The 57,671-nt window shown below is 53.9% G+C and carries 46 protein-coding genes and 1 tRNA gene (1 of these 47 only partly in view); 10 read left to right on the plus strand and 37 right to left on the minus strand.

Features of this window, described 5'->3' with window-relative positions:
- From ACFSW5_RS21210 to nrdR, 9 genes are all read right to left on the minus strand, one after another.
- Positions 1 to 797 carry the 5' portion of a NotI family restriction endonuclease gene (locus tag ACFSW5_RS21210; protein ID WP_379277594.1) on the minus strand. 31 nt of this gene lie to the left of the window's left edge, so 797 of the gene's 828 nt are visible here — the first part of the coding sequence; it begins with the start codon at positions 795 to 797; the stop codon falls past the left edge of the window.
- On the minus strand, positions 784 to 1,923 hold the full coding sequence (locus ACFSW5_RS21215; protein ID WP_379277598.1) for a DNA cytosine methyltransferase: 1,140 nt from the start codon (positions 1,921 to 1,923) through the stop codon (positions 784 to 786). Before ACFSW5_RS21215 ends, ACFSW5_RS21210 begins: the two co-directional genes overlap by 14 nt.
- Positions 1,924 to 2,082: 159 nt before the next feature.
- The gene (locus ACFSW5_RS21220) at positions 2,083 to 2,934 is read right to left on the minus strand and encodes a restriction endonuclease (protein WP_379277600.1); all 852 of its coding nucleotides are present in this window, start codon (positions 2,932 to 2,934) and stop codon (positions 2,083 to 2,085) included.
- A gap of 102 nt (positions 2,935 to 3,036) precedes the next feature.
- On the minus strand, positions 3,037 to 3,393 hold the full coding sequence (locus tag ACFSW5_RS21225; protein ID WP_379277602.1) for a group I intron-associated PD-(D/E)XK endonuclease: 357 nt from the start codon (positions 3,391 to 3,393) through the stop codon (positions 3,037 to 3,039).
- A gap of 16 nt (positions 3,394 to 3,409) precedes the next feature.
- Positions 3,410 to 3,814, minus strand: coding sequence for a winged helix-turn-helix transcriptional regulator (locus ACFSW5_RS21230; RefSeq protein WP_379277604.1), 405 nt, complete (start codon positions 3,812 to 3,814; stop codon positions 3,410 to 3,412).
- Between the two features lie 224 nt (positions 3,815 to 4,038).
- A protein-coding gene (locus tag ACFSW5_RS21235; protein ID WP_379277606.1) for an IS1182 family transposase occupies positions 4,039 to 5,390 on the minus strand; the annotation gives its coding sequence in 2 pieces (ribosomal slippage) (positions 4,039 to 4,823 and positions 4,823 to 5,390; 1,353 coding nt in all).
- A gap of 368 nt (positions 5,391 to 5,758) precedes the next feature.
- Positions 5,759 to 5,831: transfer RNA gene (locus ACFSW5_RS21240), tRNA-Ala, on the minus strand.
- A gap of 179 nt (positions 5,832 to 6,010) precedes the next feature.
- Positions 6,011 to 6,190 (minus strand): hypothetical protein, encoded by a 180-nt coding sequence (locus tag ACFSW5_RS21245; protein ID WP_379277608.1) that lies wholly within the window; start codon positions 6,188 to 6,190, stop codon positions 6,011 to 6,013.
- A 150-nt stretch (positions 6,191 to 6,340) separates the two neighbouring features.
- Positions 6,341 to 6,814, minus strand: a complete 474-nt coding sequence (gene nrdR / locus ACFSW5_RS21250) for a transcriptional regulator NrdR (protein WP_379277612.1) — start codon at positions 6,812 to 6,814, stop codon at positions 6,341 to 6,343.
- Between the two features lie 122 nt (positions 6,815 to 6,936).
- Between nrdR and ACFSW5_RS21255 the strand changes: the two genes are divergently transcribed.
- Positions 6,937 to 7,161 (plus strand): small, acid-soluble spore protein, alpha/beta type, encoded by a 225-nt coding sequence (locus tag ACFSW5_RS21255; RefSeq protein ID WP_379277615.1) that lies wholly within the window; start codon positions 6,937 to 6,939, stop codon positions 7,159 to 7,161.
- Positions 7,162 to 7,482: 321 nt separating this feature from the next.
- Here ACFSW5_RS21255 and ACFSW5_RS21260 read toward each other — a convergent pair whose 3' ends face one another.
- From ACFSW5_RS21260 to ACFSW5_RS21290, 7 genes are all read right to left on the minus strand, one after another.
- Entirely contained in the window at positions 7,483 to 8,058 is a 576-nt protein-coding gene (locus ACFSW5_RS21260) for a lytic transglycosylase domain-containing protein (RefSeq protein ID WP_379277617.1), read from the minus strand.
- Positions 8,055 to 8,651: a dephospho-CoA kinase gene (gene coaE / locus ACFSW5_RS21265; RefSeq protein WP_379277619.1), complete on the minus strand. Its 597-nt coding sequence runs from the start codon at positions 8,649 to 8,651 to the stop codon at positions 8,055 to 8,057. The genes ACFSW5_RS21260 and coaE overlap by 4 nt, the downstream gene beginning before the upstream one ends.
- Positions 8,652 to 8,663: 12 nt before the next feature.
- Positions 8,664 to 9,347, minus strand: coding sequence for a sporulation membrane protein YtaF (ytaF, locus tag ACFSW5_RS21270; RefSeq protein ID WP_379277622.1), 684 nt, complete (start codon positions 9,345 to 9,347; stop codon positions 8,664 to 8,666).
- A gap of 262 nt (positions 9,348 to 9,609) precedes the next feature.
- Positions 9,610 to 10,467 carry a DNA-formamidopyrimidine glycosylase gene (gene mutM, locus ACFSW5_RS21275; RefSeq protein ID WP_379277625.1) on the minus strand — a complete coding sequence of 286 codons (858 nt, stop codon included), beginning with the start codon at positions 10,465 to 10,467 and terminating at the stop codon, positions 9,610 to 9,612.
- 48 nt (positions 10,468 to 10,515) lie between these two features.
- Positions 10,516 to 13,194: a DNA polymerase I gene (gene polA, locus ACFSW5_RS21280; RefSeq protein ID WP_379277627.1), complete on the minus strand. Its 2,679-nt coding sequence runs from the start codon at positions 13,192 to 13,194 to the stop codon at positions 10,516 to 10,518.
- Between the two features lie 150 nt (positions 13,195 to 13,344).
- On the minus strand, positions 13,345 to 14,559 hold the full coding sequence (locus tag ACFSW5_RS21285; RefSeq protein WP_379277631.1) for an EAL domain-containing protein: 1,215 nt from the start codon (positions 14,557 to 14,559) through the stop codon (positions 13,345 to 13,347).
- Between the two features lie 28 nt (positions 14,560 to 14,587).
- Entirely contained in the window at positions 14,588 to 16,015 is a 1,428-nt protein-coding gene (locus ACFSW5_RS21290; RefSeq protein WP_379277633.1) for a GGDEF domain-containing protein, read from the minus strand.
- Positions 16,016 to 16,293: 278 nt separating this feature from the next.
- Here ACFSW5_RS21290 and ACFSW5_RS21295 point away from each other — a divergent pair, with 278 nt between their 5' ends.
- The gene (locus ACFSW5_RS21295) at positions 16,294 to 18,519 is read left to right on the plus strand and encodes an S-layer homology domain-containing protein (RefSeq protein ID WP_379277635.1); all 2,226 of its coding nucleotides are present in this window, start codon (positions 16,294 to 16,296) and stop codon (positions 18,517 to 18,519) included.
- Positions 18,520 to 19,067: 548 nt separating this feature from the next.
- On the opposite strand, the gene phoU is transcribed toward ACFSW5_RS21295, so the two are convergent.
- The 6 genes from phoU to ACFSW5_RS21325 form a co-directional block, all read right to left on the minus strand.
- Positions 19,068 to 19,727, minus strand: a complete 660-nt coding sequence (phoU, locus tag ACFSW5_RS21300; RefSeq protein WP_379277637.1) for a phosphate signaling complex protein PhoU — start codon at positions 19,725 to 19,727, stop codon at positions 19,068 to 19,070.
- A gap of 84 nt (positions 19,728 to 19,811) precedes the next feature.
- Complete coding sequence (gene pstB / locus ACFSW5_RS21305) at positions 19,812 to 20,567, minus strand: phosphate ABC transporter ATP-binding protein PstB (protein WP_379277640.1); 756 nt, start codon at positions 20,565 to 20,567, stop codon at positions 19,812 to 19,814.
- 19 nt (positions 20,568 to 20,586) lie between these two features.
- On the minus strand, positions 20,587 to 21,345 hold the full coding sequence (gene pstB / locus ACFSW5_RS21310) for a phosphate ABC transporter ATP-binding protein PstB (RefSeq protein WP_379277643.1): 759 nt from the start codon (positions 21,343 to 21,345) through the stop codon (positions 20,587 to 20,589).
- 18 nt (positions 21,346 to 21,363) lie between these two features.
- A complete protein-coding gene (gene pstA / locus ACFSW5_RS21315) occupies positions 21,364 to 22,251 on the minus strand; it encodes a phosphate ABC transporter permease PstA (protein WP_379277645.1) in 888 nt (295 codons plus the stop codon).
- On the minus strand, positions 22,248 to 23,150 hold the full coding sequence (pstC, locus tag ACFSW5_RS21320) for a phosphate ABC transporter permease subunit PstC (protein ID WP_379277647.1): 903 nt from the start codon (positions 23,148 to 23,150) through the stop codon (positions 22,248 to 22,250). The genes pstA and pstC overlap by 4 nt, the downstream gene beginning before the upstream one ends.
- Before the next feature lie 98 nt (positions 23,151 to 23,248).
- The gene (locus ACFSW5_RS21325; RefSeq protein WP_379277650.1) at positions 23,249 to 24,223 is read right to left on the minus strand and encodes a phosphate ABC transporter substrate-binding protein; all 975 of its coding nucleotides are present in this window, start codon (positions 24,221 to 24,223) and stop codon (positions 23,249 to 23,251) included.
- 185 nt (positions 24,224 to 24,408) lie between these two features.
- On the opposite strand from ACFSW5_RS21325, the gene ACFSW5_RS21330 reads away from it, so the two are divergent.
- Together ACFSW5_RS21330 and ACFSW5_RS21335 are read left to right on the plus strand one after the other, a co-directional pair.
- The gene (locus ACFSW5_RS21330) at positions 24,409 to 25,299 is read left to right on the plus strand and encodes a LysR family transcriptional regulator (RefSeq protein WP_379277653.1); all 891 of its coding nucleotides are present in this window, start codon (positions 24,409 to 24,411) and stop codon (positions 25,297 to 25,299) included.
- A 91-nt stretch (positions 25,300 to 25,390) separates the two neighbouring features.
- On the plus strand, positions 25,391 to 25,657 hold the full coding sequence (locus tag ACFSW5_RS21335) for a hypothetical protein (protein ID WP_379277655.1): 267 nt from the start codon (positions 25,391 to 25,393) through the stop codon (positions 25,655 to 25,657).
- 175 nt (positions 25,658 to 25,832) lie between these two features.
- Here the strand turns inward: ACFSW5_RS21335 and ACFSW5_RS21340 are convergent, their stop codons facing one another.
- Entirely contained in the window at positions 25,833 to 26,954 is a 1,122-nt protein-coding gene (locus ACFSW5_RS21340; protein ID WP_379277657.1) for a methyl-accepting chemotaxis protein, read from the minus strand.
- 428 nt (positions 26,955 to 27,382) lie between these two features.
- On the opposite strand from ACFSW5_RS21340, the gene ACFSW5_RS21345 reads away from it, so the two are divergent.
- Positions 27,383 to 28,729 (plus strand): lytic polysaccharide monooxygenase, encoded by a 1,347-nt coding sequence (locus tag ACFSW5_RS21345; protein ID WP_379277660.1) that lies wholly within the window; start codon positions 27,383 to 27,385, stop codon positions 28,727 to 28,729.
- A 119-nt stretch (positions 28,730 to 28,848) separates the two neighbouring features.
- Here ACFSW5_RS21345 and ACFSW5_RS21350 read toward each other — a convergent pair whose 3' ends face one another.
- The 3 genes from ACFSW5_RS21350 to ACFSW5_RS21360 form a co-directional block, all read right to left on the minus strand.
- The gene (locus ACFSW5_RS21350) at positions 28,849 to 29,643 is read right to left on the minus strand and encodes a Nif3-like dinuclear metal center hexameric protein (protein WP_379277662.1); all 795 of its coding nucleotides are present in this window, start codon (positions 29,641 to 29,643) and stop codon (positions 28,849 to 28,851) included.
- 13 nt (positions 29,644 to 29,656) lie between these two features.
- A complete protein-coding gene (locus ACFSW5_RS21355; RefSeq protein ID WP_379277664.1) occupies positions 29,657 to 31,339 on the minus strand; it encodes a glycoside hydrolase family 2 protein in 1,683 nt (560 codons plus the stop codon).
- Positions 31,340 to 31,436: 97 nt separating this feature from the next.
- Positions 31,437 to 33,503, minus strand: coding sequence for a beta-galactosidase (locus ACFSW5_RS21360; RefSeq protein ID WP_379277667.1), 2,067 nt, complete (start codon positions 33,501 to 33,503; stop codon positions 31,437 to 31,439).
- Positions 33,504 to 33,650: 147 nt separating this feature from the next.
- On the opposite strand from ACFSW5_RS21360, the gene ACFSW5_RS21365 reads away from it, so the two are divergent.
- The 3 genes from ACFSW5_RS21365 (at position 33,651) to ACFSW5_RS21375 (ending at position 36,700) form a co-directional block, all read left to right on the plus strand.
- Positions 33,651 to 34,478, plus strand: a complete 828-nt coding sequence (locus ACFSW5_RS21365) for an AraC family transcriptional regulator (RefSeq protein WP_379277669.1) — start codon at positions 33,651 to 33,653, stop codon at positions 34,476 to 34,478.
- Positions 34,479 to 34,603: 125 nt separating this feature from the next.
- On the plus strand, positions 34,604 to 35,788 hold the full coding sequence (locus ACFSW5_RS21370; RefSeq protein ID WP_379277671.1) for a M20 family metallopeptidase: 1,185 nt from the start codon (positions 34,604 to 34,606) through the stop codon (positions 35,786 to 35,788).
- A 45-nt stretch (positions 35,789 to 35,833) separates the two neighbouring features.
- Positions 35,834 to 36,700, plus strand: a complete 867-nt coding sequence (locus tag ACFSW5_RS21375; RefSeq protein WP_379277673.1) for a helix-turn-helix domain-containing protein — start codon at positions 35,834 to 35,836, stop codon at positions 36,698 to 36,700.
- A gap of 129 nt (positions 36,701 to 36,829) precedes the next feature.
- Here the strand turns inward: ACFSW5_RS21375 and ACFSW5_RS21380 are convergent, their stop codons facing one another.
- Both ACFSW5_RS21380 and pnpS read right to left on the minus strand, forming a co-directional pair.
- Positions 36,830 to 37,531 (minus strand): response regulator transcription factor, encoded by a 702-nt coding sequence (locus tag ACFSW5_RS21380; protein ID WP_379277675.1) that lies wholly within the window; start codon positions 37,529 to 37,531, stop codon positions 36,830 to 36,832.
- Positions 37,532 to 37,590: 59 nt separating this feature from the next.
- The gene (gene pnpS, locus ACFSW5_RS21385; protein ID WP_379277834.1) at positions 37,591 to 39,384 is read right to left on the minus strand and encodes a two-component system histidine kinase PnpS; all 1,794 of its coding nucleotides are present in this window, start codon (positions 39,382 to 39,384) and stop codon (positions 37,591 to 37,593) included.
- Between the two features lie 413 nt (positions 39,385 to 39,797).
- Between pnpS and ACFSW5_RS21390 the strand changes: the two genes are divergently transcribed.
- Together ACFSW5_RS21390 and ACFSW5_RS21395 are read left to right on the plus strand one after the other, a co-directional pair.
- Positions 39,798 to 40,937, plus strand: coding sequence for a YfbR-like 5'-deoxynucleotidase (locus ACFSW5_RS21390; RefSeq protein ID WP_379277679.1), 1,140 nt, complete (start codon positions 39,798 to 39,800; stop codon positions 40,935 to 40,937).
- A 442-nt stretch (positions 40,938 to 41,379) separates the two neighbouring features.
- On the plus strand, positions 41,380 to 42,252 hold the full coding sequence (locus ACFSW5_RS21395; protein WP_379277682.1) for a transposase: 873 nt from the start codon (positions 41,380 to 41,382) through the stop codon (positions 42,250 to 42,252).
- A 1,105-nt stretch (positions 42,253 to 43,357) separates the two neighbouring features.
- Here the strand turns inward: ACFSW5_RS21395 and ACFSW5_RS21400 are convergent.
- The 9 genes from ACFSW5_RS21400 to ACFSW5_RS21440 form a co-directional block, all read right to left on the minus strand.
- Positions 43,358 to 44,971, minus strand: coding sequence for a glycoside hydrolase family 3 protein (locus ACFSW5_RS21400; RefSeq protein ID WP_379277685.1), 1,614 nt, complete (start codon positions 44,969 to 44,971; stop codon positions 43,358 to 43,360).
- Positions 44,972 to 45,073: 102 nt separating this feature from the next.
- The gene (locus ACFSW5_RS21405; RefSeq protein ID WP_379277687.1) at positions 45,074 to 46,696 is read right to left on the minus strand and encodes a response regulator transcription factor; all 1,623 of its coding nucleotides are present in this window, start codon (positions 46,694 to 46,696) and stop codon (positions 45,074 to 45,076) included.
- Positions 46,693 to 48,528, minus strand: coding sequence for a cache domain-containing sensor histidine kinase (locus ACFSW5_RS21410; RefSeq protein ID WP_379277689.1), 1,836 nt, complete (start codon positions 48,526 to 48,528; stop codon positions 46,693 to 46,695). The genes ACFSW5_RS21405 and ACFSW5_RS21410 overlap by 4 nt, the downstream gene beginning before the upstream one ends.
- A gap of 62 nt (positions 48,529 to 48,590) precedes the next feature.
- On the minus strand, positions 48,591 to 49,913 hold the full coding sequence (locus tag ACFSW5_RS21415; RefSeq protein WP_379277692.1) for an extracellular solute-binding protein: 1,323 nt from the start codon (positions 49,911 to 49,913) through the stop codon (positions 48,591 to 48,593).
- Positions 49,914 to 50,109: 196 nt separating this feature from the next.
- Complete coding sequence (locus ACFSW5_RS21420) at positions 50,110 to 50,400, minus strand: hypothetical protein (protein ID WP_379277694.1); 291 nt, start codon at positions 50,398 to 50,400, stop codon at positions 50,110 to 50,112.
- 68 nt (positions 50,401 to 50,468) lie between these two features.
- Positions 50,469 to 53,372 carry a DEAD/DEAH box helicase gene (locus ACFSW5_RS21425; RefSeq protein ID WP_379277697.1) on the minus strand — a complete coding sequence of 968 codons (2,904 nt, stop codon included), beginning with the start codon at positions 53,370 to 53,372 and terminating at the stop codon, positions 50,469 to 50,471.
- Positions 53,369 to 54,964, minus strand: coding sequence for an SWIM zinc finger family protein (locus tag ACFSW5_RS21430; RefSeq protein ID WP_379277700.1), 1,596 nt, complete (start codon positions 54,962 to 54,964; stop codon positions 53,369 to 53,371). The genes ACFSW5_RS21425 and ACFSW5_RS21430 overlap by 4 nt, the downstream gene beginning before the upstream one ends.
- A gap of 203 nt (positions 54,965 to 55,167) precedes the next feature.
- Positions 55,168 to 56,916 carry a sensor histidine kinase gene (locus ACFSW5_RS21435; RefSeq protein WP_379277702.1) on the minus strand — a complete coding sequence of 583 codons (1,749 nt, stop codon included), beginning with the start codon at positions 56,914 to 56,916 and terminating at the stop codon, positions 55,168 to 55,170.
- A gap of 48 nt (positions 56,917 to 56,964) precedes the next feature.
- A complete protein-coding gene (locus ACFSW5_RS21440; RefSeq protein WP_379277704.1) occupies positions 56,965 to 57,642 on the minus strand; it encodes a tetratricopeptide repeat protein in 678 nt (225 codons plus the stop codon).
- Positions 57,643 to 57,671 lie beyond the last annotated feature (29 nt).

Below are 57,671 nucleotides of genomic sequence, written 5' to 3' on the forward strand. Positions count from 1 at the left end.
AGGTCCTTGCTTGGCGGCGTTTCATACACTACAGCGTTCATCAAAACGCTATGTTCGGTTCCGACTACTTCCTTCAGCTTCAATCGATAATAGCCCTCTTCATCAGTTTCCGTTGGATCAAGAGTATATGACATAAACACAATACTGGTGTTTTCATCTTTTGGGTTAGTCGCGGCAAATCTGACGCGTTCACGGATGCTCTCAAATAGAACATCTTGAATAACAGCAACTATTTTCTTTCTCCAGGTAGAGTGGAAGTAGCCCTTCTTAATGAGCTGGGTAAGATACCGTTTATGAACGTTTGCTGTATTAAAGTTATATTTTGGACTTCTAATTAAGTCCGTTTGACTCAAATGGCTTGTGTATACATCAGAAACCGTTCCAGTAATATCGATGGCTTGAAGTTCGACTGATACAAAGTTGTCCAATGCAGGTAGATTGGAGGTATCACAGACAACCATATCCACGTTACCAATCTTACCCATTTTTATCTCACGTACTGCATTAATCTTATTACGTTCATACGGCCCAACCCATACATGTTCTAGGATATCCCCAACTATGTCTGCAGTATAGAATCGCTTAGGGCATACGATTACTGGACGGTCTTTTCTGCGGTTTTCTCTTGCACCAGTATACTTCCAAATAGAACAAACAGGAAAGGGATCATTAGTTCCATGACCCCTCTTTGAACAACGATCACTTGTATATGGACATATGTAACCCGCATTCACAGGCTCATGCATCTCTTCTGATGGACATCCTAATATCTCAAGAAAAATATCAGTGGACTTCAACCACTTTCGCCTCCAAAGTGTCTGCGCATTCGATCATCACTTGTATAACTTCTTCTCCAACAGCCTTTGCAAGTAATGGAGGAACAGCATTGCCGACTTGTTTATATTGTTCTACTTTAGGTCCTAAAAATCTGAAACGGTCGGGGAATGATTGAAATCTTGCCGCCTCCCTAACAGAAATAACTCGATCTTGTGTTGGATGGAAGTAAGCTCCCCAATGCGGATCGCATTTGGTCAATATTGTGCTGCTCATACCCTTGAGATGTAACCTTCCATATCTTTTGGTGTGGTCAGATCGTTTTGCCTTTTGCATACCAGCTGGTAACAATTCAACAGGAATATCGCGCCAACTTCCGCCTTGTTGAATATGCGCCAACCTTCTAAGATTAATCTCTGTCAAGTTTGGCGAGATATGGTTTAATACCTTATCCGATCCGACTCTCATATACTTCTGATAATCGAAGTTCGGTTCGGTTGTATACTCCATTTCTTCCACGCCATGGTTCACACCAATTGCAGGAAGGTCCATAATAGCTTGTTCGACATTTACAAATGGCTTATTATTACCGTCGTGCCTTGGTTCTGGGAAGCGAACGGGCAATCCCAATCTGTTACCAATAAAAATAATCCTTCTGCGCTCCTGTGGAACGCCGAACTCTTCTGCTTTGAGCGTTTTACTTTCAACATGGTATCCGAGTTCGCCTAGTGATCTAATGATTTCCTTAATTGCCAATCCGCCTTCAACCGAAGTCATTCCTGTGACATTCTCCATGATAATCCATTGAGGATTCAGGCCTTCAACTATTCTGATGTATTCTCTGAACAGACCTGACCGTTCGTCATGCATTCCTCTTTGATGGTTGTAGACACTAAATGCCTGACATGGCGGGCCGCCAGCAAGACAAAAGAGCTCGCCCCTCTTTAATCCAATCTTATTAAGAATGTCAGAAGCACTAATCTCCTGTATGGGTCCATCTAAGAATACGGATTCAGGATGATTGTGTTTGTAGGTAATCGCCGCATGATTATCAAAGTCATTCGCTGCAAGCACATTGAAGCCAGCTTGTCTTAAGCCTTCCGACAGCCCCCCCGCGCCCGCGAATAGGTCCACACAAGTGTAATTCATATTCGTACCCCTTCCTATCAATAAGACTAATTCGACAAAAACACTCAAAGTCCTTCAATGTTCCGATAATCTCATTATAGCAAACGTACGTTCTTATGTTAAGCCTTCTGATAATGAAAAACCGCAGAGGTTGAAATCTGCGGAAGGCTTTTGGTTCATTCAGAGTGCCTTTGTATGCTTACATCTCGGATATGAAGTACATCCCCAAAACTCCGTACCTTGTCTATTCTTCCGTTTAACCATCGAAGCTCCGCATTTACAGGCAACAGATGATGCAGCGGCTACTTCTTTACGAGACTGTGAAATCTGAGACCTAGATGCTGATTCAGTTACCATCTCAGTAGGCCGCTGTTTCTTGCTAGGCTGCCACTTGCTCCACGCCTTTAGCTTCAGCTCAATAAGTCCTCCATGCCAATACTCCACCCTGAATTGCTCAGCTTCCTTCTTAGCTGGAGCAGTTAAGTCTGATGTCGTTATAAGCATGGAAAGGATACAATCATGGTTTCTCTTCGCAGCGACCAGTTCTCGCACTGTCTGAACTGCTACCATATTATGATCGGCATAGCATTTGGCTTGTACAGCAGTTTTCTCGCCGCGTTTATCAATAATGACCAAATCAACACCGCCATCGTTACCGCCAATCCCAACTTCATTAACGACATAACCTTGATCACGGAAGTATAAGGCAAGTAACCGTTCAAACTCGGCACCTGACAGATCACTTAATCTGCTGGATAAAATGATTTCATCTGATCGGCATTCTTTTGAGGATCGTCTTTGTTGTGCCAGTCCTGATTTCCTTGCAGCTGGTTTTCTGGTCTTCTTACGCCTTTTCCTTGTCCAAATTGCTCCAATGATATCTGCAATGATTATAGAGCCTATCAAGATTCCAAAGAAGAATCCCCAGTGTAGGCCTGGGATATTGAAATACAAAGCAAGTCCGCCGATAATAAATAATCCCCGTAGAATATATGCAAGTTGCCTTCCCTCAGCGTAGTAAGTTCTAGCCATTTTGTGACTCCTTGCTCTCGGACTCATCGAAGATAGCATCCAACGCGCACCAAGAGTTAAAATATTCTGAACGAGTGCCTTCCTTATAGTGTACTACGCCAGTCATCTTTCCATTGAAACTGCTAAGCGGACAGCGGCAAAACAATTCTCTTCATGGTTGTATCCAACAATGATATCGACTTCTGTACTAGAATACAGCTTTTTCTCGCCATTCACTGGATTCAGGGAGTATGCTTCAAGCACGTAAACAGGGTATGGAATAGCAGAATCCTTATATGCTGAATCTCTTTTCAGGCTCTTCACTTGGATTTTAACAAACTTACCATGCTTCTCAGCAATCAGATCATAACGACTTGCTCCAGAGAGCGGGCGACTAACCGTATAACCAAGCAACATCAATCGTCCTGCGATCATTACTTCTCGTGCGTCTGCTAACTTTTGGTGACCTATCTCATTCAAATGAGTTACCCCCTGATTATGTAATTAGAAATGTAAGATATCCTCGTGCCACCTGCACTTCCTTGTAAGAAACATTAAGCTGCTCAGCTTGCTTGTAGTAGTCATTCACAATGTCTGGCTGCTCCTTTAGGAGCGTCATCAACTTGTACAGCAATCCGATTGGACTATGGTTAAGTAAATCTGTCTTAAGTACAATATAAGCATTTCTTGGTCCAGCTTTCGAAATAGCACCGAACTTTGTCAGGTTCTTAAAACGCTTTGCCACAGCAGTTTGAGATATGCCTAACATTTTGGCAATTTCGGTTTGTGATATTCGGCTTACACCGACAGTATCCTTGCAAGAGGATAATATGTTAATGACGGAAATGTAAGCATCTAATAGACATTGAGCATTTTCCTTTTGCTTATCTATACTAGCCAACACTGAACTCCACATCCTTATGAAAAAAGTTCAAGGACGAAACTGATATACGTGTCTATCGATCATGGGTAAACTGCCACTATCAATTCCAACTTTCATTCCAGTATTCGACATAAACGCAAATATATCCCAGATTGTAGAGAAACCCACGTTTTTTTAAACGTCGGGTTTCTCTTTTTCTTTTTGATCCTCTGTTGGAAGGGTGTAGACGGAGATAACTCCCCTTACGCCCTCCTTTCAAGATGGAGGGCGATCTTCTTCATGTTCTGCACAGCAGCGGTCATCAACGCTTGTTCCATCACGTTGTTCAACCCCCGCAAACGGCAATAGCGAAACCCATGGAGCTGTTTAGCGTCCGCGAAGCTTCGCTCAATCGTTTCTTTTCGTTTGCGGTATAGCCTTTTGCCTGACTTGCTTAGGCGATTTAACCGAACTTGTTCTTTGCTGTCCTCCCAGATGTGCCGGGTCACAATCTTCCGCGTATTGCGGGAACGTGTACATTGTTCCAGTGCAGGACAATTTGCGCATTGCTTCGGATCAGAAGCGTACTGACGGTATCCGTTCCGATCTGTTGTCCGGTAAATCAGCTCTTGCTTTTGTGGACAAATATACACATTTCGCTCGGCATCATAGGTGAACTTCCATTTTGCATACAAGCCTTGCGTGGGATGAAACCTACGGTGTGCAATGACACCAAAGATCTTGCGTTCTTCAAGCCCTTTACAAATCGGTGTTGTCATGTAGCCGGAATCTAGAGCAACTGCTTCAACTTTAAAACCAAACCGTTTACGCTGGCGATCTAACCGAGAGAGATATGGAACGGAATCATGAACATTTCCGGCGGTTACGAAAACATCGGTAATGAGGTTGTACTTCACATCGACGGTACGGTGGTCTAGATAAAAGAAGCCCTCGGGATTGCCTTCTCGAAACATATATCCGCTGTCTGGGTCGGTTGTACTGACCTTCACTTCTTTGTCTTCGTTCACCTCCTCTCGTGGCTTTAACGCTTTTTTCCTTGTGCTTGTCGATCAGCTTCAATCGCAGCATTCAGTTCATCTAGATAGTCGCGTGTGTTCTGCTGAACCTGTTCTTTTGTATATTTGTGCTTATTAGCATTGGCTTTGATATGTGTAGAATCCGAAATGAGTACACGCCCGCCAACCATACGATGCGAGATCGCTTGCAGTACAATCTCATCGAAGATGTCTTGAAAGACCGAAGTATCTTTGAATCGAGTCCGGCGGTTCCAACTGATCGTGGTATGATCCGGAACGCGATCGGTGAGTCCAAGTCCCAAAAACCAGCGATATGCGATGTTGGTTTGAATTTCACGTTCTAACTGGCGCTCTGAACGAATGCCGTAGAAATAGCCCAGAAAAATCATTTTGAAGAGGACGAGAGGATCGATAGCTGGGCGCCCATTATCTTGACAGTATAGATGGCGGACCTTCTCATCGATGAAGGAAAAGTCGATATACTTATCGATCTTACGAAGCATATGATCCGCGGGTACAAGATCTTCGATGGTAACAAATTCGTAATTTTGTTGTTTATCTCGATTAGAGCGCAGCATAGACGACACCTACCGTTCGTATTTGTTAATACTATTATACTATATTAACGCGGTGTCGCGTTAAATTATTTGAACCTAAAGAAGGCTGTCGAGACTTTCTCGACAGCCTGCCACCACGAAAGTGGTGACATTTTTTTATGTTACGGAGCCAAGGGGGATGTCCGAATCTCGATCAAATAACTGACGAAGCTTACTCGACGAGGACTTTTAGCGGTAGATTCAGACGCCGTGCTCCTCCGTGAAGCGAATTCAGTGAAGTTTTTTCGTCCACTCCGTCCGCGCGGGCGAACCACAATTCGGGAGTTCTCTCCCCTAGGCAATCCATACAAAAAACGCCACCGCGTAATGCGGTGACGTTTCTTTTTGTATGGAGCCAAGGGGGATCGAACCCCTGACCTCATCGCTGCCAGCGATGCGCTCTCCCAGCTGAGCTATGGCCCCGTATAATGTTAACGACAAGGAATAATATACTATATCCTGCGATGAAATACAAGCTTTTTTTGCGAATTTTATTCCGATTTATCATGTATTTGCTTCGGTACGCATAGGTATGCAGCCGAATCACCACTCCGCCATCGACAGACTGCGGCTTTGACGGGGAGGCAGCTTGGCCCCGCCCGTTATTCATCCCAGCCGCGAGGCACAGCCTTAGGCCGTTTCTTCCTGCGCAGCAGCTTCTTCAGCCTCGGCTCCTCCTTCTTTTCCTCCAAAATCCGTTTAATTCCGTGCATCAGCAGCTTGGATCTCATATCGTTGTTGTGGCTGATTTTACGCATCTCCGAGAAAAAGTTGTTGTCCAATTCGTTTCCCTTCCTTAAATCGAGTAATCCGTTTGAAATGATCCGGTATATCTGATACAATAAATTATATAACGAACATATGTTCCAGTCAAAAGAAAAAATAATTCTTTGCTTCCCGAACGAACCCGGAGCAAAGAATTAAGAAGATCTTTATTTGTCGCCGGCCGGCGGCTCCTTGGACAACAGGCTGCTCAGTTCCTTCATGAACATGTCGATGTCCTTGAATTGACGGTAGACCGAAGCGAAGCGTACATAGGCGACTTCGTCTACAGGATACAATTGGCCCATGACGATTTCGCCGATATAACGGCTTTCCACCTCCGCGATCGCCGTCGTGCGAAGCTCTTTCTCGACTTCGGAGACAATGACCTCAAGGCGCTCGACGGAGACCGGACGCTTTTCGCATGCCCGAATTAAGCCCCTCAATATTTTATCCCGGCTGAATTCCTCGCGGCTTCCGTCCTTCTTGATGACGATAAGCGGCGTTTCCTCTACCATCTCGAACGTGGTGAAGCGCCTGCTGCACAGTTCGCATTCGCGGCGGCGGCGAATCGATTTGTTTTCGTTGGCCGGCCGGGAATCCAATACTTTCGTCCCGGAATGATCGCAATATGGACATTTCACGCTAATTCACCCTCCTTATAATTTCCGTATTTCACGCTTCTTAAATTTTCCAATAGCTACCTGTAATGAAGTTTCGTATTTCGCACATAATACAGATACCAACCGCAAGGAGGTGAACAACAATGGCACAAAACAACAACCGCAGCAGCAACCAGCTGGTTGTACCGCAAGCGAATGCAGCTCTTGATCAATTGAAATACGAAGTTGCACAAGAGCTTGGTATCACGTTGTCGCAAGATGGTTACTACGGCAACCTTCTTACGAAAGAGGCCGGTACAATCGGGGGTAACATTACCCGCCGCTTAGTGCAAATCGCTGAGCAATCCCTTGCTGGTCAATTCAAATAACTAATCGCTATTCCATTTGCTTAAAATTCAATATGAACTTTCCGCATGCAAGCGGGAGTTTATACGCCAATAAGAATGAAGTTTTCCCATACGCGGAAAAAACCATTCTTAAGCGGCAACAGAAGCCTTGGCAGGCCCGTCCTTACGGCGGGCTTGTCAAGGCTGAATTTGCGTTTTGCGATAAATGATTTACACTTTATTATAATGGATTTCCATGGACCCGGTAAAGCAAAAACCGCGTTCAACGCGGTTTCGCCGCAAATAGCGGGCACCCTTCCAGCCGAAAGGGTGCCCGTATGCGATCAGGATTGTGTGGGATCATTATTGAAACTCCGGATACAAATCCTTGTATTTATCATAATAATAAAGGACGCGCTGGACATAATGGCGCGTTTCGCCGAACGGAATCCGGTCTGCCGTCTTCAGCTCGCCGTTCCATTGGCCCGACTCCAGCCATTTCTTTACGTTACCGGGGCCGGCATTGTATGCGGCGACTGCCGCTATGCTGTTTTCATCAAATTGCTTATGCAAAGATTTCAAATACCAGCTGCCTACCTCGATGCTGACATCCGCCCGCTTCAGCAGCGCTTCTTCGGTTACGTTCCGAAACCCTGCCTGCTCGGAAACCCACTTGGCCGTATCGGGCATAATTTGCATAAGGCCAAGCGCCCCTTTGCTCGACACTTTGCCCAGCGAATAATTGGTCTCCGTCCTTATGATCGCGGCGACAAGCTGCGGCTCAAGGTCGTACGCCTCCGAGCTTGCGCGAATATCGTCCATATATTTGATCGGATACATCCATCTTCCCATTTGATCCGAGCTTAAAAACAAAAAAGCGATAAAACCGATAACCAGCAGCAAAAACACCCGTTTGCGAAGCAGCCATTTACCGATCATGACAACCTCTGGCTCGTCCAAAAACGTTCGATTTGAAGCTGCGTCTGCTCCAAATCGCCGCTGTTGTCGATTACCCAATCCGCTCTCCGGCGTTTCTCTTCAATATCCATTTGGAGCGAAACGCGGCGGCGAGCTTCGGCCTCGCTCAACTGGTTGCGGCTCATCAGCCTTTTCACCTGCAGCGCTTCAGGAACGTACACAACCATAATTCCTTCATACAGGTGCTGCTGGCCCGTCTCGAAGAGCAGCGGCACGTCCGCCACGACCAGCTTGTCCGGATGTTGTTCGCTGTAGCTTAGAATGCGCTCCTGCATCCGTTTTCGAATGGCGGGATGCGTAATGCCCTCCAGCTTGGCCAGCAATTCCTTGTCTTTGAACACGATCTCGCCAAGCGCCTTCCGGTTTAAAGTCCCGTCGTCCTGTATGACGGCTTGTCCGAACAAAGAGGCGATAGCCTCCAGAGCCGGCTCGCCCGGAAGGACAACCTCTCGCGCCACTTGATCGGCATCCACAAGGAAAGCCCCGCGTTCGACAAGCATGCGGGCAACCGTGCTTTTGCCCGTGGCGATCCCGCCGGTAAGTCCGATCTTCATCCGCTTCCACCTCTAATTCAAAAGCTTCATAATCCCCATTAAAATAAGCATAATGCCCGGAAGCAGCGACAACGCCTTCATTCCTTTCCATTCCGCGAAACGAAAGCCAAAGCCCATGCCTCCGATCAGAAAAACAGCGCTCGCGGCCGCAATCGCAAACGCCGTAGCCAGCGGCGGCAGCCCCAGCATCGCGGCTCCGAGCCCGGCGCCGAACGCGTCCAGCGACAAGGCCACGCCAAGCATGACCGCTTCCGATGCGGAAATCGTGCCGGAACGGTCAACGTCCGCAGCTTGCGGCGTCCGCAATATTTGGATGACAAGCCCCATCCGTTTAAGCTCCACGATCATCACCAGCACGGGATGCGTCTTATCCTCCAGCTTGGTCATAACGGGAGGCGTTCGCTCGCCCGCTCCCTCATCTTCCTTGCTTCGCCGGAGCTGAAACAATGCCCAGGCGCCGATTGCAATCAGCACGGCGGCCCCTGCGCTTTTGGCCGCGGCTTCGGACATATAGCCCGATATAAACGTCCCGGCCTGCATGGACAGCCATATGATGAAGCCCGAACAGCAAGCGATAATCACGACGGACAGGAACGGAATCCGAATCCGCCTTAATCCGTAAGTAACCCCGACGCCGAATCCGTCGACGCTGACGGCAAAAGCAAGCAGCAGCAAAGACGCCATATGCGCCAGCACCCGCAATCCCTCCCCGCAAACGGCGGACGAGCCCGCAAGCCGCCCGCATTGCGGTGGGGCAAGACGGAACTTGCGTTAGTGTTACATCCGCCTAGATGAATGAACAACATATCATATGCGGGGATGACCGTCCCGTGCCACCGTTCCGGCTGCTTGTCCGTCGAACATTGGAAGCATTGGCCCAAAGTTTAATTGCGCCTTCACTGATCCTTTTGCTTTTACCGTTTTTACCGTTTTTACCGTTTTTACCGTTTTTACCGTTTTAGCGCTTTTCGGCTTTCGCCGCTTTGGCCCGAAGCGGCTGGCATTTCGCGCATATATGCGTGCCTCTGCCGCCGACGACCAGCTTGCGGATCGGCTCGCCGCAGTTAGGGCAAGGCTCGTCCTTCCGACCGTACACGAGCAGTTGGTGCTGGAACATACCCATTTCGCCTTGGCCGTTCACGTACGATTTGACCGAAGAGCCTCCGGCTTCGACCGCCCGCTCCAGCGTCGCGCGAATCGCTTCGTACAGCCTTTCCCATTCGGCTTTTTTCAGCGAATCGCCCGTTCTTTCCGGATGAATGCCCGCCTGAAACAAGGCCTCGTCTACATAAATATTGCCGAGCCCGACCACATATTCCTGATTGAGCAGCAGCGGCTTAATGCGAGACGTGCGCTTCCCGAGCGCTCCTCGCAGCGCATCTAGCGTAAACTCCGGCTCCAGCGGCTCGATGCCGAGCTTGTTCAGCGGCGGGAGCGCGAATTCTTCGCCCGGCTTGAACAGATGCATCGTGCCGAACTGGCGCACGTCCTTATACCTTAATTCCGTATTATCGTCAAAATGAAAAATAACATGCGTATGCGGCTCTACAGGCTCGTCCGCATCGTATACGCCGTACCGGCCTTCCATCCGCAAATGCGACACCAGCACCAGCCCGTCCAACAGGATGCGCAAAAACTTGCCCCGCCGATCCACCTCGCGAATCGTACGGCCGGACAGCGCGTCTGCGAAAGCTTCCGGCTCCGCCGGACGCTGGATGATGCGAGGAAGCTTGACCGTTACCGAACGGATCCGTTTGCCTGCAACCAGCTGATTTAAAGTTCGTTTAACCGTTTCGACCTCCGGCAATTCCGGCATTTCTCCTCACCTCACCCATCATTATAACTGATTTCGACAAAATATGCGTTATTTCGCCTCGTACCAGTTAACGCCGTAGTTTACGTCCGCCTTAAGCGGAACGTCCAGCTCGATCGCCGAGGCCATCGTCTGCGGAACAAGCTGCTTCATCAGCTCCAGCTCTTCCTCCGGCACCTCGAATACAAGCTCGTCATGCACCTGAAGCAGCATGCGGCTTTTCAGCTTGCGATCCTTGATCGCTTCGTCCATGCGCACCATCGCCAGCTTGATGATGTCCGCGGCCGTCCCTTGAATCGGCGTGTTCATCGCCGTCCGTTCGGCGAAGGAACGGATATTGAAATTGGACGCCTTAATATCCGGCAGGTAGCGCCTCCGCTCGAGCAGGGTGGTTACATAGCCGTCTTTTCGGGCTTGCATCTTGATGTCGTCCATATATTGCTTGACGCCTTGGAACACGTCGAAATATTGCTCGATGAACTGGGCCGCTTCCTTGCGCGGAATATTCAAGTTTTGCGACAAGCCGAAATCGCTGATGCCGTATACGATGCCGAAATTAACCGCCTTCGCCTGCCTGCGCATATTGGCGTCGACCTGCTCCGCGCTAACGCCAAAGACGTCCATCGCCGTCTTCGTATGGATGTCCATATCGTGAATAAACGCTTCCTTCAGCCGCTCGTCGCCCGAAATATGCGCCAGCACCCGCAGCTCGATCTGCGAGTAATCCGCGGCCAATATATACCATCCCGCCTCCGACGGAACGAACGCTTTGCGGATTTTGCGACCTTCCTCCAGCCGGATCGGGATGTTCTGCAGGTTCGGGAACTGGCTGCTGAGGCGTCCGGTCGCCGCGATCGTCTGCCGGAAATACGTATGCACCTTGCCCGTATCGGGCCGCACCTCTTTCAGCAAGCCTTCCACGTAAGTGGACTGCAGCTTCGCAAGCTGACGGAAATGAAGAATGAGCGGGATAATGTCGTGATAAGGCTCAAGCCGCTCCAGCACCTCCGCGTCCGTCGAATAGCCGGTTTTCGTTTTTTTGACGATCGGCAGGCCCAGCTTGTCGAACAGGATTTCGCCAAGCTGCTTCGGCGAATTAATGTTAAATTCGGTTCCGGCAAGCTCGTAGATGCGGGCGACCGAATCGGCGATGCCCCGCTCCAGCTCGGCGCCCAGCGCTTCCAGCTCTTCCTTTGCGACTTTGACGCCTTGCAGCTCCATGCCGGCCAAAATCCGGGAGAGCGGCAGCTCCAGCTCGTAGAACAGCTTGTGCATGCCCGTTTTTTCCAGATCGTCGCGCTGAAGCGGCGCAATCCGCAGCACCGCGTCCGCCTTCGCGGCGAGATGACGGAGCAGCGTCTCTTCGTCCGGCACCTTGAACTTGGCGCCTTTGCCGTAAACGGCTTCGTCCGGCTGGACGCCCGGCAGCCCGTACCGCTGCGCTACGCCGGTCAGCGTCTGGCTGCCGTCGGTCGGATCCAGCAAATAGGCCGCCAGCTGGACGTCGAAGGCCGCGCCGCGCAACGGGATGCCTTGCCAGGCGAGCGCCAGATCGGCTTTATGCGTATCGTATCCGAACTTCGGCTTGTCCGGGTCCGCCAGCCAGCTGCGAAGCGGCTCCGCAAACGGCGCTTGCAGCGTATCCAGCGTCATGGCGTATACTTGTCCGCCCGCCGCGACGGCAAGGCCAAGCACGTCGGCGATATGCGGGTTCTCCCCGGCCGCTTCGACGTACAAGCCGTGCTCCGCCCCGTCCTGAAGGGCGGCTACCAGCTCCTGCAGCTTGTCCGCGTCCGCATCGCCTTTGATCGCCACGACGGCCAGCTCCGCCTCCGGCCGAACGCCTTCCGCAGCCGCGCCGCCTTCGCCTGCGCCAAGCTCGAGCCGCTCCAGCAGCGATTTGAATTCGAGTTTGCGGAACGCCTCCGCAAGAGCCGCGCCTTCGTATCCGCCGTACCGGATATCGTCCGCCTCCTGCTCGAGCGGCACCTCGCGGAAGATCGTCGCAAGCTTTTTGCTCATGATCGCGTCGTCTTTATGCGCTTCGATTTTTTCCTTCATCTTGCCTTTCAGCTCGTGCGTATGGGCCAGCACTTCTTCCACCGAGCCGTATTCGTGCAGCAGCTTCAGCGCCGTCTTCTCTCCGACGCCCGGGATGCCCGGAATATTGTCGGAAGCGTCGCCCATCAGCCCTTTCAGATCGATGAACTGCTGCGGCGTCAGGCCGTATTTCTCGGCCATCTCCTCCGGCGTGTACTTCTCCAGCTCGCTGACCCCTTTGCGCGTTACCGCCACCGTCACTTTCGGCGATACGAGCTGCAGCATGTCCTTGTCTCCGGACACGACCAGCGTTTCCACGCCCTGCTCGTCCGCGCGCCTCGTCAGCGTGCCGATAATATCGTCCGCTTCATAGCCGGCAAGCTCGAATTGCGCAATGCCAAACGCTTTCAGCAGATCCTTCATAACCGGGAACTGCTCGGACAGCTCGGACGGCGTTTTGGCCCGTCCGCCTTTATATTCGCTGTAACCTTCGTGGCGGAACGTGATTTTGCCCGCGTCGAACGCGACCAGCACATGGGTCGGCTTCTCCTCCTCCAGCAGCTTGAGGAGCATCGTCGTAAAGCCGTACACCGCGTTCGTATGCAGCCCGGCCGAATTGGTAAGCGGCGGCATCGCGTAGAACGCCCGGTTGGCAATGCTGTTGCCGTCGATCAATATCCATTTATCCATAAGACACCTCGCCTCATCTATGCAATCGTTACCGATATCATACCATAAACAAGCCTGTTATTTCTTGGCTCGTTATCGCGCTTATGCGGCGTGGGGGCTCCGGGAACAAAAAAACCGCACCGGCGCTCGTTCCGGTACGGTTCCATTGCATTAAATCGAGCGGTCAACCGTCATAGCGGAAGGCCTCCCCAGCAGATACCCTTGCCCGTACGGAATGCCCATCCGGCTTACTTTGAGAAGCTCCTCCTCGCGCTCGATCCCTTCCGCGATGACGGATATTCCCATCTTGTCCGCCAGCTGCTGAAGGGTATACAGCGTATGCTCCTTCATTTCGTCCGTATCGATATGACGGATGATCGAGCGGTCCACTTTAATAAAATCGGGGCGGAGCTCCACGATCGATTGAAGGGAGGAATAACCGGCTCCGACGTCGTCGATGGCGATCTGGTAGCCTTGCGACCGGTAATAGCCGAGCGCTTTTTTGACGGCGGCAAAATCGTTGATCGAGCTCCGCTCCGTAATTTCGAATACGACGTTGCTTGGCTGAAGCCCATAGCTTTCAAGCAGCGTCCGCGTGCGGCCGGGCGTAAACCCCGAGTCCTCTACGGCTTGGGTCATCAGATTGATAAACAGCTTCTGATCGCTGTTCAGGCCGTTCCCGACGCCGATCGCTTTCTCCCGCGCCAACCGGTCGAGGGCATAACCGAAGCCGTCGGCCTCGGCGAAGGCAAACAGTTCGAGCGGCCCTTTAAACCAATCGTTATCGGGGCAACGCGTCAACGCTTCATAGCCGAATACGGCGTCCCGGTTCAACGAACGAATCGGTTGATATACGGGATAAATCGACTTTTCGTTAATGAACCGTTCAAGCGTCTTGCGCTTCAAGCTTCGCTCCAACGCGCACGGCGTATCCCCTTGCACGATCGCTTTTTTCACGGCCTTGAAAACGGCTTCCTCAATCGGATCGTCCCCGTCGCTTTCGATTACCGCCGCTCCCGCATGCAAGATCATCCCGACCGGTTCTTCTCCCTCTATTCCCGCCGTAGCGGCAAAGCCGCCGCTCCACTCCGACCGCCAGGCATATGCATGCTCCAGCAGCTGCTGCTCGGCATGCTCCTTGCCGTCGGCGGGGAACGAAAGAAACAGGAACAAATCGTTGTGAATCCACTCCCTTCGCGCGTTGATCTCCGTAAGAAGCGGATTGCTCCCGATCGCGCCGTCCGCGTAAACCCGCCATTTCTCCGTCCATGCTTGAAGGTTCCCGTTATGCGAATGACTTTTCCGATGCCAAGCGAAATAGAGGACGCCTCGATGCTCCCCGATCCGTTTTTCGACCTGACTGCCAAACCTACATAGATGCTCCACGCTAGATCGTTCCCCTTATCTCGTAACCTTAATGTAAGTAACCCACCGCATAAGAGCTGCCTTTGATCGCTTTTGCGCGCTTCTTCAAGTCGGCGGACAAACGCGAAATGCGCTCCATGGAATATATGCGCGTTCCCTCGATACATAGAAGCGAAAGCGACAGGGATACGCCTCTTTGTCCGATGGCGCGGCCCTCCCGGTCGCGAGCCTCCGTCATTTCGAAATCCTCATAAAAGAAGCCGATGCCGCCGTCAAATTCCCGAATGATTTCCTTGCACAGCCGTTCGGGTTCCTTCATTCCCGTAAGGACGATAAAATCGTCTCCTCCGACATGTCCGACGAAATCGTTCGCCGCGCCGAACTCCTTGCATTTGAATTGGAGCGTGCGCGCCAAGTAACGAATCATTTCATCGCCCTGGGCAAAGCCGTAAAAATCGTTATACCACTTAAAATAGTCGATGTCCGCGTATATGATGGCAAACGGGTCCTCCTTGCGCAGCCTGTCCTGCAGCTTCGCCTGGATGCTTTCGTTTCCCGGCAGTCCCGTCAACGGGTTGGCCGTCCGGGCCGCTTCCGTGCGCAATGCCGTAATGCACTCGAGCAGCGACCGGATGGAAACCGCCCCGAGCAGCCGCTCCCCGGCCCCGTCCGTCACGATGACGACGTCGTACATTTTGGCCGTTTCACGGGCCATGGCCTGCTGCGCGGCTTGCTCGACCGAGAGCGCCGCTTCCACGATGAGAGGGCGTCTGTCCATAATGCGGGAAAGCTCCCGATTCGAATAAAGCGCCAAGCCGTAAGGGCCGGACAGCAATTGATGCAGCTTTTCCTTCATGATTAAGCCGACCGGCTTCGAGCCGCTCGCAATGACGGCCCCTTGCTCGTCATACCGATGGCGAAAAAACTGGTCAAGCTCGTATACCTTTTGATCTGCCTGAAAAACGGGAATGGGAGAAGCCAGCTGTCCGATTTCATAAAAGGGTTCCTGAGCGTTTTTGTAGGCGACGGAGCTTCCGGTTGCGGCAGCCGCTTCGCGCTTTCCCCTATAGGCCCGCTCCACCGCCGTCCGCAATCCGACATAAATCGCGGATTCCTCGCCGCCCGCCTGGTCCGCGGACGTTATGACGCTGCAGCCGACGATAGGCGCCGAACCGCTTTCTTCCTCCGCGTTGTCCTCGAGCCATGCCGTCGCAGCGCCGGCGAGCCTCTCCAGCTGGACTTTCGCCGACCCCTGTCCTTTGGCGCATTCCACGAGAAAATAGCAGTCCCCGCTTATGCAGAAGCTTCCGAAAATGCACGGCAATTGCCCGCCGTTCAAATTCGCAAGCAGTTCCTTCGGGTCGCTGCGGCCGGAAGACAAGCGCACGAACAGGACGCCGACGGCGGCGCTCCGCCTTTTGTGCTGCACGGCCGATACGAGCCTGGGATCGATTAATCCGATTTCGGTATCGTTCACGGCGAATCTCCTCGTTTTATCTGCTAATAACATCCATGGACAAGTGTACCAGCCGTTTGTGAGAGGAGATTAAACCGGAAGTCAACGGAATGTAAAACAAGACCTAAGACCTAGTACTTTATGCCGATTATGTCGATTATGTAAATTATACTGACACAGTTCAAGCGTTTTCAACGAAATTTACTGACAAAACATTTACACTAACTCTACTCTATTTTATAGTTGAAATAGAAAGACCGTTCTATTCATTTCCATAACAGTGAAGGAGGAATAATAAGATGATTCAGGCACGCACCAAGCAGGCTTTAAAATCTTTCCTCGCGTCAACGGTTATCGTATCCGGCCTTATTCCCGGCATTCCTATGGCCGATACCGCGCATGCGGCTGAAGGAGATTTCTCGCTGCGCATTCTTCACACGAACGATACGCACGCCCATCTGGACAACGTTGCCCGCCGGGTGACGGCAATCGAAGAGGCCAGAACGGACAGCACGCTGCTTCTCGATGCCGGCGACGTCTTCTCCGGCACGCTTTATTTCAACAAATTCAACGGCTTGGCCGATTTATGGTTCATGAATCAGGTCGGCTACGATGCCATGACGTTCGGCAACCATGAGTTTGACAAAGGGCCTTCCGCGCTTGCGGCGTTTATGAAAGAAGCGGGTTTCCCGTTTGTCAGCGCTAACGTCGATTTTTCGGCGGATGCGGACCTTGGCGGCGTATATAACGGCGAAATTTCGGCCGATCCGAAAAACGGCAATATATATCCCGCCATTATTAAGGAAGTGAACGGCGAGAAGGTTGGCATTATCGGCTTGACGACCAGCGATACTGTCGCACTCTCCTCGCCGGGCGAAGACATCGTATTTAAGGATTACGCCGAAAGCACGAAAACGACGATCGAGGCGCTTGAAGCGGAAGGCGTCAACAAGATCGTCGTCTTGTCCCATATCGGCTATACGTTCGATCAGGAGCTTGCGGAAGAGGTGGACGGCATCGACGTTATCGTGGGCGGACATTCCCATACGCAGCTGAACGCTCCGGAAATACATAACGCGGACACGGAGCCTACGGTCATCGTCCAAACGGGCGAATACGGCAAATATTTGGGGCAGCTTGACGTCGCGTTCGACGATCAGGGCGTAATAACGGAATATGACGGCAAGCTGATCGAGATCGACGCCAAAGACGCGAACGACAAATACGTGATCGAAGATAATGAAGAAGCGGCCGCCAAGGTTGCGGAGTATGCCGCTTCGCTCGAAGAGCTGAAGGGGACGATCGTCGGGGAAACGTCCGTCAATCTGGACGGCGAGCGCTCGACCGTCCGCAAGCAGGAAACGAATCTTGGCGACCTTGTCGCCGACGGCATGCTGGCGAAGGTCAAAAGCATCGTCAACGAGCCGGATGTCGAAGGATACGTCACGATCCAGAACGGAGGCGGCATCCGCGCGTCCATCCCGGCAGGCGACATTACGCTTGGACAATTGCTCACGGTGATGCCGTTCGGCAACAACTTAACCGCGCTCAAAATGACCGGAGCCGAAATCGTCGCCGCGCTGGAGAACGGCGTCAGCGGCGTGGAGAACGGGGAAGGACGCTTCCCGCAGGTCGCAGGCCTCCGTTTCTACTACGATTCGACGAAGCCGGGCGAAATCATCGATTCGGTCACGGGCGAAGTGACCCAAGCCGGAAGCCGCATCATCAAGGTCGATATTCGTAACGAAGACGGGACTTATTCTCCGATTGATCCAAACGCTTATTATATTGTGGCGACCAACTCGTTTATGGCCGGCGGCGGCGACTTCTACCGCTCGATGAAGCAGGCGAAAGACGACGGACGTTTCTATGAGCTTAATCTTGTCGATTACGAAGTGTTCACCGAGCATTTGAACAACGTCGGCACGGTAAACGCGGAGACGGAAGGCCGTATTATCGACCTGCAAGGCGCCTCGGTTCCGGGAGAATCCATTGCTCCGTCGTTTACGGACATCGGCGGCCATTGGGCGTCCGAAGCGATTACGAAAGCTGTCGATCAAGGTCTCGTGACCGGTTATGAAGACGGCACGTTCAAGCCCGACAACACGATTACCCGCGCCGAATTCGCGGCCATGATCAATCGCAGCTTCCCGATCGAATCGGAAGTTCCCGCATTGACCTTCGCCGACGCATCCAGCGTTCCGGCTTGGGCTGTGTCCCCGGTTGCCGTACTGACGCAAGCAGGCGTCCTGTCCGGGTACGAGGACAATACGTTCCGTCCGAATGCTCCGGTTACGCGCCAGGAAATGGTCGTGATCGTCGCCCGTGCGATGGAGCTGCCGGTCGATTCCGCAGCCGTTCCAACGTTCTCCGACGCAAGCCGCATCGCGGCCTGGGCGAAGCCTTACGTCGCCGCAGCCGAGCAAGCCGGCTTGATCCAAGGCTCGAACGGCAAATTCAACCCAAGCGGCAAAGCGACCCGCGCTGAGGTTGTTTCGCTTCTGCTAAAAACAACAAAGCAATAAGCAATCAAAGATATAGCCCAGGTATAGAGCATACCGCTCCTTACCTGGGCTAATATTTAAGTTGACTTCCTCTCGCTTCCTGCACTACAGGCTGCTGCCGACCCCCAAATCCGTTTTCACACTCTTCTACCAATAACTCAATATTCATTTTTTACTATTTTATACCAACTCAATCATTCACAAATGGTCGGAAATTTGCTTTGTACCAATATCCCCTTCACTCAGGATTTATGGTAATTATCGCTTTTTTACCGTTTTCTGTTCAACCTTACTCTCTCGACACATTATTCTTGCATTCCATCTCGTATTAACTATTTCTTTACATTTACTTCCCCCTGGTTCAACTACAAGTTTTTACCTACCCCGATATCCAGCTTTTCTGCTTTCATCGTTTCACCTTTCTCCTGATTAAAAGGGATAACAAAAAAAAGAACTAGAACCGTCGTAATGCATAAATTGACAACGACCGGCCATATCCTCACGTGTAGCGGTCCAAACCTAACTAAAAACGCCCATCAGCCAGTAGAGGCTTCAGGGCGCGGTAATGATTACAAATTCAATTCCGGCCGTTTGCCGGTAACGAGATAAACGACTTCTTCGCCGATGTTGGTCGCATGGTCGGCGATCCGTTCGATGGAACGGCCGATAAGCAGCAGATGAATCGATTGCGAGATCGTCTTGGGCGTTTCGGTCATAAGCGCGACCAGCTCGATCAGAATTTGCTTATACAGCGCGTCAATCGAGTCGTCGTCCTTGGCCATTTTGTAGGCAAGGCCTACATCCTCGCGGATGTACGACTGGATGGACTCGTAGATCATCGTCTGGCAAATTTCCGCCATGCGCGGCAGATCGATCAGCGGCTTGATCAGCTTGTCGCCTTGAATGCGAATAACCGCCTTGGCGATATCGACGGACAGGTCGCCCATCCGCTCCAGATCGCTTGCCATCTTGAAGGCGATCAAGATCCGGCGCAAATCTTTGGCTACCGGCTGCTGCGTCGCAATCAGCTTGGCGCCGACCGCGGAGATTGTCTCCTCAATCTGATTCAGCTCCGTATCCTGCTTGATGATCGTCTCGGCGCTTGCTTTATCCAGCTGCTGCAGCGCCGTCATCGATTCGCCGAGCACCTTCTCGACGCGTTCGCCCATTTCGACCAGCAATGACTTGAGCTGCTCCAAGCCTTCGTCCAGTTCTTTTCTTACAACCATCTTCATTCTCCCCTCAAAGCCTGGTAGCTTCATCCTTAATGATATAGATTGTACAGTGCGGACGTCCCGCTCTATGCCTGCGGATCAGCCGAAGCGTCCCGTGATATACTGCTCCGTACGGGCGTCCACCGGCGTAGAGAACAGCTCCTCGGTCGCACCCGCTTCGACGACTTCGCCGTTTAAGAAAAAGACCGTTTGATCGGATACGCGTGCCGCCTGATGCATGTTATGCGTCACCATGACGATCGTATATTGGTTCTTGAGCTCCTGCACGAGCTCTTCGATTTTCAGGGTGGATATCGGATCAAGCGCCGAGGTCGATTCGTCCATCAGCAGAATTTCCGGTTGGACGGCCAGCGCCCTGGCGATGCACAGACGCTGCTGCTGGCCGCCGGACAAGCCCATGGCCGATTTGTGCAGCAGATCTTTTACTTCATCCCATAGGGAAGCGCCGATCAAGCTTTGCTCCACCAGCTCGTCGAGTTTCTTTTTATCCTTAATCTTATGCAGGCGAGGCCCGTACGCGACATTGTCATAGATCGAAATCGGAAACGGGTTGGCTTGCTGGAACACCATCCCTACCCGTTTGCGAAGCGCTTCGACTTCCATCTGAGGGGAGTAAATGTCTTCGCCCGAAATTTCGATAGAGCCTTCGATGCGAATGCCGTTAATGAAATCGTTCATCCGGTTCAGCGTGCGCAGAAAGGTGGACTTGCCGCAGCCCGAAGGTCCGATGAGCGCCGTTATGGCATGCTCCGGAATGGAAAGCCCGACGTTTTTGAGCGCGTGAAAATCGCCGTAATAAAGCTGAAGGTTGTTGACGTTAATTTTCGTTTGCATCGTATCTCCTCCCTTCCGCTTACCCGAACCTGCCGGAAATATAGTCGTCGGTCTGTTTTTCCGCCGGTTCCGTAAATATTTTTTGCGTATCGTCATGCTCGATCAGCTTGCCCATGTAGAAAAACGCCGTTTTGTCGGAAATCCGGGCCGCCTGATGCATGTTATGCGTCACGATGACGATGCAATAGTCGCGCTTCAGCTCCGTGATGAGCTCCTCGATTTTGGCCGTCGAGACCGGGTCGAGCGCCGAGGCCGGCTCATCCATCAGAATGATGCGCGGCTCGACGGCAATCGACCGGGCGATGCAGAGCCGCTGCTGCTGGCCGCCGGAAAGCGAAAGCGCCGACTGCTTCAGCCGGTCTTTCGTCTCTTCCCACAGCGCAGCCTTGCGCAAGCTTTGCTCCACGATTTCGTCCAGCTTCTTTTTGTCGCGGATACCGTGATAACGAGGGCCGAAGGCAATATTTTCATAGATCGATTTATGAAAAGGGTCCGGGCGCTGCCACACCATGCCGATCTGCTGGCGCAGCAAAACGACGTCCACGGCCGGATCCAAAATGTTCTGGCCTTCGATCCATACTTCGCCCGTAATCCGGGCGCCGCTGATCAAATCGTTCATCCGGTTCAGGCTTCTCAGAAACGTCGATTTGCCGCAGCCCGAAGGTCCGATCAGCGCCGTCACCTGCTTCCGTTCAAAGTCCAGGGATACCTTCTTGACGGCTTCCTTCTCGCCGTAAAACACGCTTAAATCTTTGACGGATAACGCTAGTTCTCCCATCCTGGTCGATGCTCCTTTCTACTTCGATGCCGTAAGCTTGCGATGGATGCGGCGGCCCAGCCAGCGTGCCGTCAAGTTGAACAGCAGCACCACGATAATAAGCACGGCCGACGCGCCTGCGGCGATTTCAGCGGCGTCCGGCGCCCGGCCTTCGCTGTTTATTTTCCAAATATGAACCGCCAGCGTCTCCGCCGGCCGCATCGGGTTGAGCGGCGAGAACGGGCTAAGCGGGTTCCAATCCGTAAAGTCAAGGCGCGGCGAGCTCATTCCCGCCGTAAACAACAGCGCGGCCGCTTCGCCGAACACACGGCCGGAAGCAAGAATCGTCCCGGTGAGAATATTCGGGATGGCGATCGGCATCATAACCGATGTAATCGTCTTCCAGCGGGAGAGGCCAAGCGCAAGGCTCGCTTCCTTCTGCTCGTTCGGCACCCCGCGGAGCGCCTGCTCCGTAATCCGCACCATAAGCGGAAGATTGAAAACCGTGAGCGCAAGCGCGCCCGACAGCAGCGAAAAGCCTAAATTAAAATAATTGACGATAACCAGCAAGCCGAACAAGCCGACGACGATCGACGGAAAGGACGACAATACCTCGACGACCAGCCGGATAAAATTCGTAAATTTGCCCGGCTTCGCGTATTCGGCCATATAAATGCCGGCCCCGACGCCAAGCGGAACGGTTATGATCAGCGTCAATACGAGCAAGAATACGGAGTTGAACAGCTGCGGCCCGATGCCGCCGCCCGCTTTGAACGACTGCGGGACCGAAGTCAGGAAGTGCCAGCTGATATGGCCGATGCCGCGGACAAGAATGAAGCCCAGCAGCCCGATTAGAATAAGCACGATAAGTCCGGTTACCGCAACGATGACGGCTGTCGCGATGCGGTCGGCTACTTTGGCGTTCATACTTTCGATCTCCTTTCCAGCCATCTAACGATAAACACGAATACGAATGTCATCAGCATCAGAATGAGCGCAAGCGACCAAAGCGCGTTGTTATGGGTCGAACCGGTGACGGTATTGCCCATGCTAAGGGTAATGACGCTGGTCAGCGTCGACGCCGACTCAAACAGCGAATGCGGAATATGCGGCGCGTTGCCGATAACCATCTGAACGGCAAGCGCTTCGCCGAACGCGCGGGAGATGCCGAGCACGACGCCGGTCAGCAAGGCCGGCAGCATGGTCGGCAGCACGATGCGGCGGATCGTCTGCCATCTCGTTGCGCCCAGGGCGTACGAGCCTTCCTTAAGCCCCCCCGGAAGCGCGGCGAGCGCGTCCGTCGCGATCGTCGTAATCGTCGGAAGGATCATGATCGACAGTACGATGCCGCCCGCAAGGATGCCAAGCCCTTGACCCGGAAACACGCTGCGGAAAAACGGAACGATAATCGACAAGCCGACAAAGCCGTAAACGACGGACGGAATACCCGCCAGCAATTCGATAACGGGCTGCAGAACCTTCCGGCCGATTTTCGGCGATATTTCCGTCATGAACAACGCCGCGCAGATGGCGAGCGGCGCGGAGATAACGGCGGCTAACAAGGACGTGCTGAAGGAGCCGAAGATGAAAGGCAGCGCGCCGAACATCGGCGGCGATCCTTCCGGACTCCATTTGATGCCGCTAAGGAAACTCCAAACATTTATTTTATCGGTAACAAAGGTGCTTGCTCCGCGGGAAGCCACGAAATAAACCATCGAGAAAATGGTAACGATAAGAAAAGCAATACAGATGAACGTATATACTTTTCCTACCCATTCCTCGACAATATGCGGTTTGGCTATACGACGTTTGTCATCTTGGGTCATAGATGAAGGAAAACCTCTCTTTCACATGGGGAAAGAGGCGGTCTACTTTCCGCCCCTTCGCCCGGATCAATATCAGCTTGCGTCTTGATGCTCGTTATTTACTTTTGGGTTACGTTGCCTTCCAGGTCGCGCGAAATTTGCATTTTCGTAACCGGAATGTAACCAAGCTCTACGACTGCGCCGTTTTGAACTTCATCCGACAGCATGTAATCGAGGAAAGCTTTTACAACCGGGTTCGGTTCGCCTTTCGTGTACATGTGCTCGTAAGCCCATACCGGATATTTGCCGGATACGACGTTTTCTTCCGTTGCCGCTACGCCGTCGAGGCTGATGGCTTTAACGGTGTCGTCCAGGTAAGACAACGCGAGGTAACCGATAGCTCCCGGCGTTTCGCCGACAAGCTTTTTAACCGTGCCGGACGAATCTTCTTGGATCGAGCCCGGGAGGTCTTCCGTTTTTTGGCCAAGCGCGTATTTTTCGAACGTTGCACGCGTACCGGAGCTTGCAGGACGGTTTACGATAACGATCTCTTGATCTTTGCCGCCGACTTCGCTCCAGTTTTTCACTTTGCCGGTGAAGATATCGATCAATTGCTGCTTCGTCAGGTTGTCAACGCCAACTTCCGGATTCACGACAGCCGCCATCGAAACGACAGCCACTTGGTGGTCGACAAGACCTTCGGCTTTGGAAGCGTCCTCGCCTGTAAACTTCTCTTCGGCGAAAATATCCGAGTTGCCGATGTCCGATTGGCCTTCGGCCACTTGCGTCAAGCCCGTGCCGCTGCCGCCTGCTTGTACTTGAATGGAAATGTTCTTGTATTCGTCTTTAGCCATAAAGTCTTGAGCGGCTTGGTCGACAAGCGGTTGAAGCGCGGAAGAACCGGTTGCCAGAATCGAGCCGGACAGCGCTTCGGCCGGAGCGGATGCTTCCGGAGAAGCGGATGCGGATGCTTCAGGCGCAGCCGAAGGCGAGCTCGAAGCGCCCGAGTTGCTGCCTCCGTTCGCATTGCTGCCGCAGGCTGCCAGGATCACTGTCAACACCAACGTCATGACTAACAACATGCTCTTTTTCATTCTTTGGTTTCCCCTTCCCAAATTCACCTTTGGTTTGTGTTTACATCGATTATTCTAGTAGGCAGGCATTTGAATCATATTTTCCGAGTGTAAACGAATTGATAAAATTACATAGAATTGTTGTATACAATTACGAGATATAATAGAATTAATCTATAAAAATTCGAGAGGAACGGCCAAACGTTATGTCCATATTAAAAATGCGGTTAATCGTGCTGATCGAACGGTTAAAAAAAGTGACTTTAGTCGCACAAGAGCTGGGGATGAAGCAGCCCACCGTAAGCTTTCATATGAAAAAGCTCGAAGAGGAGTGGGGGATGCCGCTGTTCGAGCATAAAACGGGAAAAGTATTGTTGACCGAAGCCGGCCGGCTGCTTCACCGCTACGCCCTGCAAATCGACCGCAGCTATTCCGAAGCCGCGGCACGGATGGAAAAGCTGCGTACCTCCGGCAAGCATACGGCCCGTATCGGATGCACGCCGCTGGCGGGAGCCGCTTTGCTAACCGCTTCCTGGTTCGAGCGGATATCGGGAAACGAAGGAATGATGTGCGAAATTGCGGAAGGCACTCATTCGGAGCTTATCGCGGCTATGGAAGAGGGAAGGATCGACCTTGTACTGACGGGCTTGGAGCCGGCGGAGTCGCATTATCACCGTGAAATGCTGGTCGAAACGCCTATTGCGGCGGTCGTTCCTGCGGCTTGCGCCGGGGAGGAGGGGGAACCGCTCAGCGCCATGCTGCATAAAGGCTTCACTTATATCGCGCTAGACGACCCATCTGTCGAAGATCGGCTGATGGCGGCGAACGCGGCGGAATTCGCGTGGCTTCGGCAAGAAATGAGGCTAGGCGCTGTCGCTATCCTTCTGAATGCCGTTCGCGCAGGGAACGCCTTTACGGTGATGCCGGCTGCGGCGGCCTTATCGGAGAAGAAGGCGGCGGAAGGAACCGCGGTCGTTCCGTTGCCCGGCAAGTCCGCCTTGTGGCAGGCTTATGCGGTGTGGCCAAGAAACCATTGGAATCCGCAGCTGCCGCTAAAGCTTGTCCAGACGTTAAGAAGAGGGGCATTCGCCAATTGATAAATGGCCAGTGAATATACCGCTTCATTATTATAGGATGATATACTTCGTATAAGTGGAAATTTTTGCTTATGCGATGGAGGCATGGTCTATGATCAAAGGCAACCGGGTCAACTTGCACAGAATCAGTGAGGAAGACTGGGAGATGCGTTATCGATGGCTGAGCGATCCGGAAGTGAATCGCACGCTTAGCGCGGGCCTCGGCATTCCGCTGTCGGCTTCGCAGGTCAAAGATGAGACCGCCTTGCTTGCCGCCGAATCCGCGAAATGGGCCTATTTTACCGTTGTGACCGAAGAAGGTCTTCCGATCAACCGTCTTTTAATGAGTATATTACGGACGGAATATGAACCCGCTTAAACCTTTGAGCCTCCTAAATCCGGTCTGACGTCCATTCCAGAGCTTAGCTTGCAGCACCGTCCTGAACATAATTCCGCCGGCCCGTTTAGAGGCTATATATGGTCAAAAGGCGGCCATGCTTGAGCCGAAGCAGCCGTTATGCCAACATGCGGCTTCCGTCAGCCCAAGCCGCCTCTTAATCCAATAAACCGTCCAGCTGCTCGGCCGCTTTCACCGTGCCGGCATAGGCCTCCTCGGCCAGGCGGCCGATCGCTTCCGCGCTCGACCGGTTGTCTCCGGCCGCCTGGAACAGCCGGCCGAATACGCGGACGGCCTCTTCCACGTATGCCGCGCTTGCTTTCGATTCCTCCCGGCCTTCGCGGGCGAGTCCGGCCGTATGCGCAATGGCTGCCGCGATTGCGCCGATTTGCTTCGTGATGAGCTCCGCCGTCCGCTCCGTCTCGTTCGCCAGCTTCTTCACTTCGTCGGCAACGACGGAGAAGCCTTTGCCGAATTGTCCGGCGCGGGCCGCTTCGATCGCCGCGTTGAGGGCGAGCATGCGGCTTTGCTCCGCCAGCTGCTTGATGGCGGCCGTCGCATCTTCGACTTGCCGCACCTCCCTTTCCAGTCCGTTCATCGCTTCCTCTTGATGGGCGGAATTGGCCGCAAGACGCTCGAACGTCTGCGCCACCCGGCCAAGCCCGTCCCTCCCTTCAAGCGTCAGCTCCGACATGTTCGCGGATATTTTATTGCCGTTCAAGGCGGACAAGCGGACTTCGTTGACAACGGCTTGACTGTCCGCCAGCTCTCCCCTTACCCGTTCCGTCACGTCAAGGACCGCTTTCCGCTGAAGCTCGCGCGACAGCCGCAGCAGGTCGGCCATTGTAAGGACTCCTATGGCTTTTTCATTATCGGTGACGATAATGCAATCGTATTGATGGCGGTCTCCGCGCTGCATCGCCAGCTCGATAACATGATGCGGAGAAGCGTCGATATCGACCGAAATGCTGTTTTTGTCCATAAGCGTATGTACGGCTTTGCCATAAAACAACTCGACGCCGAATCTTCTGCTGATGTTCATATAAAATCGATCGCGCATAACAAGCCCAAGCGGCTTGCCGGCTTCTTCGCATACGATTAGGCATTCGCTGTCGGCATGATCCGAGAATAATCGTTGAATTTCGCTGCAGCTTTGCTCCGGCGTTGCGAGCGGCACCGGTCTCACATACCCCGACAATCGAATTCCGCCGCTTTCATTTGCGGCCGCCGGCTCCATGCCATGCCTTTCGAGCAGCGCTGTCCGTTCCGTCCCCATCATCGATTATGATGCCCCTTTCTTCGCCAATCCTCGTCATTCTTCGATCACTATAGGACCAAAGCATCAAATCCGATGCAGGAATGAGTAAAGCGGGTGTAAAAAATATGCAAGCTTAAGTCGAGGTTTGCAAAGAGGCCGCCTGCATGTATAGCAAAATGAGCGGGATTCGCTCTCATTTGAGAGATGCAAGCAAAATTTTGAATATCCCCTCCAAAAGACTCTTGAGCATTTTACTCTCTTTTAATAAAATGATTATAACCTTATAACATTGAAAGCTTATCTCGGCCACCCCTTTCGGACGATTTTCTTCCTCCCCTCTCTTACACCGGCTTTGTCTTAACGGCTCCTTGGTCTTTCACGTTTCCTACTGTACGGTATAAACTCCGCCGGAGTTTATATAAAAAACCATTTATTGGAGGTAGGTTTGAATGACCCTCTATCGTTTGGCGCGTCCCGCACCGGCAAAAATTTGGGCATTATGCGCTTTGCTGGCGCTCGCGGCAATCTGTACGCTGTTCACAGCCGAGAAAGCGTATTCGCACGGCTATGTGGAAGGGCCCGCGAGCCGCGCCGCATTGTGCAAATCGGGAGCCAATACCGATTGCGGCGCGATCGTATACGAGCCGCAAAGCCTGGAAGCGCCGAAAGGCTTCCCGGCAGCCGGACCCGCGGACGGCAAAATCGCCAGCGCGAACGGCGTTTTTCCGAAGCTTGACGAGCAATCCGCAACCCGCTGGACCAAAGTCAACATCTCGGCCGGTCCCAATACGTTTACATGGCATCTGACAGTCAACCACGCCACGACGAGCTGGAAATATTACATGACGAAACCAAACTGGAATCCGAATGCGCCGCTGACACGCGACTCGTTCGACCTGACGCCGTTCTGTTCGGTCGATTACAACGGCGCTCGTCCTCCGCTCACCTATTCGGACACTTGCAATGTGCCGCATCGGTCCGGCTACCACGTTATATTGGCCGTTTGGGAAATCGCCGATACCGGCAACGCGTTCTATAACGTCATCGACGTCAATTTCTCCGGCTCGAATCCGGTCGATACGACCGCTCCGTCGGCTCCGTCTTCCCTGGCCGCTTCCGGCGTCACTTCCTCGAGCGTCACGTTGTCCTGGAACGCTTCGACGGACAATGTCGGCGTAACGGGCTATAAAATATACCGCGGTTCCACGCTGGCCGCAACCGTATCCGGCACGACAACGAGCTATACCGTCACCGGGCTTGCGGCGAGCACCGGCTACTCGTTTACGGTGAAGGCGGTCGACGCCGCGGGCAACGAATCCGCCGCCAGCAACAGCGTAAGCGTGACGACAACCGCGCCTCCGGCAAACGATACGACGGCGCCGACCGCTCCGGGCGGACTGCATGTCATGTCGGCGACCGCCTCCAGCATCGAGCTCATGTGGAACGCTTCGACGGATAACGTTGGCGTAACGGGCTACAAAATATACCGCGGCACCTCGCTTGTAACGACCGTCGCCGGCACCGCAACGTCCTATACGGTCACGGGCCTGTCTCCAAGCACAACGTACAGCTTTACGGTTTACGCCGTAGACGCCGCAGGCAACCAGTCGGCCGCCAGCACCGTCAGCGGCACGACGGCCCCCGCTTCGACAGCGCCCGCATGGTCCGCGGGAACGTCGTATACGGTCGGCGCGCTGGTCAGCTATAACGGCGCGACTTACAAATGTCTGCAAGCCCACACGGCGCTTGTCGGCTGGGAACCGCCGGCGACTCCCGCCCTTTGGGAGCTGCAGTGACGAACTTATTATGAACGGGTTTTACAACAGCTAAGGCTAACGTAAAAAAGCGAGCTCATCCGGCCAAACCGGATAAGCTCGCTCAAATTGTCGAATAAGGCGTTTCGGCTTACATCTGCCTACATCATTTGAAACAACGGTTCGTTCTGCAGCGAATGAACCGGAATTTGCGGGAACGCCTCTTGCAGTCTCCGCGCCAGCAGCCTCATGCCCGGCGCTTCGCTTTCGGCATGGCCGAGCACGATAACGCCCTTCTTCCGTCCTTGCGCAAGAGCGTCTCGGACGTATTCGGGCGTCTCCCATTCCGGCCCTTCCCCGTAGACGACCAAATCGACGTCTTCTTCCTCGAACAGCGGGATCGTAACGCCGCCTCCCCCTCTGTAGCCGACAAGCACCGCGGCTTTGGCGCATCGCTGCTCCGGATCGCCTAACGTGCGGATATAAGGGATGCCGAGGCGTTCTTTCGCTACTTCCGCGATCGCCTTGAGCGAGGCCGGCGGCAGCTCCGCGATCGCCGCTTCCGGCCGGCGCTTGACGACGAAGCGCTCCCAGCCGAGCTCGTGCACAAGCCCTTCCGTAACCAAGTCGGGTTCATACTTGTGGATGTAATCGTGGAAGCGGAACAGCGACATGCCGGCTTCGAGGATCAGACGCTTTTTCGTTTCGTATACGGGACCGGCGCTAGAGCTTCCCGTTTGATCGGCATGCGAATAAAAAGCTCCTTCATGCGCGATGACAAGATTGGCACCGAGCCCGGCCGCCTGCTCGAGCGCTCGCTGCGTCGGCATAAAGACGACGGCGATCCCTCTGACTTCCTCCTCCGCCCTGCCAAAAACAAGTCCGTCGACCGTCCGCTCCAGGCTGCGGGCCGGTTTCATTAATGCGTCCATAACCGATTGAACCGTTAGCTTCAAGTTCGCTCGCTCCTTAAGATTTGAAATGCTTTTTGACCGTTTCGTACGCCAGCTTGGGCCTCCGGTATGCATCCACCACGCCTTTAATGTTTTGCGTCGTTACCCTTAACAGCGGTCCGTCCTTCTCTTCGGTCACGCGAATATCGCTGAATTGCCAAATAAACATCCCGGACAAGTAGTTCCGCTGCCGGTAGGCCGACAGGTTCGCGTCAAGGATGTCCGCTTGGCGCTCCTCCGTCCCTTTCACCCGCGAAGGCATACGGTAGCCGTATACCGCGTCGCCGCCGAATTCGCTCATAATCATCGGCTTGCCCCTCCCGCCGGCGGCGTCCGCCCAGCCTCTCGCCCGGTCGCAAAGCTCGCCCGGGTCCTCGGCGCCGTACCAGCCGGGATAAAGGTTAAACGATACGATATCCGCCAGATCGAAGCAAAGCTCCCGTTCCCGGTGATGCGAAGCGAATGTCAGCGGACGGCTCCGGTCCAGCGACCGGAGCTGCTCCAACTGCCGCTTATAATGAACGCGCCCTTCCTCCGTATCGCTTGCGCACTCGTTCAAAATCGCCCAGATGATGATGGAAGGATGATTCCTATGCTGCTCGACCATTTCGCGGTTTACATCCTCGCACTGACGGACGAAATTCGGATTGCGCATCTGCTCCAGCGACAGCCCGCGCGCATGGTTTTCTTCCCAGACGTAAAAGCCCCGCTCGTCGCATAAATCGAGAAAACGCTCGTCGTTCGGGTAATGGCTTGTACGGACGCTGTTGCAGCCCATATCGGCCATTAAATCGAGGTCGTAAACCATCAAGGAGAGCGGTATCGCAGCCCCGGTTAAGCCGTGATCCTCGTGCCGGTTGAATCCTTTCAGCACGACGTCCTTGCCGTTCACCTGAATTTTGCCGTTATCGGCCGTCACGGTCCGGAAGCCGACCCTTTCGATCAAATCGTCGACCGCCCGCTCCCCTTCGCGTTCGAAGAGCCGTACCGCCAGCTCGTACAATTGCGGCTGTTCGTGGCTCCACGGTTCCGCTCCGGGAAAACGGAACGTCCGGGTCGCGTCCTGTCTGCCGTTTGCGGGGACCGTGATGTCCCCGAACGAAAGCGGAGTTCCGGCCGCTTCGCCGCTCAGCTTCAGCTGCCGCTCCGAATCGGAGACGTTACGGACGACGACGCGAATGTCGGCTTCCCATTCCTCTCCCTGCAGCCGGGGGACGAATTCGATCCTTTCGATAAAAGCGGAACCGATTTCTTCCAGACCAGCCGGACGGATTAGCCCTCCGTAGGTGTAGTAATCGTTATGAACGTGCAGCGCCGAACCTTCATGGAATCCGTTGTCTACGTGCACTTCCAGCAGGTGCTCGCCGGGAGCGACGTCCTTCGCGATCGCGTCGAAAGCCGTATACGCGTTGTAATGATGAGCGATAGGCTTGCCGTCGAAGTAGACGTCGGCGGTATGGCTGACGCCCTTGAATACGAATCGCAAATTCGTTGGCGCCCCGGTCCGGACCGTCTTCCGGTAAACGCCTTTCCCCCGGTAGTTCGCCAAGTCCGGATGCTGCTCCCAGCAGCCGGGTACGGGGAGGCGGAACGTCTTGCTTTGGTTATCCGGCCCGATTCCGTCGACGGTCGTAAAATCCCATACGCCTTCCAGCGATCGCGTTATCCTCACCCTGTTCGTTTCGAACAAGCGCATCATCGTATCGTCCCCTTTTTAACATCCTTGCTGCTTGCGAAGCGAATTTGCCCCGCAAACGATCCAGGCGTACATCTTCGAAGGACTACTTGATTGTATCTCATACCGCCTTGCGCTTCAAAATTCGCACGCCGTACAGCGGCAGCGTTAACGCGCCGGACACGGCTTCGCCCGTCAGCAGGTCGGCGTATTCGCAGCCGTCGAGCTCAACGCGCTGCTCGCTTGCGCTGAAGTTTTGAACGAATACGTAATCGTGCTCGCCGTCGGTACGCAGCTGCGCCGTCACGCCGGCAGGCAAATCCGTTTCGATAACGCGCTTGATGCCCGTCCGGCGCACCAGCTCGCCGTAGAAATCGGCGTAGAACGGCTCCTTGAAGCGCGTCGCGATGTAATAAGCTTCGCCCGCCCCGAGCTTGTTCACCGTAAGCGCCGGGCGGCCGGCGTAGAAGTCGGCGCCGTACGAAGCGAGCGCTTCCGCGCCTTCCAGATGGATCAAGTCGCACAGCTCGTGCGAATCGTAAGCGCCCTGCAAATTCAGCGCGTTGCCCGGCACCATAACGGCATGGTTCGATTCATGATCATGCAGCCCGTCAATCTCTTCCGACCAGATGCCGAGCGTTTTCCGCAGCGGTCCCGGGAAGCCGGTCAGGAAGCACAAGTCGTTTTCGTTGACGATGCCGCTCCAATACGTGCCGACGAACGTGCCGCCGCCCGCCACGAATTGCTCGATCCGCTCGCCCACGCCCGGCCTTACCATGTACAGCATCGGGGCGATCAGCAGCTTGTAGCCCGCGAAGTCGCACTCCGAGTCGATCACGTCGACCGGAACGCCCATTTCCCAGAACGGACGGTAATGCTTGCGCACCGTCTCCTCGTAATGGATGCCCGCGTTGCGCGGCCCTTGCGAATCTTTCACCGCCCAGCGGTTTTCCCAATCGTAGATGATCGCGACTTCCGGTTTGACGGTCGTTCCGACAACTTCGGTCATCTTATCCAGCGTTTGGCCGACTTCGGTAACATCCCGGAACACGCGCGTATGCTCGTGGCCGACATGGTCGACGACGGCGCCGTGCAGTTTTTCGCTGGAGCCGCGGCTTTTGCGCCATTGGAAATATTGCACCGTGTCGGAGCCGTGCGCGACGGCCTGCATCGACGCCAGCATATGCATGCCCGGCTTCTTCAGCTTGCTGATCGGCTGCCAGTTCGTCATGCTCGGCGTGCTTTCCATCAGCATAAACGGCTTGCCGCCTTTGATCGAGCGGAACACGTCGTGATTCAGCGCGATGAACGCCGCCAGCTCGGCGTTGTCCTCGAATTCGTGCCAGGTCGGATACGCGTCCCACGAAACGACGTCGAGATCGTCCTTGAATTTCCAATAATTCAACCCTTCGAAATCGAGCATGAAGTTGGTCGTAACCGGCAAATCCGGGTTCACTTCGCGCAAAGGCTTCACTTCATGACGGTAAAAATCAAGCGTCTGATCGGTAACAAAACGCTTCCAGTCCAAGTTCATGCCGTGAACGGCGTTTTCGCCGCGCCGCGTCGGAGAATCGATTTGGCTCCAATCCGTGTACGTATGGCTCCAGAACGTGGTCCACCACGCGTCGTTTAACGCTTCGAGCGTGCCGTATCTGTTTTTCAGCCAGCCGCGGAACGCTTCCTGGCAATAGCCGCAATGGCATTCGCCGCCGAATTCGTTGGAAATATGCCAGCCGATGACGGCCGGATGGCTTGCGTAACGCTCGGCGAGCTTGCGGTTGATGATCGCCGTTTTCTCGCGGTATACCGGCGACGAGAAGCAATGGTTATGCCGCGCGCCGTGCAAATTGCGGATGCCGTCCTCGCTAACGCGCAGCACCTCCGGATATTTCTGCGACATCCAAGCCGGACGGGCGCCGCTTGGCGTGGCGAGCAGCGCGAAGATGCCGTTTGCGGCGAACCGGTCGAGCAGCGCGTCCATCCAATCGAACGTAAAGACGCCTTCCTCCGGCTCCAGCGCCGCCCAAGCGAATATGCCCACCGACATCACATTGCTGCCGGACAGCTTCATGAGGCGGATGTCCTCCTCCAGCACCTCCGGATATTTCAGCCATTGATCGGGATTGTAATCGGCCCCGTGCAGCATTTTCGGTATTTTCGAACTGATCGGCTCATATTTCTTCGTCATTTGCAAAATAACCTCCAATAGGATCTTGTATAAAGCGGTGAATGCGATTACTATAACTATATTCAGATTATATAGGGTCTAAATTTCAAATAAAATACTATTATATTCTTATATACTATCAAAATATGAACATAGGAGTGTCTAAGCTTGGATACGATCGCCTTTCCCACCTTAACCGAAGCCGACAGGCAGCTGCCCGTCTACCTGACCATCGTAGGCCACTGGGACAATCAGGAGCCGATCGACCGGAAGCAAGGGTATCCGGACTACCAATGGCTGCAATGCGCGTCCGGCGAAGGGGAGCTTCGTATCGGGGACCGCACCGTTCGCGTCAAAGCCGGGCAAGGCATTTTTCTGTACCCCGGAGTACCGCATCAATACTATACCGTCGAGCCGCCGTGGGACATCCATTTTATAAGCTTCAACGGCGCGTTGACGGAGACGCTTGTCCGGCAGGCGGGCATCACGGAATCCGGCGTTTATACGGCCCATGACGGCGATTTGCTCGTTTCCCATATCAAAAGCGCTTATGCGCTGGCGCAGTCGGAGCGTTCGTTTTTGGCGCTGGAATGCTCCAAGCTCGTCTATATGTTTTTGCTTGATTTGATCAAGGTCGTGCAGGTCAGCCCCCAATCCGGCGAGCAAACGATCTCGAAGCTGCAGCCGGTTATTCGTTACGTCGAATCCCGGATCGACCGGCCGATTACGATCCGCGAGCTTGCCGATCGCATCGACGTGACGCCGCAATATTTATGCCTGCTGTTCAAAAAAACGATGAAAATGCGCCCGATGGAATACGTCAACCGGGAGCGGATCAACCGGAGCAAGGAAATTATGTTTCTTGAAAGCGACGTACGGATGAGCGAAGTGGCGAAACGGGTCGGCTTTGACAGCGCAAGCTATTTCAGCTCGGTGTTCCGGCGGATTGAGGGCTTAAGCCCCGAGCAATTCAAAAAAATGCACGGCATGCGCTAGTCCTTTTGGAGGAATCGCCGACCACAAATCCGCATATAACAAAGTTTAATATAATGCTTATATTTTCAGATTGCAGAAAAACAACAACGCCAATATAGTAGAAGATGAACCGGAGGTATACGATAATGTCCTTAAAACGTCTTGTATCGGATACGATTGAAAAGCAAGCCGAAACGTTCAAAGCGATATCCCGTTCCATCGGGCGCAATCCCGAGCTGGGACACCGGGAATACGAGGCCGCCCGGCTGCTTACCGCGGAGCTGGAAAAGCAAGGCTTCTCCGTCGAGCGCGGCACGCTTGGACTTGAGACCGCTTTTATCGGCAGCTATTCCGCCGTCAAGCCCGGTCCGACCGCCGCGTTTCTGTGCGAATACGATGCGCTGCCGGAGCTGGGACACGCCTGCGGCCATCACCTCATCTGCTCGATGAGCCTGGCGGCCGCCGTCGGCTTGAAAGCCGCCGTTGACGAGCTTGGCGGTACGATCCGCGTATACGGCACGCCGGCGGAAGAAACGGCGGGCGCCAAGGTGACGATGGCGGCGGCAGGGTTGTTCGACGACTGCGACTTCGCCCTGATGGCCCATCCTTATTATTCGTTCGAGAAATCCGGCGAATCGTTGGCGATGGACGCCGTCCGTTACGAATTTGCCGGGAAAGCGGCCCATGCCGCGGCCAGCCCTCACGAAGGCGTCAACGCGCTTGACGCGGTGATCCAGCTGTTTAATGCGGTGAACGCGCTGCGCCAGCAAGTGCGGAGCGACGCTCGCATCCACGGCATTATCGACAACGGCGGCAAAGCGCCCAACATTATTCCGGACTATGCGTCGGCCAAATTTTATATCCGTTCCGCCAGCCGCTCCTATACGAACGAACTTGCGGCGAAGGTGCGCCGCTGCGCCGAAGGAGCGGCTCTGCAGACGGGAGCCGCGTTAACGGTGACCAACTACGAGTTGTCCTACGACGAGCTGCTGACGAACGAGACGCTGTCCGAACGGTTTACGGCCAACCTGCTCGAAGGCGGGGTGCGGCCGGAGGAGATCGAGACCGGCAAGGATCACGGCTCGCTTGATTTGGGCAACGTCTCGCTGCGCTGCCCGGCCATTCATCCGTACGTCAAAATCGTCGAACAGCGCTATTCGCTGCATACGCCGGAATTTCGCGACGCCGCAATGACTGAGCAAGCGCTCGACCGCATGATTTTCGCGGCCCGGATGCTGGCGGCCACCGCCTACGACGTATTCGCGGACCCGAAGCTGCTGGCCGCCATACGCGCCGAGTTCGAGGCGAGCGTCCGGCGCCGGCTGTCGTAACGATCGCCCCCGCCGGGGCGGCCATTTTTGGAGGGAGGATAAGCCATGGAAGCCGTAAACGAAAAAGTCGCCTACGAGAACCCTCTTCTATCGCTGCGCATTTTCAGCCCCAATCGGGACAGCGCCGGTTTGACGAACTGGCATTACCATCGCCAATTGGAGCTTTTATACATCATTGATGGAGAGCTGCACGTCGACATCGAGGACGAAAGCCACCTCATCGGCCCCGGCGACGTCATTATTGTAGGCGCTTCCCAACTGCATCGCGACCGAAGCGTCGGAGCCCTCAATTATATCGTGCTGCAGTTTGACCTGGAGCAATTTTTTGACCACAGCACGATTCCGTACATGCGGTATTTTTCCGAAACGAAAAATCCGCTGAGCAAAGCCAATTATATTTTCCGCGAAAATCCGGAAGTCAACGCCGCGGTAGGCCGGTGCATCAACGCCATTCTCGACGAGGCGACGCGCAAGGACACCGGCTACGAGCTTGCCGTCAGCATGCTGATCAAGCAAATCCTGCTGCTGCTGCTCCGCAACGACAGCCGCAAAGCGCTTGTCGAGCAGGACGAATTCGACCGGATTCGGCTTGGCCCCGTGCTCGACTATGTCGAAGGCCATCTGACCGGACGGATTCAAGTCGACGAGGTATGCCGGATCGCGAATATGAGTTATTTTTATTTCGTGAAGTTTTTTAAGAAGGCGATCGGCATGTCCTTTACGGAATATGTCAATTACCGCAAAATCAAATGGGCCGAGCGCATTTTATTGACCAAAGATTTAAGCATTTCCGAGGTTGGCGAACGGATCGGAATGCCGAACATGGCGCATTTTTACAAGATGTTTAAAAAATACAACGATTGCTCCCCCAAGCAGTTCCAGCGGAAAATGCTCGATTGGAACCGGCAATAACAAAACCTTTATCGAGGTCAATACGAGATAAGCGCAAAAAAAAGGAATGGACGGCAACCGATTTCGGTCCCGTTCATTCCTTTTTTCAACTCGGCCGCGTCAAGCCGCAATTCAGTGGCCGACGGTCGATTATTTGGGCATCACCAGCTTATAGCCGACGCCGCGGATCGATTCGATCTGAACCGACTCCTGTCCGAGCTCGAGCTTCTTGCGTAGCGAGCTGACATGCACGTCGACGGTCCGCTGTCCGCCGATGTAATCGAAGCCCCAGACGACGTTCATCAGATCGTCCCGCGTAATGACCATGCCCGGGCGCTGCACCAAATAAAGCAATACCTCGAACTCTTTCGGACGAAGCGGAACGAGCTCGCCCCCCAGCACCACTTCGTATTTCTCCGGATAAATCGATAGATCCCCGACCGTAATGACCTTTTCGTTCGACTCCGAAGGCTTCAGATCGTCCTGCTGGGTTCGGCGGAGCACGGCGGACACCCGCGCCAGCAGCTCGGCGACGCCAAACGGCTTCGTAATATAGTCGTCCGCCCCATGCTTAAGACCTTGCACCACTTCTTCTTCCGCGTTGCGCGCGGTCAGTATGATCACCGGCGTCTTCGTACCGCTCTGGCGAAGCCGGTTCAGCACCTCAAAGCCGTTAAGCCCGGGGAGCATTATATCGAGAATAATGAGGTCGAAGCTTTGCTGCAGCGCAGTTTGAAGTCCTTCCCCTCCATGGTCGATAACCGTCGTTTCGTAGCCTTCTTGCGACAAATTATAAGACAATAGCCGAGCCAGTGTCGGCTCGTCCTCAATGACGAGCACCTTATGCGGCATATTCAGACAACTCCCAGCTTCGCGAATGTTCGCTACTCTATTTTTCTGATACGTTTATTTTATCCCGTAATGGCCGACTCCTGCAATACAGGTAAAACAATTGTAAATGTCGAACCCTCGCCTACCTCGCTCGTGACCGTTATTGTCCCTTTATGAAGTTCAACCAAATGCTTTACGATGGATAAGCCGAGTCCCGTACCGCCGGAGCTGCGCGAACGCGCTTTGTCCACCCGGTAGAACCGTTCGAAAATACGCGGCAAATCCTTTTTCGGAATGCCGATGCCGGTATCGCTGATCGAAATGGCGATGTGGTCCTCGTCCAGGCTCCGGGCCCGAACGAGAACTTTGCCGCCTTCCGGCGTATAGCTGATGCCGTTCGCAAGCAAATTCATCATAATTTGGCGAAGCCGGTCCTCGTCCGCTTCGACGTAAAGTCCTTCCTCCAGATCGGTCTCGACGGAAATCGCCTTTTTTTCCGCTTGCGCGGCGATGACTTGCACCGTTTTATCGATAAAGGCGTCTATCTCAATAGGCGAAAACACAAGCGGAACCCTGCGGGACTCCACCTTCGACAGCTCCAGAATATCGCCGATAAGCCGGTTCAGACGGTCGCTTTCGTCAAAAATAATTTGCAGAAACGACCGCGCCGTTTCTTCATCTTTCACGCCGCCGCTAAGCAGCGTCTCCGCAAAGCCTTTGACCGCGGCGATCGGCGTCTTCAGCTCATGGGAAACGTTCGCCACAAACTCGCTTCTGACGCGTTCCAGCCTGCGGACGGCGGTCACGTCCTGCAGCACGAGCAGCACGCCGGCGAATTCGCCGTTTTCCGAATGTACCGGCACAAGATTCAGCTCCAGCAGCCTCTCCTCCGGAAAATAAAACGTAATCTCGTCCCGAATCAGCTTGCCGTTCGTCAATCCTTCTTGAATCATCTGGGAAAGCTCGTATTGCTGCTTGGCTTCCGTATAGTGCCGCCCGACCAGCTCGCGCGCCGAGAAGCCCAACACTTCTTCCGCCCGCCGGTTCATCAGCAGAAACCGACCGGACCGGTCGATCATGACGATGCCGTTGATCATATTGTCCAGAACCGTCTCCAGCTGCGATTCGTTCCGCTGAATCCGGTTCATCTGGATTTGAAGGCTTTCGGCCATCGCATTTATGGCATGGCCCAGCTCTCCGATCTCGTCCCGCTTCCGTACCTTAACCCTCGCTTTATAATCCATCTTCGTAATCCGTTTGGCTACGTTCGTAATTTGCTCGAGCGGGAGCGTCAAGCTTTGCGCGATTTTATAGCTGATTAACCCGGCGGCCGCAAAAAGCAGCAGCAGCCATCCGATTAGCGCGGCCCATAGCTGGGTAATGCTCTGTTCGACGTCTTTCAGGCTCATGGATAGACGGATAACCGGCGATGCCGGATTCGAGGCATCGACCGGAATGGCGACATACAGCAAATTTTGCGTCAGCGTTTCGCTTTTGCGAATGGCCAGCCCTACGCCGTCCTTATGTGCCTCGACAATTTCCGCGCGGGTGGCGTGATTTTCCATGGTCGCCGGATCGTGATCGGAATCGCCAAGCACGGTGCCGTCTCCGGCTATAAAGGTGACGCGGGCATCGGCGTTTTGTTTCAGCGCCAAGGCTTCCTTCGTATAATAATCGAGCAGCTCCTCCTTCGAGCCGCTCTCGGGCCAATCCATCTTCGAGACGATAATCCGCATCTCCCGAATCATGCTTTCCTCCAACGCGTGAATATGGCTGTCCTTGAAGGTTTTTGCCATAATGAGACCCGCCGCGCTGACGGATAAAGCGACCAATACAATCATAATTAACGTCAAACGATTGCGGAAACTGTTCATCACTGCCAATCACTCCTTGCCCATGTTCCGTCCATGCCTTCCTTATCGTACATGCCCGGCGGTTATAAGCCAATAGAAGCTTTATTAATTTATTGTAAATTTCTTGACGTTTTCTATAACGCCTACACCGTCAAAACTTATTCTCCCCCTAATCGATTGCTGCCTTCCTTTCCCCATTTTGTTGTCCTGCCTCCCCTTTCTAAGTCCTATCCTCTTTCATTTTTTTGTCCTGTTTATCTTCGTTGTCCTTGAAAAGCTAACGCTTACCTATCTTCTCCTCGTTTTTCCTTGCCTTTTCTTTCCTTGCCCCTCCTTCCCGTCAATTGCCAGGTCCCCCTGCTGGCAGGGCTGAACAAATCGCATTATAATGGGCCTGTAGGGCGTTGCCCGCGGAAAGGAAGCAGCCGATCATTATGAAAAACGGTAAATTTACGAATACCATTATTCAAATGCAATTCGTACCCCGATGGAGCGAGTATGCCCCCAGATTCGAAGACAATGCGGCGAGCCACAGCTTTCGCTGTGCGGCCGTTGCGATTTTGGCCGGGCTTGCCGAGGAGATGCTGTTCGAACGGCCCATCGACAAGCTGAAGCTTGTATCCCGTGCGCTCTGGGCGGATTTGAGCAACACGTTAACCGGATCGATCAAGCATGCGACCAAAAAAGAAATGCATGTCGCCGGCCATATTCGCGCGATGGAGCAGGAGTTAAGCAAAGAAATCGTTTCCTATCTGTCGCGTTCGCTGCAGCAGGCCGCTTACGACGCCATTGTCAACGCGCAGGACGATACCCGTGTCGGCAGGCTTGTTGAAGCGATCGACACCTTCGACGCTTTTTTATTTTGCCACCGGGAAGCTGCCTACGGCTCCAACCCTTTTTTCCGCAGCAAAGTTCAGGAGCTTCGAAGCAAAATCGACACCTACGACATACCGTCCATCAAATGGTTGATTGCCGAATTCGATAAGCAAGATGGCGTCCGCGAGTTTCTCGACAATATTATGAACCTCGATACCGTTCAACGCTGGAACGGCAGCTACAATCTGGTGCCGGACAATGACGCGACGCATTCCTTCCGGGTCGCATCGCTCGCATTGTTTAACGGGCTGCTGGAGCGGGAGCGGTTCGGCTTGAAGCATATTAACCTTTACCGCCTTGTAGGCAAGTCTGTTCTGCACGATCTGCCCGAGATCGTCTCCGGCGACGTCGTTTCGAACATTAAGCATCGCAGTCCCGAGCTAAAACTCGCGTTCGAACAGTACGAGAGGCAAACGGCCGAAAACATGATCGCCCGTCTGCCCGCTCCGTTCCACGAAACAATGCTCGACCTGATGGCCGATCCCAAATCGTCCGATTACGAAGGGGTCATGGTCGATATCGCCGACAAGCTGGACGCTTTAATAAAAGCCGGGCTCGAAATGCGGAATAACCCCCGTTATGCCGAAACCTATTACGATCAATTGGTAAGCATCCAACACCGATTCGAGAATCCATCCGTTATTTTTTTCTTGGCCTACATTTTGCATGATCTGACCTATTCCAACTTCGCCAATTAAAGAGTCATGAAAAAAGATGGCTTGATCCCTTTTGGATTGCTGCCGTCTTTTTTCATGCCGACTTCCATAAGACTCCTCTCCGCCAACGACTTGCTTATCGCAGTCCTTTTAGCCGCTATCCCCTTTGCTCAGTTCAACCATTCTTCACTCTCTTTTCGTATCGGTCCTATCGCTCACGCAAGCTTTAAGCTGCTATTTGCTGTCCTTTTAGTCGCTATCCCCTTTGCTCAGTTTAACCATTCTTCACTCTCTTTCGTATCGGTCTTATCGCTCACGCAAGCGGCAAACTGCTATTGGGTTGTCCTTTTACCCGCTATCCCCTTTACTCAGCCTATGTTCATCCAGACCATAGATAGTCGTCAGTTTCACTTGAAACAGGAACATATGTTTGGTATAATTAATGAGAACATATGTTCGAATTTCATCAAAGGAGGACCCGGAGATGCAGGAGCTTCTACATCAATTCGAAGAGCAGTTTGAAACGCCCGAGGATTGTTATTCGTTTCTGCTCCAAATCAAATGGCCGGGCGGATTCGAGTGTCCGCGTTGTTCGCATAGACAATGCTACGTTATCGCAACCCGCAAGCTGCCCCTTTACGAATGTCGGGACTGCCGGTATCAAGCCTCGTTAATTTCAGGCACCGTCATGGAAAAGTCCCGAACCTCGCTGCGTAAATGGTTGCTTGCCTTGTATCTTTTTACACACCCTTCAATTGATGGCCTTAATGCTGTCCGGCTTGCCGAATGCTTGAAAGTTACTTATAAAACGGCCTGGTCGATGCTTCACAAAATCCGTCAAGCCGTGTCTCAGTTCGATGATGCCAAGCCTTTGGACGGCAAAGTTGATGTTATCGTTACTCCCTACTGCAGGCCGCTTCTCGGGTCTCTCGAACCTCATCCAAAGGAAAGTCCGGTTATTGTCGGGGCCAATCTGAATGAAGCTTCGAACGAAGCATCCGTAATAAAAATGAAGATTGCAGAACGTTCGATGCTCCGCGCAACGAATGCTTGCTTTCTATTTCCTCAAGGAGAGCAATGGTTTACATCGTGCCACTCTTCGGAAACGGCCTCCGTAACCTATATTCGGAAACCCATCGATTACCGTCCGCAAACCATTGTTCTGCGTCAACTTGCCAAACAAGCACAAAAATGGATGGCCCGACTTTATCGCGGGATCAGCGGCCCTCATTTGCAGTCTTATTTAGACGAGTTTTGTTTCCGTTATAACAGCCGATCCCCTAAACATAATCAAAACGAGTCCAGCTTTCATCATCTTTGTGCAGCTTCGTTGTTGCATTCTAGAAAGATCTCATAGATAAAGATTGCTATGATGGACCTGCGTTTGGAGCTTACTCTTTTAGGGATGCTCTCTTAGGGATGCGCTTTTGGAGGTGTGCTTTTCGGGGTTGCGCTTCTCGGCGTTGCGCTTTTCGGGGTTGCGCTTCTCGGCGTTGCGCTTTTTCGGGGTTGCGCTTCTCGGCGTTGCGCTTTTCGGGGTTGCGCTTCTCGGCGTTGCGCTTTTCGGGGTTGCGCTTTTGGGGATAGTGCCATGGCTTTGCCTTGGACTTTTAATCCGGGTTGTACCTTCGGCTCTTGTTGGAGGCTGCTATTGGATTAGTATCGAGCATTTGCTTTGTGCTCTGGGTTCTACCTTGGACTCGTGCTGAGAGCTTGCTTTTGTCTTGTGCCTCCAGCCTTTGATTTATGCTCTGGGTTCTACCTTGGATCCGTATTGAGAGCTGGCTTCTGAACTTGTGCCTTCCGACTTTGATTTCAGCTGTTGCTCTGGATTCTGCTATGAGAGCTCGTGCTCCGTGGTTAGCCTTTGAACTTGTGACGCCAGCCTTTTGTCTTGAATCTGAGTTTTGGGTTGTTGCCCTGAGTTTGGGCTCTGGACATAGATTGAACTTGTGCTTTGTGTGCTTGGGCTTTATCCATCGGCTTTATCCATGGGCTTTATCAATCGGCTTTATCAATCGGCTTTATACTTTAACTTTATACTTCGGCATTATACTTTGGCTTTATACTTTGGCCTTTAGTCGCCGTAACTTAACGTCTTGCTTTGAACCGGTTTTTTGGACTTGCTACTGCTTTAATGAAAACTTCTTGAAACTCTGAGTCACAAACAGTTCTAGTTGTAGTTTTATTTTCATCTCCTGAGCTAACGGGATAGCGGCGTAAAGGAAGCAAAATGATGAAAAGCATTAAAAAGCATTGTTCGTTGACGCAATTGCTTCGATGCTGCGATTATCCTGAGTTAAAGGGATAGCGGCGCAAAGAAAGTAAAACGTAAACATAGATAAAAATTTGCTGCCGCAGTTCGCCTTGAGCCTTCTTTAGTTCGTCCTAGAATGACAGCCTAAAGAGGCAGACGCATCAACGTCCGCCACTATTTAAGGACACGAATAGTTAAAGTTAGGTCATGAAATGGCGCTCCAGCCGATAGGGTAGGCCGGCGAGAGCTCAAGCGGAAGCTTGCCGGTCGGAACCAGTTTGCCGGTAAGTACTTTGGCTGCCGATTCCAATGCGAGCGGGCGACATTCATAGGTGGCCAAGTATACTTTTACACTCGGGTAATGATTCAAATCGTGCGGATTTCTTACGGATACGGCTACCGTACGGTCTCCGGCCAGTTTAATGGCCTGCTGAGCGACTCGGCGTTCGGTTTCGTGTTTGGCCGCATCGTAAGTGACGACAACGATCTGTTCGAATCGCTCCAGTCCTTCAAGCGGATCTTCGCCGGACATCGAACGCTCCGTTACGTCCGAAAGACGCTCCGACAAATATCCGGATAACGTTCCGTCTCCGGAAAGCATCTCGTCCGCAACGGAAACGGGAACGATATCCGGCCATAATACGAGCGTTCGAGCGGAACGTCTTAGCGGAAGCAAGCCGCCTTCGTTTTTAACGAGCGTAACGGAAGCTTCGCTCCATTTACGGGCAACCGATTTGTTGTCGGAACTGCCGATCAGTTGTGAAACTTCCTTCCAAGGGCGCAGCGGGCGAGACAATTCAAGCTTTTCCTTTAAGCGCAAAACCCGGCTTAACGCTTCATCGATACGGGATAGTTCCAGTTCTCCGCTTTCGACCGCCGCTACCACCGCTTCCAGTGCGGCAACTTGCTTCTCGTACGTATGGCTGACCAACACCATGTCGGCACCGGCTTTCAACGCCATAACGGCTCCTTGGCCCGGGCCGAACAGCTTGTTGATCGCGTCCATCTCCAGACAATCGGTGACAACTACCCCGTCATAACCAAGCTCTTCGCGCAACAGCCCCGTTAGAACCGGGGCAGATAACGTGGAAGGGAGGCCTGAGGGATCAAGCTTTGGCAAGCTTACGTGAGCCGTCATAATAGCATCCGTTCCCGCGGCAATCGCGGCGCGGAACGGCGGCAATTCGATCGCCTCCAGCCGTTCGCGCCCATGCGGCAAGGTCGGCAAGGAATGATGAGAGTCGATATCGGTATCCCCGTGCCCCGGAAAATGCTTCACGGTCGCGGCAATCCCGGAGGCTTGATACCCTCTGACCGCTGCCGTGCCAAGCCTGGCGACTACCGAGGCGCTGTCGCTGTACGATCGAACGTTAATAACCGGATTGGCCGGGTTATTGTTGACATCAAGACATGGCGCATAATTCATCGTAATGCCCAGCAATCGAAGCTCTTCTCCGCAAACGCGGGCTGTCTCATAGGCCCCTTCCGAAGAGCCGGTTGCGCCGATCGCCATATTGCCCGGCATAAGCGTTACGCCATCCGTCAACCTTGCCACCATCCCGCCTTCTTGATCTATCGCCGTCAAAAGCGGCGGCCTGCCCGCGGCCTCGGCGATTTGTTTCAATTGGCCCGATAATTCATGAACCTGTTTCGCGTCTTTAATGTTGCGTGAGAAATAAATGGTGCCTCCTATGCCGTATTCCTCAATAAGCCGGCGTATCTGTTCGCTTGGCTCAAACCCATGAAACCCAAACACAAACAGCTGCCCCGCCTTTTCTTTGATCGTCCATTTTTCCGTGTTCCACTTATGCCCCATCATTCCGCTTTTCTCCTCCCGTATTAAGCCTGGAAATCTGATTGGTTTCCTCTTCGGTTGCATCGTGTTATGCCGGACCCGGGTTGATATATCGGCTTGCTTCTTCTATTCGTGTTGCCTACCCGCTATGCCGAATTTGCTCCGGAAATCGCTTGGGTTGTCGCCGGTGTATTTGATGAATACCTTCGTAAAGTAACGCCGTTCGGCGTAGCCCACTTCCTTCGCGATTTGCGTAATGCTTGTTTGCGTTTCCGAAAGAAGCTGTTTCGCTTTTTCCATCCGTTGTCTCGTAACGTATTCGATAAACGTGACGCCAAACGTTTGTTTGAACAACAAGCTAAAGTAAGAAGGGCTCAGTCCTACATGGGTCGCCGCTTCTTCCACGCTAAGGTCGCGGTACAGGTTGCGCTCCAGAAACAAGCGCACCTCTCTCATGAGCCGCTCCGACTGCTTCTTCTTATCCAGCGACCGTTCCCCAAGCGCGGCGGTGACCTGCCGGATTACGGCCAATAAATCTTTGACGGCGAACCGATGATCAAGCTTATGCCAGAGGCGATCCTCATTTTCTTTGCTGAGCGCCCCCATCTCCTTTAATTCCCGAACCATATTCAGCATGAAGTAATGGAGCATAGGCATAATTCTGCCGCGCGACTGTTCGCTCATGTTCTGAAGCTGAGTAGACAGGCTCCCGAGCTCGCGTTCGATGCCCGGCGCGTCTCCGCGCTTAATCGCGGCCGCCATTTGCCCGGAAATATCAAATATCGCCTGATTCGCCTGCGAAAGCCCGGTACGGTCCGAGGAGACGATCATGACCTCCTGCGTATTCGGAGACAGCATCATGCATAGCTGAATTTGCTTGTATGCGGAAGAAAGCTTTTCAACGGACAAGACATCGCGGTAAACGGCGGCGTAAAACGCGAGCTTGACATGAGTCCTTAACGCGGAAAGAAGGGCGATCGCCCATTGCTGCGTTTGATCCAACGAGCAGTTGTCCGTTTCTTCGCATGCGATCAGCACGCACCATTCGCCGTCCCTCATTTGGATTACGGCATGTCTTAGCCCGGTTTCTCTCAATTGGTCGCGAAGAACGTTGCAAACGGCGAAATTCCAAAGCTTGCGCTCCTTGTCCTCCCAGCCGCGCCAATCCTTCGCTTTCTCCGAGCCGATATCCATGTCGAGCACGATCAAAACATAGCGCCGCTCAAGCAGCCGGCGCTCATCGCCTTCGTAAAGCCAACCGCCCGCGCCGGGATCCGCGTAATCCATGAGAATATCGTAAAGCAGCTTTTCGCTCACAAGATCAAATATTTTGCCCAGCTTCTGCTTCTCTTCGTTCTCCTGCTTGATCCTGCTCCGACGTGCGGACATAATCCGGGCGATGACGCCCGTCAGCTCGTCGTACGGAATCGGCTTCAGCATATAATCTTTAACGCCGTATTGAATGGCGCTTCGCGTATAACTAAAGTCTTGATAGCCGGACAGCATAATGATGTCGCAGCCCAGATCTTTTTCCCTTATGATGCGGACCAGCTCCAAGCCGTCCATCAGCGGCATCCGAATGTCGCATAAGACGAGGTCGATCGGTTCGGATTCCAGCCGCTCCAAAGCTTCAAGGCCGTTTCGGGCAACGCCGGCAACCGTCAGCCCCAGCATTTCCCAAGGAATGACCTTCTCCAAATTGCGCGTAATATGCGGCTCGTCGTCTACAAGCAGAACTTTGCCGTTCATGTTTGCCCACCTCTGTTCTTCGGGATTACGCATCGGATCAGCGTGCCCCAGCCCTTCTGGCTGCAAATCGTCATCCCATAACCCGAACCGTAATGGATGCGCAGCCGGTCGGCTACATTGCCGAGTCCAAGCCCTCTCCTCTCGCCAAGCTCGGCTGCCTGGCCGCCTCCGTGGCCGTTCGAACGGGTTATTGCCGTGCTGCCAGCGCTGCCGTTAAATTTCAAAAGCGCGTCTTCGCTCATCCCTACACCGTTGTCCTTAACCGTAAAAACGAGCTGATTGGCTTCTACCTCCACCTTAATCTGAATTACGCCCGTACCGTATTCGATTCCTTCAAAGCCGTGTTGAATGCTGTTCTCGACAAGCGGCTGCAGCGTCAGCTTCAATACCGTATACTCCAAAGCTTCCTCCGGCACGTCCAGCTCGTAAACAAAAAGATCTTCAAATCTGTATTTCTGGATTTCCAAGTAGCTTCGGACGTGCTCGATTTCCTGCATGACGGACAGCTCCTCCGATTGATGCAGGCTTGTGCGAAGCAAATTGCTGAGCCGGCGGACCATGAGCATAATTTTTTGTCCGTCGTTTTGCGCTGCAAGAGCATTGATCGATTCCAACGTGTTAAACAAAAAATGCGGCTTGATCTGGGCCTGCATCAGCATCATTTCGGCATGCTGCTTGCGCTCCTGCTCGCTTCGGACTTCCGTAAGCAAAGAGCCGATTCTTTCGATCATGCTGTTGAAGCTGCTGGCGAGCAGCACCGTCTCGTCCTTGCCTTGGGCGGGTACGCGGATATCCAGCATGCCCTGCTCGACGAGCCGCATTTTGCGAACGACGCGAATGATCGATTTCGCTACGCGGCTTACAAAAAATACGTTGAATAATATGGCCGACAGCACGCATAGCAGCGTGATCATGCCTATCCATTGGACGAACCGCTCGTTTTCGTTCGTCAGCGAGTTCCACGGTTTGATCGACACAAGCACCCAGTCGTTCATATTCAAGCTGTATGCCGAAACGAGGCTGTCTTCGCCCTTGAAATTCGTGCGGGCGCTTGAATAATGTCCGGTCTGCTCCAGATTGACGGACGTATAGCTGCCGATATTGCGGCCCTCCAACTCCTTGCCGCTGTCCAGCAAAATAACGCCTTGACGGTTCAAAATGACATATCGGTCCGTCGGTCCCCCGGGTGACGGATTCAAAAACGTCTTCAGCATGGCATACACTTCTTCCGTCTTGTATTGCGTCACCATGACGCCAAGATCGTTAAACGTCGCCATATCTTTGACCAGCCTCATTTGCGTAAACAGCGGAGGCTCCACCCCTGTCAGCCCTTGCTGCTCGTACGGACCGATCCATAACGGCCGGCCCCCAAGCTTCAGCGCTTCCGCATAAAGCGGATGCTCCTTCAAAGTATCGAAATCGATCGGACGAAACGTCTTCGGATCGTTCCGAAACGCCTGAAACATCGTGCCGTCCATCGCGTAGAGGACGACGTAGCTGACGGCCGGATGCTGGAACAAGATGCGCTTCATCTCTTTTTCCGCTTGATTGATGGCAATGATTGCGCCCGCATCGTCCTTGTTCACCCGCGAGCTGTATTTGAGCGTATCCTGCACTTCCGAGCTTGTCAGGTTGCCGTCCGACAGCTGGTCCAGCTCTTTAAAGAAATAACCGATGTTACCCCCGACAGCTTTTAACGAAATCTCCGTTTGTTCGCTGTACTTTTTCTCCAGCAGCGTTTCCGAATGCAAAAAAGAGACGATGCCAAGTCCGATCATCGGAATGACGACCAGAACGATAAAGGCGAGCATCAGCTTCGGTCTCAAGTTCATTTCGATCGGTCCCCTCCCGAATAACAGCCCGCTATTGCTTCCGTCACGCTCCCCCGGTCGCGTCAATGACTCGCGTTGGCATCGTCCTGCGACTCCTGAATTTGCGCCGCAACCTGCTCGGGGGTGCTGACTTTGCCGATCAGCCTTTGCAGGCCGACATTGATATCGGCGCCGACGCTGGGCTGCACGATCGCATCGTATGCTTGCCACGAGGAGGTGGCGTTTGCCATCACCTGCAAAATTTCGGCCGTCAAAGAATCGATGCCCGACAGGTCGGACAGCTTCATCGACGGCAATACCTTCGCCTTGACCAGCGTTTCCTTCTGCACTTCTTCGGTGTAAAAATTGGCGATAAACTTCGCGGCCATCGCAATCTGTTCCTCGCTCATGTTGGCGGAAAAACCGAACCCGTTCGAGTAGGAAGCGTTAATCGAGGTTTGATCTCCAGCGCCCCCGGGTATGGCCGGGAAAGCGAAATAGCCGATCCGCCCTTGGAGCTGCCCCGCTTCTTCGCCGGTAAACCGGCTTACGTCCCATGTTCCCGTAAACACCATCGCCGCTTTACCCGTCAAAAGCTGCGCACCCTGATCCGAATAAGGAAGCTCAAGCGCCCCCTCGGTAAAATAACCTCTGTTCGCGAGCTCGGCGTAATCGCGGAACCCTTCTACGAACGCCGCGTCCGTCCACTTGGCTTCGCCGGTCACCACCTTGTTCAAGGCGTCGATGCCGACGTTGCGCTCCATCACCGTATTCCAAAGCATGCCGCTTACCCAGCCGTCCTTGGCGGCAAGGCCAAACGGGGTATAGCCGGCGGCTTTTATCCGGTCGGCGGCCGCAAGCAGCTCGTCCCATGTACGCGGGATTGCCAGGTTCAGCTCGGCGAATATTTTTTTATTGTAAAAAATCGCTTCGCTGTATCCGCCGTACGGCAATCCGTAAATTTTGCCGTCGACGGTAAACTCGTCGAGGCTGGCAAATTTGTCCCGGATGCCCAGCTCTTCGACAATCGGCGTCAAATCGAGCATCCTGCCCGCTTTGACGTACAGCTTCAAATCCGATCCGCCGAACACTTCGAATATATCCGGCGGATTGCCGACTGTCATCTCGGCTTTCAGCTTCTGGTCCCGGTTGACGATTTCGTCGATGCCTTCCAGCTTGAACGTCAGCCCGGGATTTTCCAGCTCCGTTTTTCTGACCGCGTTCTCCAATATTTGAAGTCTCGTTCTAGTCGTTTCTTTAATTTGGGTATGCCGAAGCGATAAGGTCACTTCCTCCGGCGCGCCGCCGCTTGGCGATACGCCGGACGGATTGTTTCCGCCGCAAGCGGACGCGACGATCGCGACCCATACGAGCGCAACGGCTGCCACAGCTGCTCTTCTGTTCATCCAACGCCCCCCGGCCAATATATAGTGCTGATTCAAAGCTTCCGTGCCGACTACCCTGCTTCTTCCATTATAGTCTTGAGTCCTTCTTCCGTGGAGGTCAAAAAATATCGTGAAAGGGGGATTATTCTCTTCCGCAAGCTCCAAAAACCTAAAAAAAACAGCCCGCCGGCATAAGCCGGACAGGCTGCGTCAATCTCTACTCTTGTTCCATTTCGAGAATATGTTTGCGGACGGCGTCGTAGAACCGGTTCCACTCCGCGCTGGCTTCGCCGGACCGACCGCCCGGCACGGGTGCAGGACTGTCAGATCCGGTCCGCCGTTCCATCCCCTCTGCCCCGGCCCGCTGTTCGGGCCCGTCTGTCCCGGTCCGTCGTTCCGGCCGCTCAGTCCCGGCCTGCTGTTCCGGCCCGTCCGTTCCGGCCTGTTGTCCCGGCCGGCGCAAACGGTCTTCGCCCGCCTCCTCCGGCCCGCTGCGGCGGATATCCATAACGATGCTTCCTCCTCATCCTTCCGTATCGGGACCTTTTAACGTCCCTGCGCTGCGGCGAGATCCGTTTATCCTTTCAGCCAATCCTTGCGCAGCGCAAACAGCTCTTTCAACTCGTCCGTCGAAAGCTCGGTAATCCACTGCTCCGACGTGCTGACGACCTGTTCGTTAAGCGCCTGCTTCCGTTCGATCATCTCGTCGATTTTTTCCTCCAGCGTGCCGAGCGTCACGAATTTGTGCACCTGCACCTTTCTCGTTTGTCCAATCCGGAAAGCGCGGTCCGTCGCCTGGTTTTCCACCGCCGGATTCCACCACCGGTCAAAGTGGAACACATGGTTTGCCGCGGTCAAATTGAGCCCCGTTCCCCCCGCTTTCAGCGACAGGACAAAAGCGACCGAATCCGACCGCTCATCCTGGAAGCCGGCGATCATTTCGTCCCTTTGCGCCTTGGGCACGCCGCCGTGCAAATAAGGAACCTGTACCCCAAGCTTTTCCTTCAACAGCTTTTGAATCCGATTGCCCATCTCGACGAACTGGGTGAAAATAAGGCAGCGTTCTCCTTCGGCAGCGACCTCCTCGACCATCTCCAGCAAGCGGGACAGCTTGCCGGACCGCTCCGTATCCCAATCGGACGGCCCTTCTTCCTTCGCCGTCAGCAAGGCCGGATGGTCGCACAGCTGCTTAAGCCGCGTCAAAGAAGCGAGAATGAGGCCTCTTCGCTGCATCGGTCCAAGCGTATCGAGCTTATCCAGCAGCTCGGATACGATATTTTCGTAGATGGCTCCTTGCTCCGCCGTAAGCGATATATACGTCTTCGACTCATATTTGTCGGGCAGCGACAGCTGAATGGCCGGATCTTTCTTCACCCGGCGGAGCATGAAGGGCCGGACCCACCGCTGCAGCGACTTGATAAGCTCCTCGTCGCGCGTCTTCTCGATCGGCGCAACGACGGCTCTCCTGAATTCGTGCAGGCTGCCCAAATAACCGGGGTTGATGAAGTCGTAGATCGACCACAGCTCGGTCAGCCTGTTCTCCATCGGAGTGCCGGTCAACGCAAGACGGTGAAAAGCGTTAAAAGAACGAATCGCGGCAGACTGTTTCGTATAGACGTTTTTAATGTTTTGCGCCTCGTCCAAGCATAACGCGTTCCACTCGATTTCCCGCAAATCCTCTTCGTCCAGTTGGGCGAGAGAATAAGAGGTGATGACCAGGTCGGCTTCAGCCGCGGCGTCCCGCAGCGCTTCGCCTTTGTCGCGCTTTGGGCCGTAGTGGACATAAACGCGCAGCCCCGGGGCAAATCGCTCCAGCTCCTTCTGCCAGTTGCCGATCACGGATGTCGGGCAAATCAAGAGCGAAGGTCCCCGGCTGTTCTCTTTTTCCCGCTCGTTCACATAAACGAGATAAGCGATAAACTGAATCGTTTTGCCAAGGCCCATGTCGTCGGCCAGGACGCCTCCAAGCCCGAATCGCCGCAAGAACGCCATCCAGCTCACGCCTTGATGCTGATAAGGGCGAAGCTCGCCGCGCAGGCCGGCCGTCTGCCCGATAAGCGGAATCTCCGTGATGTGCTGCAATTGCTCCAGCCATGCCGAAAGATGCTCGTTCAGCTCGACCTCGGCCCGCAATGCGGCCGCCTCGTCCCCGTCTTCCTCCAGTAACGCTCCGCCGTGCAGATGCATTTCCAGCACATCGCGGAACGACAGTCCTTTTTTCTTGCCGACCCGCTTCATCCACTGCTTGATCTGTTCGATATCGTGCGGGTCGAGATGAACCCACTCGCCGCCGATGTTGGCCAGTCTGCGGTTTTCCGCGGCAAGCCGCATAAATTCGGCCTCCGACAAATCGACGTTGCCGATTGCAAGCTTCCAGTCGAACTGTACGATCTGATTCAAGCCGAACATCGGCTCCGCCGCGGAGCCTACGGAAGATTTCATCTTCGCTTTCAGGCGCAGCCGGCGCGACCGCACCGCCTCCCACCACCCGGGCAGCAGCACCGGAGAGCCGGCTTCAAGAAGGCGCAAGCTGTATTGCTCCAGAAACAGCCAAGCTTCATTGTCCGTAAGCTCGGACCGCAGAAAGCCGGACGCATTCCGGTCTTCCCAGTCCGGCATGACGGACAGCCATTTGGACTGTTCCTTCTCGAGCTTGCCCGGCACGAGCGGCAGCCAATCGGCGGGAATCGGCGAATCCGCCGACTCCGCTTTCCACTCGGCGCCGTCTCTTCGCAGCGGCAGCCAGCTTCCGCCGTCCCGGTCCTGCAGCGCCGGCCGCAAGCGCCAGCCGCGTTCGCCTTCCGGCTCGACCAGCTGCAGCGCCGCGCGGAACGGCAGTCTGTCCTTGCGAACGCCGATCGCGATCAGCCAATCTTCCTCATCGGCCGACTTATGGCTTACCACGGATTCGCCCTGCGTCCGCCCGATTTGCTCCCAGGCTTCCCTGGCTTCGCCGCTTTGGGCGATGACGGCCTCGACCGCTTCGCTCAGCCATCGTTCCGCACCGGGGCTGCCTTCCTCCGCGGCAAGCCGGACCGTCTCCTCCCATTTTCGGGTAAGCTCGGTCTCCGTCTCCGGGAAAGCTGCCTTCCATGCTCGATGCTGCTCCGACCAGCGCTGCCAGTCCGGAATAAACCAGCCGTTCAGCAGCGCAAGCCGGATAAGGCGCGCAAGCTCCATCAAACGAGCCGCGCGGCCGGTCCATTCCGGACGCAGCAGCCGAACCGGCTTCGGAGCGGCCATATAGTCAACGGCGAGCAGCGGCGGAACCATAAGAACATTACGGCCTGCTATAACGGTCTCTTCAATGTCTTCGCCGTACCAGGAAGGCTTATGCCACGCGAAGAGCGCTTGCCGCAGCCTGACCGCCGCTTCCGGCCTCCCGGTTTCAAACAGCACGACAGCGCCGCCTTGCGCGCCTTCCTGCCAATATCCGTCGATGACGGGCGGGTGTGCCCCGGCGCCGATAAATGCTCTCATGAAATGAACTTTCCTTTCCTCAATTCTTCCTGAAGCGCCCGCAGCCGTCCGTGCTTCCGGATGAGGCCGTGCAAATAACGATCCCACACGCCCGTTTTTTTCAGCGTCTTATAAATCCTCTCCAGCTTCTTCAACTGCTTGACCGCCATCCGGTAGCCCTGCCTGTTGCGCGCGGCGATCCATTCTTCGACGGATTGATGATAAAGCGGGATCAGGCAAGCCGGATCGGCTTTCGTTACTTGCTTAACGTCCTGGATGTCCAGATCGTCCGGCCGCACGCCCAGCAGCAGCTGCAAATCCGCCCAATCTCCGTATTTTTCGGTCTGAAACCAATGCTCCGACAGCTCCGAATACGAATACGGGAGCAAATCGGTCATATAGCGGGACCATCTCTCGTTGTCCGGCTGCTCCATGTCCGCTCGTCTGCACAAGGTGACGAAGGAAGCGATCTGCCGCGAATTGCGGCAGGGGAGGACATGCCTGTAAAGGAAAGCCATCCACTGCCCGAAAGCGTCCCAATCCCCCGCCTCGAGCCGCTGCGACGCGCAAGGATAAGCGACCGATTGAATCCGCTCAAACTCGGCTTGCTCCAAATGCCGAATCGCTTCCCGGTCTTCGCGTACGAAATAATGCAGCATCGCAATGACGGTATGAATAAACGTCTTGTTTTTTTCCTGTCCTTCGCCGGCGGCCTCCAGCTCCATCGCGGCAAGCTCGCGCTCCCGCCACTCGGGAAGCTCCGACATTCTTTCGCATACCGCCATATATAAATAAGTCCACTCGAACAGCATCCGCTCCGGCCGAACCGCGCGGCTCTTCGCATATTCCTTCACGAAGTCGGCCCATGCCAGCTCGTCTGCGCCCATTTCCGCGGGTTCGAGCTCGAGCGACAACGTGTAATAATGCTCGACCCAAGGCTCGGCCATGCGGATAAACGACATTTCATGGTAATAGCGGCTGAACGTATCGGCCAGATGAATCGCTTTCTCCGCCTGATTTAACACGAAGGCGACCGAAAGCATCCAGTGCAGCCGCTGCAGCGGTTTGTCCCAATCCCGGGCCGCCCCTTTCAGCGTTTGAAGAACGGGCTGCAGCGCGTGCAGCGAATGATGGCATTTCTTCCATACGTCGCCGTGCTTTCCTTCCATCCAGTCCAGCCATCCGGCCGGGTCGTTTGTCTCCGGCTTGGCTTGCCCGGCGAACGACGCGGCTTGCGGCGTCCCGGCATCGCTGCCGAACTCCGGCTCGAACCGGCCGTTCGAAATCAGCATTCTGGAATGCGCTTCCTCCGCAGCCTCGGACGAATAAGCCGCGGCCAGATAAGTGAAATAAGCGGCCGCCATATGCTTGCAAGGACCGCCTACGGGGCAGGTGCATTTGCTGTATTTGAATTGTCCGGCGTCGAGGCTGACCATGTACATTTCGCCGGAGCCCCGCACGCTTGCGAACAACGTATCTCCGCTCAGAAGCTTTACGCCCATGACGCGATCGTTCAAATAATAATTCCAACCGCGCTCCACGGCCGCTTCCGTGACATTCTCCCGAAGGGAAGCTTCAAGCGTTCGTTCCAAAGATTTGTCAAGCTTAAGCAAGCCGCTCACCTACCGTTCGTTTAACATTCTAATTATTATACCACATTTCGCTCCTCCTACGAGGTTTAGACCGCGGCGGATGGGATAACCTCAAGCGGGTCCCTTCAACAAAAAGCGGCCGTATTTAATGGCCGGTTTAAATAAAAATCCCGCCGATCGGCCGCAATCAACGGCCGATCGGCGGGATCGGGCAATATAGACGATTATAGCGGTATGTATACGACGAACTCCAGCGTATGTTCGGATACGGCGCGAACGGCGATTTCGCCTTTGTAGCCGTCTACGATCGATTGCACGATCGACAGCCCCAAGCCTTGATGGCCGTCTTCCTTCGTCGTGTAGCCGGGGCAAAAAACCGGAGCGGCCGCAACGGACTCAGCGTCCCGGCACCGGTTGCTCACCCGGAGCTCCAGCCGGCCTTCCCGCCGTATCCCCGATATGCCGACCTCTCTTTCCTCCTCCGGCATTTTACGGACTTCGTCGAACGCGTTATCGATCAGGTTGCCGATCACCCGGTTCAGATCGAACGTACGGGTTCCCATTTCCAGCTGTTCCAACCCTTCGAAGCTGCATATGAAGCGAATTTTGAAGGTTTCGGCCTGCGAGATTTTAGAGCGCACGAGAGCCGCCACCGCCGGGTTCCCGATATGGATAATATCGTTCACCGCCCGGATTTCCCCGGTAAGCTCCTTCGTGTACGCAACGAGTTCCTCCGTCTTGTTCAATTCCGCAAGCGCATGAATCGTTTGGACATGGTTGATGAAGTCATGGCGCTGGCCGCGGATGGCCAGAAACATCTGGTTCATTTCTTCGGCATAGGCCGATTGCGTATCCCGCACCGCCTTCTCCTTCGAATGCTTGTACACTTTCATGAAGCCAACTGCGATAACGATGCTTAGAAACGTAATGGCGATAATGATGAGCCCCATATTCAAAAACTGCTTGTTCAGCTCGTTTTGGATCATCCCGTAATCCGATACGAGAGCCAGCACGTAGCTGTCCATTTTGTTCCCGTTTTGATCGGTCATTTTGAGCAGATCGTTTTTGATTTTGACCGGGATGAACATCTTATAGAGCCGCTCGCCGCCGATCCGCATTTCCTTGGCGACCGTTTCCCCCGTTGCATAAGCTTCGGCCACCAGCTTGGCGTCGTCGTCCGCTTTATAGCGATAGGAGCCGTAGGCGACCGGCTGTTGAAGAATATGAACCCGCTTTTCTCCGTTCTCGTTAATCGTTTCGATTTTCCCTTTGCCGAACGTATGGGGATTCAATATCGAGATTTCCTTAAGCGAATCGTTGCGCTTCAGCGTTTCGCCGATTAACCGGCTTACGCCGGTGATGTCTTCGTATCGCTTCAGCCGGTCGTAACCGACAAAAGGATCGATGATGTAATTCGTCGTCCCGTCGTAACAATAACCCCATTTGTTGATGGAATCGACGTCCGTCGTGGCCGTCTCGTATGGACCTGTCCAGAAATTCGGCAGCGTTTGGCCGATCCAACCGGAAGTGACCGCTTGACGGTCAAACAGCTGGTTGAATATATCGAACCACGGCTTCATGTTTTTGGTGCCCTGGCCGATTTCGTTCGGATCGGACGACTTGTACAACACAATGTCGCCTTCCGTCCGCTTCATCAGCGTAATATGACTCACTCCGAGCTTGCCGCTAAGCTCCTCGAGCTGCCGGTTCGTCACCTTCTCCACGTCGGGATCCAGCGCGTACCGGGCCGCTATCGATGCGGCGCGGAGCTCGCGGCCGATCTGATCCTCGAAAAGAATCGACCCGTGCCGCGATTGCTCCAGCGAAAGCTCGATCTGCCCGGCGACCGAAGCCATCTCCTTCCTGAGCGATTGCTCCAGCACGCGTTTGGTCAGCAAGTAATAAGCCGAATTGTTCAATAAAATGATAACGACGATAACGCTGATCGCCGCCAGCCATATATTTCGTTGCATTCTACCGTCATAGCTCCTCCGGAAATCAATGTGCGGCGATTGTCGTCCTCAGCCGAATGCCGATTTTACCCATAAGCGGATGGCGGAAGCGCGTTCGGTCTTTTTTTTGTAACGGGGAAGCAGCCTGTAAACGTTTAAGCCTTCCTTGACCGCCGCTTTAGCTTCTTTGCCGCGGCCCATCTGCTTGTAGATGGAAGCCAGCCGCAGATAGGCTTCGCAGGACGAAGACTGCATCCGCTGAAACGACTCCAATTCGTCCAGCGCTTTCGCCGCGTCGCGGCGGGCGTAATAAGCGGCCAGCCGCAAATGGGGTTCGCCGTATTTGACGCGGGGATTCAGCTCCAAAGCACGGCGGACCGCCGCCACTCCTTCTACCGGATTGCCGGTCTCCATCAGGCAAACGCCGAGATCGTCCGCATATTCCGCCGAATCGGTCATGACGGCCTCTAACGGTTCGAGCAGCTCCCGCGCTTGCCGATACTTCTTCCGCTCCATCAGCAAACGGGCCAGCTCCAGCTTGGACGACACGTCGTTCGGAGACGAATCGATCCGTTTCTTTAATTTGCCGATTTGCCGCAGGCGCCGAAGCGGTTTTACAATGCTGGGCGTTAACCCGATAAACCGGCGTTCCAGCGCGTAGAACAAAACAAGAATAATGATGACGGACACAATCGGATTACCGGTCAAAAAATTGAGCAAAACAAACAGTATAAAAAATTTGCCCATTTTTCCTCCTTAAGCCCCAATAGTCTTAT

Origin of the sequence: Paenibacillus thailandensis (assembly GCF_042685365.1) — a bacterium.
Lineage (GTDB): Bacteria > Bacillota > Bacilli > Paenibacillales > Paenibacillaceae > Paenibacillus_AP > Paenibacillus_AP thailandensis.

Excerpts from the sequence above, each read along its gene's own strand:
- ACFSW5_RS21215 (WP_379277598.1), bottom strand. The coding sequence starts at position 1,923 with ATGAATTACACTTGTGTGGACCTATTCGCGGGCGCGGGGGGGCTGTCG.
- ACFSW5_RS21220 (WP_379277600.1), bottom strand. The coding sequence starts at position 2,934 with ATGGCTAGAACTTACTACGCTGAGGGAAGGCAACTTGCATATATTCTA.
- ACFSW5_RS21255 (WP_379277615.1), top strand. The coding sequence starts at position 6,937 with ATGGCACAAAACAACAACCGCAGCAGCAACCAGCTGGTTGTACCGCAA.
- ACFSW5_RS21260 (WP_379277617.1), bottom strand. The coding sequence starts at position 8,058 with ATGATCGGTAAATGGCTGCTTCGCAAACGGGTGTTTTTGCTGCTGGTT.
- coaE (WP_379277619.1), bottom strand. The coding sequence starts at position 8,651 with ATGAAGATCGGACTTACCGGCGGGATCGCCACGGGCAAAAGCACGGTT.
- mutM (WP_379277625.1), bottom strand. The coding sequence starts at position 10,467 with ATGCCGGAATTGCCGGAGGTCGAAACGGTTAAACGAACTTTAAATCAG.
- polA (WP_379277627.1), bottom strand. The coding sequence starts at position 13,194 with ATGGATAAATGGATATTGATCGACGGCAACAGCATTGCCAACCGGGCG.
- ACFSW5_RS21295 (WP_379277635.1), top strand. The coding sequence starts at position 16,294 with ATGATTCAGGCACGCACCAAGCAGGCTTTAAAATCTTTCCTCGCGTCA.
- phoU (WP_379277637.1), bottom strand. The coding sequence starts at position 19,727 with ATGGTTGTAAGAAAAGAACTGGACGAAGGCTTGGAGCAGCTCAAGTCA.
- pstB (WP_379277640.1), bottom strand. The coding sequence starts at position 20,567 with ATGCAAACGAAAATTAACGTCAACAACCTTCAGCTTTATTACGGCGAT.
- pstB (WP_379277643.1), bottom strand. The coding sequence starts at position 21,345 with ATGGGAGAACTAGCGTTATCCGTCAAAGATTTAAGCGTGTTTTACGGC.
- pstA (WP_379277645.1), bottom strand. The coding sequence starts at position 22,251 with ATGAACGCCAAAGTAGCCGACCGCATCGCGACAGCCGTCATCGTTGCG.
- pstC (WP_379277647.1), bottom strand. The coding sequence starts at position 23,150 with ATGACCCAAGATGACAAACGTCGTATAGCCAAACCGCATATTGTCGAG.
- ACFSW5_RS21325 (WP_379277650.1), bottom strand. The coding sequence starts at position 24,223 with ATGAAAAAGAGCATGTTGTTAGTCATGACGTTGGTGTTGACAGTGATC.
- ACFSW5_RS21330 (WP_379277653.1), top strand. The coding sequence starts at position 24,409 with ATGTCCATATTAAAAATGCGGTTAATCGTGCTGATCGAACGGTTAAAA.
- ACFSW5_RS21335 (WP_379277655.1), top strand. The coding sequence starts at position 25,391 with ATGATCAAAGGCAACCGGGTCAACTTGCACAGAATCAGTGAGGAAGAC.
- ACFSW5_RS21340 (WP_379277657.1), bottom strand. The coding sequence starts at position 26,954 with ATGATGGGGACGGAACGGACAGCGCTGCTCGAAAGGCATGGCATGGAG.
- ACFSW5_RS21345 (WP_379277660.1), top strand. The coding sequence starts at position 27,383 with ATGACCCTCTATCGTTTGGCGCGTCCCGCACCGGCAAAAATTTGGGCA.
- ACFSW5_RS21355 (WP_379277664.1), bottom strand. The coding sequence starts at position 31,339 with ATGATGCGCTTGTTCGAAACGAACAGGGTGAGGATAACGCGATCGCTG.
- ACFSW5_RS21360 (WP_379277667.1), bottom strand. The coding sequence starts at position 33,503 with ATGACGAAGAAATATGAGCCGATCAGTTCGAAAATACCGAAAATGCTG.
- ACFSW5_RS21370 (WP_379277671.1), top strand. The coding sequence starts at position 34,604 with ATGTCCTTAAAACGTCTTGTATCGGATACGATTGAAAAGCAAGCCGAA.
- ACFSW5_RS21375 (WP_379277673.1), top strand. The coding sequence starts at position 35,834 with ATGGAAGCCGTAAACGAAAAAGTCGCCTACGAGAACCCTCTTCTATCG.
- ACFSW5_RS21380 (WP_379277675.1), bottom strand. The coding sequence starts at position 37,531 with ATGCCGCATAAGGTGCTCGTCATTGAGGACGAGCCGACACTGGCTCGG.
- pnpS (WP_379277834.1), bottom strand. The coding sequence starts at position 39,384 with ATGAACAGTTTCCGCAATCGTTTGACGTTAATTATGATTGTATTGGTC.
- ACFSW5_RS21390 (WP_379277679.1), top strand. The coding sequence starts at position 39,798 with ATGAAAAACGGTAAATTTACGAATACCATTATTCAAATGCAATTCGTA.
- ACFSW5_RS21395 (WP_379277682.1), top strand. The coding sequence starts at position 41,380 with ATGCAGGAGCTTCTACATCAATTCGAAGAGCAGTTTGAAACGCCCGAG.
- ACFSW5_RS21400 (WP_379277685.1), bottom strand. The coding sequence starts at position 44,971 with ATGATGGGGCATAAGTGGAACACGGAAAAATGGACGATCAAAGAAAAG.
- ACFSW5_RS21405 (WP_379277687.1), bottom strand. The coding sequence starts at position 46,696 with ATGAACGGCAAAGTTCTGCTTGTAGACGACGAGCCGCATATTACGCGC.
- ACFSW5_RS21410 (WP_379277689.1), bottom strand. The coding sequence starts at position 48,528 with ATGAACTTGAGACCGAAGCTGATGCTCGCCTTTATCGTTCTGGTCGTC.
- ACFSW5_RS21415 (WP_379277692.1), bottom strand. The coding sequence starts at position 49,913 with ATGAACAGAAGAGCAGCTGTGGCAGCCGTTGCGCTCGTATGGGTCGCG.
- ACFSW5_RS21420 (WP_379277694.1), bottom strand. The coding sequence starts at position 50,400 with ATGGATATCCGCCGCAGCGGGCCGGAGGAGGCGGGCGAAGACCGTTTG.
- ACFSW5_RS21425 (WP_379277697.1), bottom strand. The coding sequence starts at position 53,372 with ATGAGAGCATTTATCGGCGCCGGGGCACACCCGCCCGTCATCGACGGA.
- ACFSW5_RS21435 (WP_379277702.1), bottom strand. The coding sequence starts at position 56,916 with ATGCAACGAAATATATGGCTGGCGGCGATCAGCGTTATCGTCGTTATC.
- ACFSW5_RS21440 (WP_379277704.1), bottom strand. The coding sequence starts at position 57,642 with ATGGGCAAATTTTTTATACTGTTTGTTTTGCTCAATTTTTTGACCGGT.